The organism is Paenibacillus sp. N22P23 (assembly GCF_059383735.1).
In genome coordinates this window covers 115,344-163,397 of the sequence record NZ_JBXENT010000010.1, presented here as the reverse complement: position 1 = coordinate 163,397, position 48,054 = coordinate 115,344, and the positions used below count along the sequence as shown (strand labels likewise).

The window sequence follows — 48,054 nt, the reverse complement described above, 5'->3', positions numbered from 1 at the left end:
ACAAGAATTTCTATACATTTATTTACGAACTGTACAAGCAGGTCCTAAGATTCATACGTATCCTACTAAAGGAGGTGAATTGCCATAACTAAATTATTAGATTTTAAAACGATAATTCACCGTTAATCCACGTTTTCACGTTTCAAGAAGTTCGCAGCTGTCCCAATCATGAGCTGAAGGACCGGTACAAAGAAGGATTGGCGATCCCGGGCTGCCGAAAATCTAGCTGTCTGCTTTATTGACGGAAGCTCGACGATCTTCTTGCCCAATATGAGTATATATCATGGTAGTATTCATGTCCTCATGCCCGAGTTGCTCTTTAAGCTTCGCTAAGTCATTGTTCTCTTGATGAAACCTTGTCGCGAATGTGTGGCGTAGTTTATGAATTGTTAATGCCGGCTTCCCGAATGAATCGACGTATCGATCGAGCATCTTCTGGGCAGATCTTACGGTTAAGCGGCCAACAGCACCACGCGGTCCGGTAGGAAGCGAAAGAAAGAGAGCCGGCTGGTTATCACCCACATGGTAACGGGCTTTTCGAACGCTCACATATGCCTGGAGATCTGCAAGCGCAATATCGCTAATGGTTACGGTGTCTTTCTTATTTCCTTTTCTCGTTACTGAGACTTTATTCTTTAATGAATCAACATCATTAAGATCAAGAGAGAGGGCTTCTGATATCCGTAGTCCAGAACCCAATATCAAGCTAACCAGCGCAAGGTCACGTTCTTTGTTCTTTATATGGGAGTTATAGATGCGCTTGTTTTCGGCACAGGTCTCCTGGTACCCTTCAGCAACGAATACACGAAACTCAAAGATTTCATCATCGCGCAAGATTTTATCCTCGATCCGGCTAGCTTTCTCCTCAACGGTCAGTTTTTCTTTTTCGACAGGCAACACCTTTACCATTACATTTCGCTTTAAATAAGGATAGTTGTTTTCATCTTCAGCTACCTGGGATAAGTAATGGAACAGTGACTTGAGAGAAGCGTACTTACGAGCAATCGTATCGGGCGAATTACCATGATCAATGGAGAGGAAGTCTCCGAAACGCTCAACATCAGTTGCGCGAAGATCTTCAAGAACCTGAAGTGGGATCTGCCCGCGCTCACCGCTGCATAAGCCCTCAGACAGCAGCCAGTCAAAAAATGAGATGTAATCCAGGCAATAGTTTAATAATGTGTTAGGCGACTTTCTACGTTTGTTACGCTCTATGTATTCTTGAGCGTACCACGGCAGCTCAATCATCTTAATCTGCACACTGGAAATTGATCATTTATTGAGAAGATGGTTGAGCACCGAAATAGTGACTCGAGAAGAACAGGAACTCTTGAGCGGTTTGAAAGATAGTAGGAATGAAATGGAAAGATATCCTAAGTACGATGAAAGATACGACAGCCTTTTTGAATTCGAAGAAAGGCATGACAGTCTTTATGAAATTGATGATGGGTATGACAGCCTAAATGATTACAACTACTCCCATTGTTCGTCTTGCGGGGAGATGTATCATGATAAATACTCGAGGAGAGGGCAATGCCTCGCCTGTTGCGAATTGCCATATACTGATGAGGGTAAGCAGTCCTACTTAGAATTGTCATACTGGGAATTGGAGTATCATTAATGACTAAACTACAGCGGCCCGCTCCTAAATGGAAGCGGGCCGTTCGATGTTCCTTCATAATTTTCTAGTGCCCCGTTTTACCTCGGTGACGGTCTTTACAATATTCTCTACTTCGGCAAATCATGGTTGCCCCATCAAATTAAAATATAACCCCTCTCTTACCTGGCAGCTCCTAACCGTTCCTCTCGTAACTCTTTATCATTACGACTTAAACATAATCATTAATGGATGCAATTTAACAATCATGCTTTAGTGCGTTAAATTGCTAAACTCAATTACATCTCTTTGTGCTATACTCGAATTAGGCGCCCAAACCCGAAATGGAGATGGGATAAACATGTATACTGATAATTTGAAGGAATCTGAGTTTCTGTATTCGGGTATGTGATAATTGCTTCGAAATCAGTAGCTCCGCCTGCTTTGCGTATCGCATCTTCCATATATGCTTGATCACCATGTCGGTTGAGTGTACTATCTTGAGGGGTGATATTATAAGCATTCGATACCCCTCCGAGAGAATCGGCAATGACATGTCCCTCATCTAATACATCGCTTTCGACACCAGGGACTTTCGCCTCATCAGAGCAATATCTACCAGACGATGAGACAGACTCGTTACTGTCATCTTGTAGAATGATTTCGTCAGCAATGACACGCACTAGTTGCCCGTGTTCGTTTGTAAATGCCCAGTATTCACGGTCCCCGAAACCAACATCTACAACGACATTAGGTTCACGATGCCCAGACAAATCACAACCATCCACTTCAATACGTTTGTATCCTGAGAATAGTTCGTTATTTGATTGGGCTGGTGTTTCCTCGGCTACCGGTTCGTCAACAACCGTCTGGGTAGTTTCTTCTCCTTCTGTCTCTTCAATTACCTCGGTAATAGTTTCTTCAGGTTCTTTATCAACTGTGGTTACTTCTTGTTGAGCATCTTCTGTATTTGTAATAGTTAAATTTACTGTATTGGTACAACCAACCATGAAGATGATCATTAACAGTAAGACTAAATAGTTCATTTTCTTTTTCATTTTAGGACTCTCCTATAATAGTTTCATACCTATTCATTTTAAAAACGACGACTTTAAGTTATCTTGTTCTATTATCTTACCATAAAAGACTATTATCATATTAAATTATCCTGCCCGTTAGCTGAACAGGCTGCCGTTCGTGCCGGCAGCCTGTTCATAGTTGTGCTATTGTGTCCCGAAAGAATTCCTGTAAAACGAATAATTTGGCGTTTGAACAAAAACGAGCGCCTCGTTACGATGGGGGTGCGCACGAGGTCAAAAGCCTCAAAAATCCCATCAGGAGGTCGCTCTACTATGAAGTTTAAGTCACAAGATAAGCAAAATCAACTCATTGAAAACATTTCCGTTTCTCACCTTGTTGTCGGAAATTTTTCCGGATATTCAGAACTTCTATACAAAAACGACAAGAATTTCTATACATTTATTTACGAACTGTACAAGCAGGTCCTAAGATTCATACGTATCCTACTAAAGGAGGTGAATTGCCATAACTAAATTATTAGATTTTAAAACGTCTCAGAACGCAAGTTTTGCTAATTCCATTTCGCTGGTGCTCTCTCCAGGTATACCAGTCATGATTGGACAGGTTGGCCTTAACATCGTTAATCCAGGTTCGAATATTCGAGTTGACTTAAGTGGACAGGCAACCATTAATGCAAGATCAGGTTTATTTATGCACGTGGTTCGAGGAACCGTGTTAACTGAAGATCCTATTGTGTACTCCACTACTCTATTACTCGATGATAGTGTATTCAGTAGTTTTCAAATTGTATCTCTTATTGCCGAAGGTTCCGATTATAATGTTCCAGTACCACCAACAGGTTTACTTATTTACAGTTTATTTGTTACTGCAAATAGATTTGCATCACGTGTTGGTCCAGAAAGCTTTAAAGCAACAGCATACTCAGACTAAATAGATCCGCAAGCATAATAACCTCGAATGCCTCCTTACCTCCTAAAGAAGAACATCTGATCTATCCACTACCTCATTATTAACGGATTAACTTTTTTCAATCATGAACATGTAAATGAAAGTTTTCAAAAAAAAACCAACCCTGCGGTAAAACCTTAGAGTTGGTACAAAAGCTAATCTTATTGCAACAGTTAGGATTATTGCGTTTATTCTTGATTTCCGGTGTCTGGATCATCAGCTTGATTTGCGTTTGAATTATCTATTTTTGGAGCTGCATCTTGTTCATTCAACTGTTGTGTTGAATCATTTTGCCTCTCCACATGTAGCGCTTCAATGTTTGGGCCATCGCCTTCTTGTGCCTCAATATTTGCTACTTTATCTTTTCGCTCATCAATGATTGTACTTTCATCCTCTGTTTTGTATTTCACTTTATTTTTAATCAATTCGTGGTCAGGATCAATAGCGTATTTGTCTCTTGAACCATTAAGACCCACTAGCCAATAGTCAATATACGCACGAAGCGTTGCAGATGCACCCAAGAACAGAGCAATTGAAAAGAGGAATATATCTGTATCTCCCTCGCCAATGAATGGCTTAACAATAGCGCCTAATACACCATATATAGGTGTTATAAAACCAGTGGCTGCTTTTATTCGATCAAGTGAATATTGGTAAATAATTAAATCCTCGTCTTTAATATCCGGCTGGTGCTTACCTTTGTATGCCTTAAATGTCCTATATCTTAGGATGATTATTTGCAGGAAAATATAAAGTAGCATGCTGCAAATAAAGATGTAGATTGATGGATCTATCTTGAGCTTTTTTATTGTTAATACATGAAATATTGAATGTACCTCATTCGCCTTAACTATGAACCAAGCCGCAAACCCATAGAATAAAGTTGGAGCAACGGCATATTTAAGAACGATGCCTTTCATATTCTCATGCAAGTCATTTATAAAGAGAATAATGATGCTGCCAGCAATCAAAAGCCCTGCAGTCAGGTTAAGAACTACTGGCTCTGCTGCATCTGGTTTCATTCGCGTTACAAATAGAAGAATTGCTACGATATAGAAACCAATTACCGGCCAAAATATGAATCTATGCTTGATACTCGATTTGAATTTGAGGTCAAACAGATGTACTTTTTTGTTGTCGCTTGCCATGTAGCTACCTCTACCCCTCTCAAATATGCCATGCTATTTGGAATATCTTAGTTCACAGCACTTACTCCGCTAAGAATGATTTTCGCTACCGCTATCTCTGGTTGGTGAGATCGATAATCTAATGCTTATGGTCTTGTGCTCACCTCTAAGAAACTGCGCTAACCGCTCCAGTTTCTCCGCTAGTTCTGAGCCATTTAGAACTACATTAAGTTCGTAGTTAAAATCATCAGTCGGCACGACCGACCGTGAGATGTTTACGACTGAAGCGGATCTCTGAGCTGCAGCTGCTTGGAGTTGAATCATACTTCGAGGATCATACTTGTCTGACTTATTAACTGCCTGTTCGTAAATCCTTAGTTTCTTCAACAGCAAATAATACTGGGCACTGTGCTTCATCCCCCACGCGTCTTGAATAGCCTTCAGCTTGTACTCCATCTTCATTTGCTTTAGTTTTTCAATTTGCTCATCTGAAGATAGAGCTAAGAAATCATCTATGGGCATTATTTGTTCCAAGAACACGACCTCCGCGATTGGAAAATTTATCATTTACTAGTTTATCAAATATTTAATATATTACAATGAAATTCATACCTAGTGGTAACCCGAAAATCAAAACAACGCCGGCAACCATTGAAGAAGCCTATACCACTATAAAAAAAGAAGCCCACTGACTGCAGGCTTCTTTTCATATAACGAAAGTTGGATCTTGGACGGGGACGGAGCGTTTGTTGCAAGAATTACCTTTTAGTCGTTACGCTATATCACGATTTCACGTCTGTGTTGAAAGTAAGCATTGATCTCATCCAGCGGTACAGGTTTTAAGTTATGAAATTCGACTGCCACGTTAAATGTATGTGGCCACATGTACTTGTCGAGCTGATTGTAATGACAGTGCCCGTGGACGTTGCCCACATGTTCGCCGTCCGAAGTCCGCTGAGGCTCATGTGAAAACGTGAGATCCCCAATTGTTAGAATGGATCCTGGCAGGTACACACGGGAAAATCCAACATCATTCCAATTAATTCTGAGTTCGGCATCGTGATTACCCATCACTAATATCTTTCTTCCGTTCAATTGGCTAACGATCCTGGCCACCTCGCGCTGAATCATATGCTGCGGCTTCCCGTATAACCATGTATTCTGACCGACTTTTAAGAAGTCGCCAAGAATATATACCAAGTCGCCGGGCTCGACCATGACGTTCCAGTGATCGATCAAAGCGTCGTTCATTTGGGAAGCCTCATACCACTCAAACGGCCTCGGCATTTTGTTAAAGCCGTGCTTGCTACGACATAGGTTGGAATCGTAAAAATGCGGATCGGACGTCACGAAAATGTTCATCTTAGGCTCCCCTTCCGGTTTACTCTACTTCGCAGTATCCCCGCAGCGCCTGTTTGATAAACTTGCTTAAACCATTCGATTCTATCATGAGCAGAATGATACTATTTTCTATGGCGTTAGGCCGAGTGAAACACCATGGGCTGCCATCTTTAATGCTCAGTATCAAAATCGATTCTTCTTAATGTGCAGTGGGCCAAGGTTACTCTCCACATTCAAGGAACAATTGTTATAATAAAACTAACTTGTTGAATGATGGACGAACCCATACCTGTGAGGAGTGAAGTTGCGATGATCGGAAACCGAAGAAAACGGCGAATGATATTGCGCAGTCCACAATTCAGGTTCATCCTATATGCATCCATAGGTTTTGCAGTCATCTTGTTCATGCGTGATAACCTTTTAATTGCATGGTCTACTCCCTACTTTATACTTGCAGTACTCCCCGTTATCTACTTCCTTACACTCACAATGGGTACAGAACAGAAACGGAAGGTTAGAAAAAGAAATAACCACTCTGTCGGCGGAACAAATAAGAAACAGAAAACACCAACCAACACGGATCGTGGATAGACCATTACCGAAATTGTCGGGAATAAGCCTCTTCTGTCCTGAGTACGATTTATCCTATGGTGAGAACCAGCGAGTAAGAGAGCTCGCGAGGACAGTAGCAGCAAAAGAGCAATAAAAAACTGCCGAACTTACGACGGCAGCTATGTAGCTTTTTGCGGGTTATATCAGTTATCCGAAATTAAAAAAGTCCGCGATCTAATCGCGGACTCCAATCTCAGGAGTAATAATCAAGTGTGTTCAAATATTCATAGCCATTTAATGCTGGACTACTGATCGTCTTACGATTCCACTGATCAACTATAACCCTAAAGCTTGTTTAACATCACTTACTGGGAAAGGAAAGCTGGACGATTGATTACCCATGTATTCGAACAGATCGAATAGCTCTTTGCGACCTTCATGTGTTTTTGAAGCTTCCAATGGTGTTTTTCCTTTCAGAGCTGGTATTGGCATGTGAATCCATTTTTTATAATAAGCGGTTAGGCCTGCGTTAATCTGAGGACCTAATGGAATGTTTGGGTTAACCGCTAGAGCTCCTACATTGTCTGATTGTTTGTAAGTTTTAATATCTCCTGGAGGGCTAGGGACTTTATCTGGAATCAGCAGCAAGACAGTCTTTTCTGATTCGCTAATAACAAGCCCCGGATTCTCATGATACATTGCATAATAAACAATCGCATCGGCCAAAACTGAACTCATTACGCGAATAAGTTGCATGTCCGCTGATGAGCTAGGTATTGTTTCTAGTAGAACCCCACCGGTGTTAAAATATGATCGCTGGTAATTAAGGTACCATTGAGTATTGAACTTCTGATCAATATACAGCTCTACTTTTACACGTTGATTGTCGTGATCTTTATAATAGATATGACAGTTCTCTCCGATTCCAAGTTCCTTGATGCTAAAGAGTACTGCTCCTTCTTCGAAAGGTAATCTTGAAATTCCAAGTGGTTTTTTTAGACTTTTTGACCACCTTCCCAATCCGTCAATCCCATTCGTTCCTAATTTGATTGTAACAAGGTCATTGAAATTAAGATTGTTTATTTGGTTTTGCTTGCTCATTGTTAACCTCCGTTCAAATTTGTAATAGCAGACTGTAATCTGATGGCGCTACTGTTGATTTTCCAACAATAATGATTGAATCATGTAGAATGCGCGTTCACGGTCCAATTCGCTCATCAATATCTTGGATTCGTGAACATAAGCATCAAGAAGATCATCTGGGATAAACTTTTTACCTAGATTCCATGCATTCTGTTCAAACGTCATAAGCAATTCATGATAATCACTGTAAAGTTCTGTATGAAATTTGCCCTGTTTCTTTAACGATTGAAGCGTAGTTGCCATGATAAAAAATTCATCATAACGAGCATGCAGCTCTTCGCATAAGGTATGTCCAGCCTCATGTGCCAGGACAAAATAGAACGCTATTCTCATTGGAATGCGAGAAAATACGGCTGAACGGCTCATATGTTTATACATCGTTGTAGGATTTATTAACACTACTTTCCTTTTAGGGTTGAAAGCAGCATTATGTTGGTCCTCTTTTTCGTCAAGTTCAATGGGAACATCAATACCCCACAAACCAAACCATCCTTTAGCATCTGTTAAAAGTCTTTTGGGATCATTCCGAAATAATTCTACGATGTGCTTTGATTCAATTAATCTGAAATGAGTCTTTAACTGAAAGGTTGAGTCAAACGAATATTCCTGCACCCAGAAACGATTTGTGGCTGTCACTTCCGTAAGGCGTCGACCTACCAGCTTATTTGCTCCGTATGGCAGAAGAAATGTTGCATTTTGCCCCGCAGGGACTTCGCATATTTTGTATCCAATTCCTTCTCCCGCCCCCTTCCACCTCACCACATCATTCGCGGCAAGAGGGTAAATATATTCGTCCGACAAAAAGTCTATAAACATCAATTATCACTCCAGATTTCATTTCATATTTCCATAGCACCTCTAACTGCGGTCCTACGGTTATAACAAGGGCGCTGCCGAAATCCAGCAAGAATCGGAAACTTCTACGGCTTTTCCGGCGAAAGCAGTTCAATCTGTTGCAGTAATAGCACTCCCAACAACGGTAGCAGCAAAACGATGGTAATTTACGAGACATCCTCTGTATCGATCCTAATCGGCTCGATATTACCATTACGCTCCATACGAAATGATAAATGCTGCTGAGAGGTGTTCATTTCCATTTGTCTTGCTCGGTTCAGAATTCGGATAATATCGCTGCTATCTCTCTCAAGCTCCTCAAATCTGGTTTTCCAATATTCCGACTGTTGGATACTATTCGTTAACTGATTCCTGAGCTTTTGATTCTCTCTTTCAAGCTGCTCCATTTCATTCCTGATATTATCTAATGACTGTGACCAAGTTGTTCCGGTATGGTGATCAGATACTACTACTTTGATGTCATTTGTTATATTGGTTTTGTTCCGAAGTACGTTATAGTAACGGTGACTAACTGCTGCAGAACTGTGGCCAATTCGACTGGCCAGTTCCTGAAATGCTTTCAGCTTATTTCCATTACTCGCTGCTTCAAGGATCATGGAATCCTTCTCAGCGGTCCATGCCAACTTACGTGCCGGCAACTGGCGCTTTCTATTTAGTTTTCCAAGCTTTTTTATGGCACGATGATAATGATTCTGTATTGTTTGTGCTGCTAAACCTTTTTCCACCGCCAATTCTTTGAAAACAGCGTTCTTTGTATTTCCAGCCTGAACTCCCGAATTCACACGATCAATTAGTGCTTGATGCTCTTCTTCTTTCCATGATGGATACTTTGATCGATCATAGTATTTGTGATCCCTGATACCAACTTTCCCCATAAAGATACTATCCTCCTATTCCTAATATTCATTAGTTATTAGTCTTTATTTCCCGCCTAGAATCTAGATATACATGATAAATTCATATAGTCTTGCCGGAGTATCAAGAAATAATACTTTTAAGTAGTATTTTGAAAAATACTATTTATATATAGTAATTTCGCTGGATTCAAAAGATGAAAAAAGAAGCCTGCATAAGCTGCAGGCTTCTCTAATCATAGATGTTTGATGAAAATAAAGTATTAGACATGAGTTGTTGATTTGACGCGGTTTTCAAGGTGGAAAATCGGTAGCTTTTGAAAAATAAGTTTTAAACTGATCCATAAAAAGAATCAGCAGCGAGCTAAGACTTGAAAAATAAAGTCTTAGACTGCTACTGGCTTCAAATGAACTAACGTGTCCCGTAGCGTAATTCGCGTAATCCTCAAACCTTTTCTTTATCTGCGAGTTCAGACAAAACAGTAACCTAAATCAAAAAACTCCATCACAGATAATGTGTTGGCGTTCATTAATTACAACGAATTTAAAGAGATATCCTCTAACAAATCAAAACTGTTATTCTTCACGCTACCTATATCCCTGGAGACGGGATATTTGAACATTCGCTCAGCAGGATACGGCTTCAGAAAACTCAGAACTTCTTGAGTTTCTTCCATCTGTGGACTTAGCCAATCATCTGCCTCCGGACCTGTCAAAATAACAGGCATTCGATCGTGCACATCAGCGACGATAGTATTCGGTGTTGTAGTGATGATTGTTGTTGATCTAATCTCAATGCCGGATGATGGATCCTGCCAGGAATCATACAAGCCCGCAAACCCATAAACGCCCCGCGAATCCAATTGAAAGCGGTATGGCTGCTTGCGATCATTCTCTTGCTTCCATTCTAGGAAACCGTTACTGACTATGAGTACGCGATTCCGTTTCAGCAGATGACGGAACGCGGGCTTCTTTTCTATGCCTTCCGCGCGGGCGTTTATCGTCTTGTAAGCGATCTTAGCGTCTTTTGACCAAAATGGTATAAGACCCCATCGCAGCCCTTCTAGCACCCGCTTCCCATCACGCTCAACGATGCACGGGACCGTTTGTGTAGGAGCTGCGTTCACTCGTTTCTCGAAATTGTAGTTCACTTCATCGATAGAGAATGCTTCAATGACTTCATTTAGCTCGGCCGTTATTGTGAATCTCCCACACATATGCATCCCTCCTGAACCTATAATAACCTTCGCTTTAGGCGATTAGTCAACCTGCCAGTCAACTTGTAGATTAATAATCGACTGAAGCGGGAGTTTCACTGCTCCATCTGGCGAATAGAGATGAAGCACGCTTAATATGGAATCGACCTTTTTAATATTCCCCGTTACGGTTCGGATTCGATTGTCTAGATAGTAAGTAACCACAAGAAGCGAATTATTTTCAAGTGCTTCTGCTATTCTCTCCTGCAGCTCCTCAAGTCTTTGCTCATCGAGCACCGGTTGCGCAACGTCATCCTCTGCCTGATACATCTTGGCGATCCGTTTCTTATGCTCTGGGATGAGGAACGGCGCCCACTTGATTCTTCCGCGGTCTTTAATCATGCATTATGACCTCCAATTTTTCCGGCCCGATCAATTGCTGTTCCGCCATTCGAATAGCTACGTGCCCAGGTAATTGCCGTTGTACCGAAACGCTTGCGAATGCTATCCATAGCCTCAGCCAATTGGCGATCTTTTGTATCATCCTCGAACAAGTCAAGCTGTGTGACTTCATCTGGAACCAAGTTGGTCAAGCCAACGTGAATGTTGCGTACTGGAGCAGTCTTGTTGTCATTGTCGTAGAAGAGCTCCTTGCATACGTGGAACATCTTATGCGTAAGATTGGTCGGGACGGATATCGTCCGGGCTTTACTGAATCCCCCGCCCCCTAATTGGTCAGAATAACCGATAGCTAAATTGATCGTACGGCCAGTCATTTTTGCCGCTCGAGCACGCGAGGCGACAATCTCGGTTTGGTCGAGGATCGCAGTAACAATTTCATCCCTGTAATTATAGTCCCGAAGGAGAGTGATGCCGGCGCCGAAGCCTTTCTGAACAATTGAATTCTGGCTCAACTCTGGTTTGTAATAAGGATTTGTCAGATCGATGCCCTGCGCGTGGTAAACGAGCTGCTCGCCAATGATACCGAAGCGGGCTTTCATTCGGGTGAGATTCGCCTTTGCGAGATCACCGATTTTAAAAATACCGATTCGTGCTAAATTTTTCTCCATCCGGCTGCCGACACCCCAACAGTCCCGAACCGGATGATCCCATATTTTTTGAGCGAACGTCTCATAGGATACTTCGTCTATATAATCAGTTGAGACATTCTTCTTGGCAAGGATATCGAGACAAGCCTTGGCTTGGAAGTAGTTATCGCCCATGCCAATTGCAGTAGGAATTCCGAGTTGTGTCTTAATAGCATACTGAATTTCACGCGCGACACTCCATTTGTCTCCGAAGATATTGTGGTCCAGTACCCCGAATAGCTCGTCAATGGAGTACACACAAATGCATTCGATTGGCATATACCGTTGCAGGATTTTCGGCACTTCCATTGCAAAATCAAGATACGTCTGCATGCGCGCTTGCACGATATGAATTTTAGGATCGTGAGGAATCTCGAACAAACGGGACCCCGTTTTGATGCCATAATGTTTTTTCATCAAGGGACTGGCAGCTAAGCACACCGAACCACGACGCGAAAGATCGCCGACGACAGCCAAATACGTTGTCATGGGATCAAGGCCCCTCAAAACGCATTCAACACTGGCGTAGAACGATTTGGCATCGATGCACATGATGTTATGTCTCGGTAATTTATCGATGTCGAATTGCATGCTCCACCTCCGCTGATTAGAACATATGTTCGTTTATGTATTATATGGCACACTCGTGTGTTTTATCAAAGGAAATTTTTTGTGCATACGGATTTTTCCACTAATGGCTTTCATGAGAGAGCCCGCTAAAAAAATAAAAATGCCGGAAGCAGCAGCCTCCGGCATTGTACAACTAAATATTTTCAATCCTCAAGAGATTTTAACTCTGGTTTAGAAGTACCCTGGACTCTAAAATATTTTTTTTCTAAATCAATATTCAGCGAAATACTTTGCTGATAATTATTCCCTAATAGGTCACTGTAGTTGCAAGTTAACCAAATTGTATTCCCTACCCCGCTCCTGAGTCCATTGAAATCAGCTGATAACTCAACCGTCGTGGACTCTCCAGGAGCAAGTATGATATTTGCATCTCTTACGTTGGCATTTGGAAACGGATATAACCTTGGAAAAGAAATTTCTACTGCTGTTCCGAGACCGACATTTTTAACAATAAAAGTACTTGTAAGAACGTTCATAGTACCGTTCTCAGCAGAGTTAAAGTTTATCGAATAATGAGCATTTTGGTGATTATCAAGCATTGTAGCCTTCACATACAGATATGGCGCAATACTTAGCCGCTGCTTTACTTCCTTGTCATGAGCATCGGCTTTATCTTTTTCTCTGTAATATCTTAGAGTAAGCCAAAACGTGACAACTGTGATTAATGCTCCGACTATACTTCCGGAAAATGAGATCCAATCACCTGTATATTCAGGTGCCGTACTTGGAGTTGCGGCGAGTAATAACAATGTAATTCCTCTCTCTAAAAAGGATTAGTTTCTGCGAAACGCTGTTTTAATTATACCACAGAACTAGCACTGCAGAATTCCTCGAATTTAGGAGAACGGAGCTTTCCATCTTTTGTCGTGCATTGGTATTTTACCCGGCAGCTCAAGACTTTTTCAAGGAAGACCCATTCTTTATTCTCCCCTATTGTTATCTGCTTAGAAATGGCGTGAAATGCTCGTATAACGTCCCGATGTGGGGGGAATTCAATAACGCCGACATATTTACCATCTAACTGCAGACCCCACCCAAATTCTTTCTTTCGGATCGAAGAAATCTGGCAAGTTGCGTATTGATATGCCTTCACTTTAACGATGACGTTCTGCGGCCGTGAATCTAAATAATACGGTGCATCGCCATTGTACTGGACTATCCCTTCTAGTCCCTGCTGTTGAGCGTTCAAGAATAGCTGTGTGCCGTTTTCATATAAGGGAGTGACAGAGACAACATCTGACGGTGGTACAATCGCTTGAAGCAGTTCCCTGCGTTGCAGAAATGTCTTCTGAGTGACAGACTCGCCATTCACCCATACGACGTCCCAGACAGGGAAATGAGCCTTTATAGTCCTGCAAATTTGCTGAACTGCTGCAGGTTTCTTTGTATTAAATCGCGTCATTGCGTCGTCCCACCAATATTTTGTCTGATCGGCAATCTGGGTAAGATCGAATGCAATGCATTCTCCATCAAGTATCGCTGACTTTGCATTTAATTTGATTTGTTGGAGCTCTGGAAAACGGTCGGTTACTTCTGTGCCGTGACGAGTGAACGCTCGCACATTACCGGCGGAATAGTGAATTTGGACGCGAAAACCATCCCATTTCAGACTCGACAGCCAGCTTGATTTAATCTTCTCTGGCGTCAAAGGTTGTAGCAGCATTGGTTTTATCGGTTGATTAAGCATAAGCAATAACCTCCACCCATGACCATAGCATGCGGTGGTGGAACATGATATATGTAATGGCTGGCTCGGCTGAGAATATAGTGCAGATGCACCATCAAGCAGATTACCACCGGCAAACACGATTTCTATATGAAAAGGTAACTCCGAAAATACATAAAGCCCCTATTATAACCGGGGGCTGCGGCGTGGAATAAATATGCTATTATTTCGCGATTTGGAGCGGGACAGCAATCGTGATATGTTCCATTGTTGCGGTATTATCAAGAGGAATTCCTTTGCCTTGCTGCAGCCGGGACTCAATCTCCATTTGGAGCAAGTCAATGGCATTTGCGCGAACTTCTTCTAAGGTATACCCGAGGGCACCGAGACGGACTGCCGGGATGTACGCGATGAAATTGCCCTCAGCCTTGTCCTCTTCGATTAATACTTGATAGTTCATTTCAGTAGTGGTCATTTGGCTCATGATTTTCTTCCTCCTAGAAGTGTGAGTAGTTTGAGATAAAGACTGCACGGGCAGCCTAATTGGAGAACTGAAGCGGGAGCGCTTCAGAACCCCTCAAGGCGTCCGTACATTTACAGTGCGGCTAGTAGTAAGCGTTCAACGAGATTCACATCTTTTCTGAACCCTTCTACTCTCCGGATATCGCCAGTACGTGTATTTAGCACGTATAGCCGATCCGGATCCTCTTTAATTTTGGTCGACTTCTCTTCTGATTTCTTGCTTGATTTTTTCGCATTTTCAGCTGAAGTCTTCTTCGGTTTCAGACTAGCCTGCGAGTGTTCAATTCCGAGCCATTCGCGCTGAAACTCCAGTACTGCATTCATGTCCTTCAGAGGCATGAGATGCGTGCCGCAGTCGTAGACGTACCAGGCGTACACGCCAGGTTTCTGATTCAACTCTACGCGATCAACATGCTCAAAATCTGACCAGTATTTCTCGAACTTAACGATATCTTTGACAATGGTTTGCATCCTGGAGACAAGCTCGTTTGGAACAGTGGTTTCGGATGCTATTTTAAAAATGGCCATGGTATTACCTCCCGAAATAGTATGTATTGGACGATTAGAAGAACGTGTATTGGTCCTCCTTAATAAATGCACTCAGCGAAAGCGGATTCCCATCCTTGCTCTTCATCGTGTGATTCAGGTCTCGCTCCATTTGCTTCAAGTAAACCCAGTCCTCCGGGAAGAGCTGCGAAGTGCGGCCCATCTCAGCAGACGTATTGAAAATACAGAACTTGCATGAGCAACGCGTGACCCATTCATAGCAAGGATGCAGCTCGATGCCATAATCCGCACAAAGCTGCCGTACTTCGGTCTTCAGCATGTCCTTGATTGGCTTGAGCCAGTGGACAAGCCGCTTTTTCCGACCGGTGGCATGCGCGGAATGGAGCTTGAAAACTGGCTTCTCGGCGCGTTCGGTCGATTCTTCCGACCGCTCGCCTGTAAGTAGCAGAATTTTCACATCATCAAACTGCCGAACCCATTTTGCATATACATCCCTCTTCAAATACGAGGTGCAGAAGCGGCATTGAGAGGATGGAAACATTCCGCGATCGCGTATACGTCCCTCCAGGCCCAATTCATCCCAAATCACGATAAGGGGCAAATCGAGTGCCTTACTGCAGTACTCGAGGTAGCCATCTGTCTGAGGCCAGTCAAACAGCGGGCGCCGACCCGATGCCGGATCGCCATCGACGCGCATATGAACGAGTTTGATTTTCTCCTTTGGTATCTTGTAGCCGTGCAGCGCGACTAAGACTGTCGCAACCGAATCCGCACCGCCGCTAACGTTGATATGGACTTCATCATACTCTTCCATAGGAAGCATCTCTGACGGGAGCTGTGGAAGTACAAAAGCTTCTGCTCCTCGTTTCATTTCCATCACATTAACCATGACTGCTGACAGCCTCCCTTCCCTCAAAGTACGAAAAGGGATCGGAGATAGCTGACGGTTGCTGCTGAAGGACGAATGCGCCTTCCGGAGTAAAGAGCAGGCCACCGTTTCCGTGATTATGGGTGAATGTCATATTCACCTTATCGTATCGGAGTCGATCGCCCGCGCGCCGGCGTGCATCTTCAAGCATTACTCGATTATCAGGTAACAGCGCCTCCTCTGAACTGAAGAACCTTACTTGGTGGGATCTAGCGGTGACCCATCCCCGCGGATTGCTCTTGCGGTTCGGCTTAATCTCCGTTGACCAGGCACCATCGATAACGACAAACTGTCCCTGATAGCAGCAGGATTTCATGTGGATACTCCAAAGGCCTTTCTGCAGGTAATAATGAACGATCGTCTTATAACCGGATGCAGCTGGCATATCTATTCCCTCCAATTTTGAGCATAAAAATAGCCATGAAGACGCAAAAAAAACACCACAATAAATTGGTGCTTAGCATCTCCATGGCTAAATAAGCCTTATTTATGAATGTACCGATACAAATCGGTGATACTCCTTCTCCGTCGAAACAGTAGCGACAAAGAACAAAAAACATGAATCGTAATACGTTAATAATAGTACATCTGACAAATTCCGTCAATAATTTCGAGTTAGATTGACGTAGATCATAATCAATAGGCTTGTTGTATCCACCCATCCCTACAAATTGAATTACGCATATAGTACCGAAAAATCACAATGGGAGTGAATCGTTTGAAACAAGGTAGCCTAAACGCTTTGGTTCAATACGGAAAGCGCTTTGTTGGTGTTAAGTTTAAGTATGGAGCAGCTCCTTACCCCAAGTCAGGAAAGTTTGATTGCTCCTCCCTCGCTCAGCATATTTTCGAAAAATATGGGATACATTTACCCCGCACAGCCAGAGATCAGGCTTTACATGGTGTGAAAGTTAAACTAGATCAAATCCAAAAAGGTGATTTACTTTTCTTTGCTGTTCCTGAACGATTTAGCACAGACGACATTCCCGGACATGTTGGTTTTTATATTGGTAATCAGGAAATGATCCATTGCATACCGTACCCTAAGAACAAAGTAATCATCTCCAGTATCGATAAGCCACACTGGAAGAAAACATTTCTGTGTGCAAGAAGAATGATTCATTTCTCGAAAAATTGAGGGAGGGATCTTATGGTACGGAAAATAAGAAGATTAGCGTTACCAGTAAAACCTGTAAGGATATCACAAACGTTTGTGCGGATCATTGTGCCTGTACCAGCTGCTGAAGCCGGTGTAGTACTGCCAGCGAATATGACGTTTTTTGTTGACACTCGTTTCACTTCCACCCAGAGAACGCGGATTCGCAATTTAATTGCAAGAAATCTGGAAAGCTGGAGGTTACACTATGCACAAGCAACAGATAGTGGTCGATCCGCTTATCAAACTTGCGTTAATACGTATGCTAGATTCAACCTTGCCCCTGTCTGGTTTGATGCAAAAATAGCGACTGGTTCAGCTGCCGCCTCTGTTCAGATGGATGGTTTAACTCGTATGATCGTTGCGAACGGGTTTGGAAGAGCTGCACGTGCAAATATCTTGTACCAAGTACCCTCTTCAACCATTCCTAATTTTACGATAAAAGCAGAAAATGCTTCGAATCCCGATTTAAATTCTTTATCAGTAACAATTAACCCTCGCGCTATAGCTAGAACGGATCTTTTAGATGTGACTTTAGCAGGTTCACTTTTTCATGCATGGTTACACCGTGAAGGCTATCGTCATCCGTCTCGTGTTTATACTTCCTACATGGCAGGCGAAGCAAGTATGTGTATGATGCGAAACAACGCAAGAAAAACCCCTGGCGTTCCGGATTCCCGTTTCACCGTTTTTTTGGATTAAAGGGAGTGAGATACGTACCTAAGTGAGTATGAATTGGAAGATAACTGCCCGCTTATTGAGAAACGAAGGCAATCTTATGCCAGCACCCGTTTCTTCATGTTTATTGAGTTATTGTGCCCGTTAGTTTTTCGATGTTGTAACCTACATTCTGTTGAAAAAAAGAAGAACGAGGCTGGATGCCTCGTTCTTCTTTGAAAATTGCTCATCTAAATGTTATTCCTCAGACTCATACGCATATTCACCAGCTAGCGTGTCTACATCCTCTTCCGACTCGGTAGCGCTGCTGCCTTGTGAAGCGGGACTAACAACGACGTCTTCCGCATACACAGTCCTTGAAACTGCCGATCGCGCGTTAAAGTTGGTGTAATGGATGAGAACAGAGTTTGTTGCAAACAACTCGTTCACTACGGTCGTAATTTGGAATGCGGCCATTTCATTCGCAATCATACGCTGAGGCTGATATGGCTCGACTCCGCAGCTATGCGAAGGTGGAATTGCATCCTTCGCATCGATCGGATACACGCCATTCAGTGACGGAAGAAGGAGTTGCCCCCTCTTCTTCACACCGACGACAACTTGACCGGAATAACCGCTTTCCAAGTGCTCCTGGCGTTCTTCATCGGTCCATTCAGACTCGTCTTTTAAACCGTTACCCGGCAACATGACGCCTTCGATACCGGCGTCAATATAGATCAGATCATCCGCTTTCTCGAAGTAATCATTCATGATCTGTCGGGAAAAGTCATTGTCTACCGCACCAATCAACACTTTTTGGATGAACTTTCCGTTCGTATTCAAATAATCCGTATGCGAGAAAAGACTTTCCAATTGCTCGACTGATTCGATATAACGGTCCGACGATGAACCGATTTTAAGGCCGTATGTTGCACCATAGCGTGTAGCTAATACATCAGCCTTCTTCTTGCCAATATCCGGCTTAATAAAGGGCTGACGATGTAAATTCTTATCTTCCACCGTGTCCGGATCGGCAAGCATCAGAAACGATTGAACTTGATCGAATGCATGCAGCATTTTGGTGATTCGCTGCACCGCGTATCCGCCATTCCCACCGCAGCCGACCATGACGATGTAGTAATAGAATCCATTTGGTTCCCTATCATATAGTTTCTTTGGCTGATGAAACTCCAATAGGTTAATCATTCGCATTACCTCCAGTAGAAACAGAAACGAATTGAGCGATTGTAACACGATCATGCCATGGAGCTGGGTACCGAATTGGAATCAATTCATTGTCGAGTGGGAAATAGCCCCCCTCAATAATGACTTCCGGTTCGATTGGAATGAAGCGGCCGGCGACCCCTGCTCGGGTTTGCAGATCGAAATGTACGTGATCATCCCGTTTACGAAGGCGACCGACCACTCCATAGAGCATCGTACCCAGTTCATCCGCGTCATCAACATCGCTGAAATACGCTCGCATGGTGTTGTGCGAGTGAATTTCTGCCACCTTGATGATATGTGACGGAAATTCACTATAGTTAGCATCGACGCGGACCTTGGATACCGTTTGGAACGGAACATCAAGCAAATATCTCTTGAGCTCCATATCCCAGTAGAAGACACCCATCACCTCAACATCCAAATAGGCATAATCGCTGAAGAAACTCACAAGCTGTGCGAACATAAGATCTGGTATTCTCGGAAGACTCATCTTAAACCCTTCGCGGCATTCTTCCAATTCTTCAACGACCGGCAACCTTGAAACGAATACACCGATTGCATTCTCACGCAACTCGTAGTATCCATCTCTTGCTGCAAGGATATTGATTGGCTCTTTGTTCGCAATAAGGTCCTGTGAGCGGAAAAAGATGCCTTTCAATCCATCTTTGATGAAAGCACCCTTCTTTCCGCCTGTTACCATCGGGCAGATGAAATTCTTCTTCTCGTCCCATTCCATTTTTGTGCGCTGTTTAGATAGCTCAGGAAAGTCTTTCTCAAGACGCTTACGAACGGCTTCTAAGTCGAGACTAGCCAGTTGTTCTGCACTGAAAAACTTGGTCAGTGAGATGCTATTGCCTGCATACGCAATAAACGTCCCCAGGTCAAATACTGGTTTCTTATCTTCTTTTTTAGCTGTAACGGCGCTACTATTACTAGCCTTATTATCGGCAGCAACTTCAGTATTACCGCTACCGCCACGGAGTTCGTCTCGATCAGCGGCACCTTCGTCCGGACCTTCATCTTCAGTCAAATCGTCCTCATCTTCACTAGTCTCCTGGTCCTCGGAATCTTCTTGGCAGCTGTCTGTGCAATCGTCATCGCCACGCTCTTGATGTTGCCCCTTGCGCAATTGCGCAAGCGAAATAACATTTGAAGAAGCACCTGCAGTTTCACTCGGGTTTGAAGTGGGATCAGCTGCGGGCACTGGTGATTCTTCCTGAGTAGATGATGCAGGTTGCTGCGTTTCCGTCGTTTCTGTCACCGGCACTTGCGAGAACAAATCAGCTCCACCAAAATAAGAAAACAAATCCTGTTGACCTTTTTCTTTAGACATATCTATTACCTCCAAATGTATAGTTAATTTTTCAATGTACACCTAACGATTAATTCACCGAATTTGTAAGGCTCGTGATCCACTCTTGGAGCTTCAGACCAGTCGTCTTCAAGTATTTATCCGGAAAGGACTTTCCTTGGAGACTAGTTACGAGCTCGCGATAGTTCAGCTTGCTCGTATTCGCACTGGAATAATAGCAATCTGAATTTGGCGAGTTGAAGAATAACTCCGATAAGGTCGCGACCTGTGATACGCGTTCGATGATCGGAAGCTTTTGACCGCCCCAGCAGACAACATGATCGCTAACGTTGGTATAAGGATAAAAATAGACCATCGATTCCTCATTAGGAATGACATGGTCCTCCAGCGCAGCTACATATACTTTTGTCACGGCTAATTTGTCTTCCCGATTCGTCAATTCGAAACCAGCAATTAGCCTCGGGAATGGCACTTCCTCGATCGTCGCTTCATGGTAGAATACCTTTCTGCGATGAGGCGGGATTTCAAGAAATACAAATCGTCTTCCTGGTCCCTCCGAGTAGTAAAGCGCATTCCGCGGCAAAATGGGTGTTCGGATGGCTTCATAGTCTATGGATTGAAGGACGGCCCGCGCAACAGCTTCGTGCGAATAAACCCCTTCCCCAAGCCTAACTCCATCGTGAAATTCCTCAATGGATGAAAGTCCATGTTCCCGAACAGTGATGACCATTTTAGTGCCAGTTTCCTTTTCCATTTGTGCAGCTGCATTCATGCTGCCACTTCCCCTCTATTTGATTTATCCATTACCACCTGTGCTTGAATAGCTTGTTCGAGCATTATGAGCATCGTTTCGAATGCAAACGGATCATCTGGACTGAGTGCTATACTCATGCTTGTGCATTGTCCCATAATTCGTGTGAATACCACGTTTACATGCTCATCCAAAGCCGTTTCAACTACAATGCCGAGACGGTCATATACCGTCTTAAGCAAGACCACACTTTGGATTCGATTGGTAATTTGGGCTTTACGCACGCGAATTAGCTCTCGAACTTCATTACGTATTGCCACCAAAGGATCCAGAAAGCTCGAGTAGTACCCGTAACCACCAATGACTGTAAGTCGGATATAGGCACCATCGACAAAGCCTTCCATCTCAAATTCTGAGAAATTGTCGTCGCAGCAGGCGAGCATCCGATTATACTTTTGAATCAACTCATCTCTCTCACCTGGAGTGAGAAGCGGATATAGATCATTTAACATGGGTAGTTTGAATCGGTAGATACTCGTTTCACTACCGTGCTCACTTATCCCATCGTCAAGATGTTCAACATCCTCGAAGAGCTTCCGCATGCATGACCAGAAGACATCTGATTGATCGCCAAAATTGTAGCAGTAATAATCAATAGGACTACTGACAATATCGATTCCGGCGTCATGTGTCATCTTGCACATTACGAATGCGTCATAAGTAGCCTGCATTTGATAGACTTGTTCCCAACAATAAAATGAACGTTCCAATTACCCCACTCCCCTTTAGAAGAAATCGACGTTATCGCCGGCTTTGTCAGGTTGGATTTTCTTAATACTCGAGATCGCGTTAATTGTGAGTAGAAATTCATGAATGGCGTTCCCCTCATTTGGAAGAGGACCACTTTCTTCAACTTCAATCTCATCAATATTCTCATCGCTCTCGTAGCATTGTGCCATATCCAAAGCCTGCTTTGCTTCAGCTAACGTGAATCCATTCCAATCGACAGTCGAGCTCTTTGAATTATGATGCGCGGCGTCGATTGCACGGAATAGCCCCGGTGTATACCCTTGCAGGTAAGTTTCTTGTGCCGGCAGATTCTCCTTCAAACGGGACAAATTGATACTCATACTCATTTCTATTTCCTCCTCTGTTTGAACGCAAAAAAAGGCCGAAAACAAAAAAAGTACGCCAAAATAGGCACACTTCATGTTTCCAGCCTGATACGTCCATTTTAAATGATGCGGCTAAAGCCACATATACCCATTCTTCGCCGAAAAAATTGACGGCAAAGGAAAGAAAAACATAATCGTAATGCCTTTATTATAGCATAAACTAGCAGTTGAATAAATAAAAATCGGGGCCAGTTTAGTGGCATCCCGACTGTATTACGAATTTGCGTCTTGAAATGCAGTGCTCTTTAATGATTCTTCCTCTAATGCATGTATGATAAACTGGATCGCTTCTACGGTTAGCAATGGCGTACCGACCTCCATGCTCTCCCTCTCCTCTGCAGCAGCCTGGTTAAGATGATAAAGCAGCATATGAACTACGTCCTTCCGTTGATTTTTTCAGGTTCGTGGCGGCGCTATTAAATACCGGCAGAAGTGCATCACGAAAAACAATCGCTTGGATTTCGCGGCTTGAACAAACATCGAATTTTCGATAAATACTTGCGATATGGTTTTTCATCGTCTTCTCTGTAACGTTAAGGTAAACGCTCAACTCCCGGTTGGATGAACCATTTATCATTAGTAGCTGTAGAACTTCACTTTCTCGACGGGTAAGCTGAAACCGTTCTTTTAAACCAGCGAAGATAAGATTTACAAATGGATGCTGCATCAATGCGTAAGAATCTAGTCTCATATGACAGTCCTTCTTTCTTAAGATAAAATGGATCCGTGATGGAAGAATACGAGATAAACAAGAGCAAAGGTAAGGATAATAAATCCGCCTTCAACGACAGAACCGAATGTCGTACCAGTACTCATTAGATTTAGTTTCAAGCGCCATTTCAATGGCGGTAATGGCTGAATTCCACGATTGGTTAGGGCATCGGCAAGCAGATGGAGCAAATACGACAATCCGCCGGCAAGCCAAATTGTGTGGTCGTAATGTGCTGTCGAGAAATAAAGCAGCGTGCTCCAGCCGGCTACGCCGAACACCGTATGTGTAAGTCCTCGGTGAGGCAAAAGCGCACATAGAATGACGAGACTTCCGACAATATAATTCCACGGGATAAAGGCATGGCCAAATGTAATGAGCCCAGTTCCTATTAGAACCATCACCACATTACGAAGTGTCCGCGTTGGCATGAATGATACTATGCCGACTAACACTGCGAGCGCCGTATTCCACGGCGCATATTCACGCCCGAAGAAGTAGAGAAAGACGCCAAGACCAATGAGGGCTAGTTGAAAGAATCGCAAGAAGCGGGTCGGGATCGCGCGGGAAACAAGAAGCGAGTTCGGTTCATCAATGTCCGGCAGCAGCGCGCTGACCGCCGTCACTGCGGCGATCGGCCAAGTAATGTGCTGATGCGTTAGACCGAGTACGCTTAATGTAACTCCTGTGCTGATTACCAAATGGGATTTACCCATCATAACAACCACTCCCTCTTATACAGGTAGAATTTGAACGATATCTTCAAGCTTTTCCGAATACTTACATTTAGGCAGGCTCTTTATTACTGTCTTACCGTACCGCTTAGTCCTCATACGACTGTCGAGAATAATGACGGCGCCCTGGCATTTCACTGAACGATTGAGTCGACCAAAGCCTTGCTTGAGCTTAATCATCATCTTCGGGAACATATAATCAACAAAACTATTGCGCCCGGCCTGTTCAATGAGCGCGATTTGAGCCTGGATGAGTGGTTCGTGCGGCATCGGGAACGGCAGCTTCACAATGACCAGCGTAGTTAATGCATCACCTGCAACGTCCACCCCCGTCCAAAAGCTCGTACAGCCTAGCACGATAGTCCGCGGATTCGTTTTCAGCTGATGGATAATGTTTTCCCGATCGCAACCAGGAAACTGGACCAGCAAGCTATACCCCCGATCGATACAATGTTGCTGAAACTTTCGAGCGACTTGATTCATGGCATCGAAACTGGTAAAGAGTACAAGCATCCGGCCACCGGAGTACATTAGGATTTCCTGAAGCTTCTCGTTCGTATAGCTCAGAAAATCTGAACTATCTGGCAGTGGCGAATCATCAGGACAAATGATCATAGTCTTGTTTTCATAATCGAAGGGACTACCTACCATAATGCTGTCATAGTCTTTGACTCCGCAGCGACCGGCAAAAAAGGAAAACGTACCATTCGTAGACATCGTTGCACTTGCGAGTACAACCGGCACTTTATCGAAAAGTCCGTTTGCCAATACGGTTTTTGGGAACAATGGTGCGGCATGCAGTGATACAGTTCCTCGGCCGTGAACAGCCACCCAATACGCCCATGATTTCTTCTCTTTCTCTCCTATGAAATCTAGATCGTCATTGGATTCAAAGAGACGCTCAAGAATATCTGAGACACCTTTGATTTTTAGTGACTTCACTCGCTCAATAAATTGGGTCAGGATCGCGCAAACTTCCGAAAGCTCAATTTTATCGCTCATGAGTTTAAAGACGTCGCTCTTGCTTTTCATCTCTTCGCCGACAATGCCATAGATTTCATCAAGTTTCTGCATGAATGATTGGCGTAATTGTGAGAGCTCGAGTTGAATGCTTTTATCCAAGTCATTCATTGCCTCGCGCTGAAATAGATAATCGAAGAGATTTTCGAAACGTTTTAAATCGACCTCCTTCTCAAAGATGTTACAGCACACGTCTTCGAGCTCATGTGCCTCATCGAAGATGACAGCATCGTATGGCGGTAGCGTCCCATGTCCCATCTTCTTGCGTGTGAGTAAATCAGTGAAAAAGTAAGCATGGTTCGTCACGATGATATGTGCCTTCTGCATCTTTTCCTTCAAGTCCTCGATCATGCAGTTGTCGGGTTTCTTGACGGCCGGACAACTTGAAGCAGATATCCGGTTCCAGAGGTCATCTTCAATATCAAACCCAAATGCGCTGCGATCGCCGATTTTCTCTTTTGACACTTTGGTAAAAATACGCTGTACCAGCTTTGCTTCTTGGCTATTGCTGCGCAGATTATCTTGCCATAGACCTTCGATCTTTTTATAGCAGACGTAATGGGATTTTCCCTTTACAAGCTGATATTTGAGGTTTTGGTTCTCCATTTTAATAATTTGCTGCACCCGCGGGAGCTCGACATTTACGATCTGTGTCATGAGCGGGATCGTGTGCGTGCAGATAACGACGGTTTTATTGTTCGAGACTGCCCATTTTGCGGCTGGAATTAAGTAACCGAGCGATTTACCGGTACCCGTTCCTGCTTCAGCCAAAAGATGTCTTCCCTCTTCCAGCGCTTGTCCGACTTTCGTCGATATTAAGACTTGCGGGGCTCGCGGGCTGTATCCTTGAACAAGCTTAGATAAATGTCCAGAACTGCCGAGCGCACGCTCGATAAATGCATCCATCAAGTCACCGCCTTTATTTAAAGGTAATATATTAATATAGTAGTATATTAGTATAGTACTATATAACTATCAGAACTCCAAATATTTCTACTCATTAATCTCCATCTCATCATCATGTGTGTGAGTTGAGTGGTGAGCGAAACGAAAATCCCACGTTTACACGCGCACCGAATATGAATGGTTGTAGCCAGTAGAGCTATGAAAAAAAAGAAGGAGCTAAAGTACGCCCCCTCTGCAGAACATATTTATTGGAACAATTTCGGTTCGGCTAAATCGACGATTGTGAAATCACTTGAGCTTTCAAACTTAATCTGCAGCTTCAGCACTCCTGTTAAATCAATATTCACTTCGCGCGCATGATCTCCACCTTTCAAGTCACTATATTTAGCAAGTTCTTTCCCATCGCCAATAAACGTGACAGAAGTGTTCGCCAAAGTATTTTGTGACATATCATCGACACCTAAGAGAGCTGTTAGTTTATTGTATTGGCCATCCAAGTTGTAATCAATAGATCCCTTAAATTGTGACCACATATCCAACTGGAATGAGATTCCGTGGGAAAATGAAGAATTTGTAATGGTCATTTGCTGTTCGCCATGATCTTTTGGTGTAACGTCGAATCCGAGATAATTATCTGAGTAAACATCATAGCGAGCATACTTAATAGAAGAAAGGTATTTAAAAGCACCTGGCTTCTTACCGATCCATACCGTCTTGTTCTTGCCATCCCAGCTCACATCTTTGCCTAGCGACTCGCTTGCAAATCGGAGCGGAACATACGTAGTTCCTTTATAAACAAACCCCTTTTGATCAGCTGAAGGTGTTTTCTGACTCCCGTCCACCATGTACCGGATATTCTCGAAAAACACCTGGATGTTCGTTCCCGAACTTGCGTAAGCTGTTGCTCCGGTAATCGTCGAGCCAAGCAGCACGCCGGCCATAAGACCCTTTAGTTTGTCATGCTTCCCCATACCTCTTACCCCTCTGCCTTATAGATTAGAAATCAATACTCATATATTAGTAATCTAATATACTAGTATAATACTATGGATCGGACATATTTCCAATTTTTTCTGAAACCTCTTTATTGTGAGGCGCAGCAGTACTTTTATTATCTATACTGCTGCTGTGACAACACGAGTAATCATCGATTTCACAAAGGAGCACATGCTCCACCTGCTTCCGATCAACGTCATATAGAAGCAGAGAACGCGAGCTTGTATTAACCGAAAGTATGCGTGCAGAGATATTCAAGAATTTGCCGCGTGGTTTAACAATTCTAGCCCGGATCAGAGAGCCATTCGTACATAGTTGTTCAAAGTTCAAAACAAACTTATCAGTATAGATACCCGACTGGATCAGCCCTCTCCCTCCTCTCATGTTTTAATAATATAGCATAGGAGTGTTAGGAATGGATGAAATGTAGTCCTATCATTCAAGCTCATCTTCCGGAAAAGGCGGCTGTTTATTTTTAATTGGTGGATGGCCTTACACCAAAATCCAGTAAGTTATCCAAGCCTCTCGAGTTAATTGCGTCATTAAAGAAAGCATGGATGCTCTCCGCTGCGATCCTTCCGATGTCTTCTAATTGAACAGTTTCATCAATAGTCGCAGAGCGAACAGCTTCTAGGCTGCCAAAATGGTCGGATAATACTTTAGCAGTAGCTTTGCTTGTATTTGGAATGCCTAGCGAATACAGAAAGACCTCCAAATCACAGTGTCTTGAATTCTCTATGGAATCGACAATCCTTTTAGCTTTCTTGTCTTCAAAATCTTCAAGACACATAAGTTGTTCGTAGGTTAGATCATAGAGATCAGCAGCAAAACGAACGACTCCTTCGTCGAATAGCTGCTCTGCAGTCATGATGCTGAATGAGTCGATGCCCATCGCATCCGCGAAATGTGTAATACTTCCTAAAAAATGTTGTCTGCAGCCAAGCCTATTGCTACATAATAGCTTCATACCATGCATTTCAAGAGGCGAACCGCAGGATAGACACTGTGATACGGAGGCAAGCTCTAGTGTCAATTTGCAATTATCGTAAAGCTCCCAATGATAAATATCTATATCGCCCCAATGCCAGTTCAGGATCTTATTCGAATATGTATTTTCTTTAAGCCATCGGACAGCACGGTCAACCAAGTTCCAAATTTGCGCTGTTGAATTGTCCCTTACAAAAATCGTAAATTCATGTTCGGGTACAAATTTCTGATTAACCCATTTAATCGCGGCAGAGGAAGTACTATACACGGTCCTATTACTTCTAATCATTTTCATGTAAGCTAGACCGTGTACAATAGCAAGAAACTCTCCGAGAAGAGCGTGCCATTTGTCAATTGGACCTACTGCGAAGAGAACATCACCGACATTTGTATCCAGGCCCTTAAGTTCCATAGGTCGCATATGATACCCTTTTGTTTTGACAACGGAGACGATTATACTATTATGTTCAGGATACGACTTCTCTTTCATACCCTAACTCCCCCCATCTTAAATAATATTAAGCGTATCACAGGAAAAATAAATATTTTATCGAATGCTGTAGCCAAATAATATTTAAGGACTAAATCACAAGAAGGCATATCCTCCTATCAGAAGGAGAATATGCCTTTATTCGGATTCTCATGAGAGTAAACTTAATAAGTTAACGGTTAGTTAGATTCCTTTCAAATTCCGCAATCTTCTCTGCGGGGATTTTCTTTTTAAGATGTCCGGGAATATGCGGATAACAGTATGTCATTACGCTACGGTCAATCCCCTGTCCCATACCAAGCAATACCCATTCACTGCTGGTTAACTTCACAGAACATTTTTTGCATATGCGATCCACTACGGAAGCGGGTAGTAAACTCGGATCCGGCGCTGCCGGCGCTGTAGAGTTAAGAAGCTGTCTTAGAGCTGGATTACTGCCCCAATCTTTCTCGCCTTGGTAGTACGGCGCAAGGTCCCGCCAGCCGATCTGCCAAGTATCGAGTGCCTCACGCACGGCTTCTGCTTTCGCCTGGTCTACTGCTGTTGTCAATTGTTTTGCCCGCCCATTATCATCAACGCTTATTTCCATAAAACCAATTCCGTCGCGAGAAATTGGGCCGATCGTAACTCGAGCGACGACTTTCACGTAGCGATGTGGAACGTTGATTTCAACTTCCCGAAATTCCTGATTCCACTGACTTTGTGTAGCCTCTTCGACGCGATCGTTATAGACCTGGTTAGGGATATAAGCGCGGCCGTTATCGCCACGCTTCTGCACAGTGCCTTCAGGGAAGCGGGCTTTGATTTGTTCGATCATTTCCTGGTAACTAAGTTCGTTCATATCTGCCGCCCCCTCTTACTTCAAATGCATCTTCCCAAATTTCTCGATATACGAATCGAAGCGGTCATAGACTCGCTTTGCTCGCTTCACCCGATCCGGCAGCTCACGGAGCATGAGTTTGAAATACTCCATGCCCGAGTCAGTAATACGATAGAACCGGTTGTACCGGTTATCGCCGTCCCAGTGACGCGTTACATGTCCGGATTCAGTCAATGCCTTTAATCTGTTACTGAAATAAGCATCATTGACGCCGACGCCTTCGAACGTCTCGGTGATGAATTGTTCCATTTCACTATGATAACGCTGACCACCTGTAAGATCAGAGAGTACCATGAAGTCGATGACCTGCTGCACTTTCACTACATGGCCAAGAGATTCTGTTTTCTCGATAGGGTGTTCGTTTCTAGGCATGATAATCAATTCTCCTTAATTAACTCTTTGAAGTACATGTGTTCAGGTAGCTCGTCCCAAAAATGCTTGATCGCATCGCCATAAGCTACGATCTCTTCATCCGCAACATCAAGCGCACGCTCATTCAGAACCGTCAGGTACAGGTCCATGATTTTAGTATCGCCTACTTTGCGGAATAGGTCAGGTCTGATGCTTTCCAAATCACTAGCTGACTTTCCATCGCCATGTTTAATGACATTTTGAAGTAAGCGAAGTTCGTTTATCTTAGCCCATGAATCCAAAAACACTGGATCCATCCCGCATTGCTCAAGCAAATCTTCAATCTCGTCCCATTTGGTGCAGAACAAATTGAATTCAAGGACATGTTCTTGACCCTTTTTTATATAAGTAAAGGTGTGATGTCTCGTTAATTCCTCGAAAGCAAATTTTCTGAATTGCTGCTCCCAGAATTGATATAACGTAGCAATACTCATCAATCGGGTATTGTATTGCATCAGCACCAGGCTCTCCCAATGCTCAAAACCAACCTCCCGGGCTTCTTCAGCAAAATCCGCTGGGTCACTGTTCTCTGGATCGAAGAATCGACCGATCGCAGTATAATGTTCATCGGCTGTTTCCTGTGCTTCTTCGTCGATTCTATCAAACACTGGAGCTAGCTTATCCAAATATGTAGTAACAAAAGCATCTATAGGACGCTTAAACGCATCTCGCCGTCTGTTTGGCAAATAAATAAATGGTTGCACGATGATACCCTCTTTTCATTTTTTTGTAGATTTCGCGAAAAACGCAACCCGCTCCCTATCCATTATCTGTGCTCATGTGATGGATAACTTCGCGCATCGAGCGCACCGCGGTCGATTATACCACTCTCGCACACATACAGATAAGCACGACTCCATGCATGCTTGTACGCATGAACGGATTCATCGGCATGCATAAACATGTAATTCTCAAGCACCTCGTCCCGCTCCGTCTCCGATAGTCCATGCCGCGCCACACAACGCTTTAGCGGCTCGAACATTACTTCATATAGCATCCATTAAACCCCCATTATAATTGGATTATAACGAACAGGCATTCTTACCTATTTCCATTTTACACCACCGTACGAGTCTTATCAATATACTTGTTATCACCCTTACTGGATCGCGGGGAACCTCACTTACCTTCCTCGGACCTTGCCCCTTTATACCCGATCTTCCCCTCTTCTCTGTATCTAGGTTCGTACCTAGTTGCAGAACTGCATCTCTTCAACAATACACGTGTATATCTTTTGGCTTTTCTTCGTACCTAGTTGCAGACCTCCTCCCTGCTCCTTAATCCGGATCCAGATGCAGTTTACGACCGTCGGGGGGGCCGGCGCGGCGCGCGAAAACCGGGTTAAAAAGGGAAACCATAACCGACAAGGGCAGGATTGAAAAAAGGCGGCAGGTGCGGCAGTCCGTCGCAGGATAAGACTCGTGCGGCGCCGAAGTCCATAGGGGAAGCCGGCTGTTGCAGGTGAGCAGGAGCGGGACTAAGGGAAATATATACTCGGATGATTTAAGAATAAGAAGCGTGGCAGGCTGCGCCGCGAAAAGCTAAAGAACAGCCTGACGAGCGAGCGAAAAAGTCGGATCGTGAGCCGATATCCGCAGCAGGCAGCACGAATAGCGCCGAATGTCCGGTGCCGATGAGGATATATGGGTGTAAAGAAGTATATTGTAAAGAACCGTGTGAGGTATAATTCATCTATTCCTGCACGTGCTTCCTCTCCCCTGCCCCTCCGTATAAACGCAAGAGTAAAATTTTAGAGTGAAGTAAATAGGAATATTGATGCCAGATGCTGCGTACAATGATATTAAAGCGAGAGAAAAACGAATAGTCTCGCTTCTATAATTCCAAGGAGGAATGTGAAATGCATGATGACTGGGAAAAACTGAGCCATGAACTATCTGCCAACCTGAGAACGATCGGCACGCTGAATAGCCGGAATACGGAAATAGTGGACCAAATGAAGAAGCTGCGATATCCGCAAGAGGCAGTCGATACGCTGGCTGCCGAGAACAGTTTGAACGCGGAACTATTCCTTGCAGTAACGGATGTGTACTTCCGCGAAGAAGAAGAACGGATCCGACTAGGAAATGCGAAGAAGTCCGGCAGGCGCGTAAATGTGGAACTCACCAACATGATCGGTTCCTTCTTCAGTAACCATCTCGGCACAGGCTACCATGCGGAGCGGGAAACGGATGGATTTGTGTATGTGTTCAAAGGCGACAAGGCCATTTGCGCAATCCGATTCATCACTGACATGGGCTTTATCCGCGGAGATACTTGGTATACAGTCGCCGACGACTTGGTATCTAAACTGCGTTACGGACTCGAGGACCATCAGATATTCTTCATCGTATCCACGTTACGAAATGGTATTGACTCGGGCCATATCAGTAAGTATCTGGAGAAGGAAATTACGTCGAATTGGCAGTTCTTACACGACCGAAATGCAATTGAGACTTACTTATCGGAAGTCCAATCGCGTACAGCCTGCTTAAAGAATCCGCATAAACAGCTCATCTTCCTCGCAGCTGAGCTTCACCCGAACATCCTCGCGGATGACTTCCATAAGATGAATTCTCATCAACGGGATGAAAAGCGTACAGAGATCAACCAGTACAACTGGATCCATCATGTCGAGAGTGTAATCAATGAAATAATACGCTTGTAACCAAATTATGCATAAGAGGGCTGCATAAAAGTCATGGTTGATGACTTTTACGCAGCCCTCTCTTTTAAATCCAGTGTTATACACTTAGTTTATCAATAAGAAATTGGCCTCACTTGCTTGTGTCTCTACAGTGACATATCGAACTGGCGCAAGCTTATCTAGTACGGATAATGGGATGTACATCTTTCCTCCTGACAAGTACGCTGCTTTATTCATCTTGAATTTCGCACCATTCAAAAAAGCTGTAGAAGATCCAGCTGTCACTGTCAGTTTCTTATTATACATTTTGACGGATAGGGTCTTAGATTTCGCATTATAGCTAATTGGATTATTGAACAACTTAGCTATATCCGCAACTGCCACATCAGGAGTCGTTCCGCGCTTATTTAACTTATAGCCGAACTTGGCTAGTTTACCGTTTAGCGACCAATACTTTCCATCACCCACTACCTTTTTACCTTGTGTGTAGTCTTCCTCAAAGTGATAATTAAGAGTACCGTTTTTGGTGTCAAGGCTATAATCATCGGGACTGATAGCCAATGTCATCGAATAGTACTGACCAGGACTAAGCTTGATATTCTTAAAATACTTATCGGGAAAAATGACACCTGCAACAGGAATCCCATCACCATCGCTTAAACGGGCTTTCACATTCTTGATGCCGCCAATGACTTTATTTCCACCGTTTAGAAACAGCACTTCCAAGTCCAATTCTTTCGTTTTTGAATTTATCCCCCATGTGTCCAAATAGATAGACAGTGGGCCCTCTGAATTCATACGAACTTCTTCGTATGCAAATACCGGAACAGAACCTATCAGTAGAGATAATGCTACGACAAATGCTAGTACAATTTTCTTCAAGCGTATTCCTCCTAGTTGTATTATGTTAGATCATGCCTTCACTACTCCACATACTCAAACGTTATTAGACACTTCAATCATCGGGAGCTTTAAAAAGAGTTCCATCGCGCCATACGAGTTCACAGTCTCGATTACCGAACCATCCGTGAAAAAAATTTGGGCTTCCCAATTATCCCTGAGTTCGGAAATAAGGTTAGTGTTGACAATCGCCTGGTACGGTCTACCGTTGTCTGTAACCAGCGGTGTTTTCAGAGAACCTCCAACAATATCTAAGATTCTGGAAAAACCATGTTTACCAGCAAATTGCTCCATTAACTGACTGAACTCGGTTGAAATCTCCCTCGCCTGTTTATTAATTAACATCAGGATTACCCGATCATCGTCTTTGACTATGGCACGAATCGAATTAATAGAAATCATACCACTACTTACGTTGATGAAACTGCTTGGCATGTGTGAACTCCCCCATCGAATAGTTACGAGACTGACTCATAAGATGATTACCTAAGTAAACAGAATAGATTTAAGAATTACTTATCTTCATCTGCAGTGCATTGACATAGTTTTGTAAGTCTGACTTGAATTCTTGTATCAACTTGCTGCCAGCTACCAGCTTCTTGTTCCCTGCCTGAAACCCTTTTTGATCAACTTTTGCTTTGAATAGCGATGCCCTCATCATGGTAAGGCCTTCGAGTTGCATCTTAGCTCCTTTAACGTAGTTGACATGAATCGCCTCCAGGTCACCAGTTCCCGGTTTAATGTTTTTCAAATTGAACACAAACTTAGAATAGTTAGGTACGATCGTCGAATTAAATACCTTGTACGCTGTTTTTCTATTTTTGTCCGTGACAATTCGATTTTTATTGTACGCATTAAGGGCAGTTGCCTCATATTTAGCGATAGCATTGATCTGATCCGCATAGCCCTGCAAAGCATCCATCTGTTTCTGCAGCTCTGGATTCATCTCATCAATTGGTTGATCGTCTTCACTAATCGTTGCATCATCCCCAACAGCGAAATCTAGTTGAACATCGCTGAACCCCTCCGCACTTAGAACTACGGAAACAGAACCGTCGCTAACGGCTTTAACAAGAATTTGATTACCATAGCCATCGACAGTTGCAATAGAAGGTTCCGTCGACTCGACCTGGATATCATCGTACTTAATTACTGATTCATCACAAGATGCTTTAATAACGGCTGTATTCTCGGCGAGCCATTCGGAAACGTGTATACGCTGCTGGTCTACCGAAAATGAACAAACGCTCTCTAAACTCGGGTCATTTTCTGCTGCAAACATGCTTGCAGGCATAATTAAGGTAAACGTAAGCATTATTGCAATTGCAGTGGACCAAATTTTCTTCCTAACTGTGTGATACTTCATCGTTGTTAATCGCTCCTCATTTGGATGTTTAATTACTTACTAATCAATTAAGTAATATACTATATTAGTAACATACGAATTAGGGATCATCAAGCTTATCAAGGATATTTCTGGAATATTAGGAATTATCGAGAGACTTTTGCAAGTGCTGAGAGGGCTTGTTGCAGTTGAAAATTCTCTTCTTCTTTATGATCATCGTCAACGAGTAAGAGATTCATTTTGTATCGTCGATCCATCCAGAAATGATTTTCTCAGATCGTAGCGCAAGTTTAATCTGATCCATCGTTAATTTCGGTGCATGATTTCCGTCGATGATATGCTGGATTAGTCCAATAGCATACGATTTGACCTTTAATTTAAGCTCGCAATCACTAAGTCCGTCAGCCTTCGCGTATTCAAAATTCTCTTTCTGGATTGCGTCAAACCACTCTTTTTCCTCATGCGTCATAGCCAACATCATGCACCCTTTCTATCATTTTTTATCGTGGCCGGCTATTCTTTACAGATTTCACAGTTCATACGTATGCTCTCCTTATTCATTAGATAGGGGTCCACCAGAAATATTCATTTTCGTTTTAGGCAATGACGAATTGTCCCAGCGTTATTTATATATAGGCATCGAGACATGATGAACAATCTGTTCATTATTCAGATTATTAATTTTTCGGGAATACCCCTTCATGCATTTTGGGCATTCGCCATCCATGCGTGGAGTGCTGTCGTATGATCGATAAGTATGAGTAAGCAGCTCATCGCATTCTGCATTAAAGCACTTAACCTTTACCGTTACTTCGTGATAATCCAACTGCGGCCCGATTTCATACATGGTTGCTTAGCTCCCTTCCTTTGTCCAAATCCTCAAAACATCCCTTGCAAACATCATATAAATAGTTGGAGAATGGAAAAGTCGTATTTGTCGTGGCCGGCTTTTCTTTACAAATTTCACAGTTCATTTATGCACCACTCCTTAGACGATATACTTATTTTCCTCTTATCACACCATGTATGATCATCGCGTTATTTAGTCATTCCTATAACTAGCTTTCCAATTCTCAAAGAATGGCTCTGCATCACTATCATAAGCTTCGGCCGATACACCGGCTTGTTGTTCAATTTTTTGAATGAGTGCAACTAGTTTGCCGTTATACAACCACGACTTGGGAATCGGCACGAGCGCGGCTTTACGAATAAAGCGAGCATGCGTGTAATTCAACATCATCGTGAACCGATCTTCATAAACATCGTCAGCTGTTTCATTAAATTCCGGAAGTCTCGATGTGATTTTGTCAAAAACATCTTGTTTATCACTCATCGACCGATGGGATGAATTATACCTAGAAAGGTCTTTCGTCAAATCAAAGGACAAACGCGTAATGGACGACCAGTGAAAGAAGGGTATCGCTTTCTCATCTAAATTGTTTAATTGATTGATCGCAATTCCCTGCTCATCTGTCCATATCCAATGAATCTGCTCCCCGGATTTCGCATTCGAAGCAAGCCTCCGATGCCGGAGCCAGGCTCGGAAAAAGATAATCACACCACCCACTAGTCCACAAACAATTGCCGTGTCTTTGATCCAGTGAATACCAGACTGTTCCTCTGCTTTTCCAGATAACAATAGAGCTAACAAGCCATATACGGCGAACATAAGGAGCGGCAAAGCAATGACAATGAGACAACCGTACAATGCTTTACTGCGATAGCCACGATCGGCTCCGCTGATCATAGTATGATAGCGAGCAAATTCCCACTCAGCTGCTGTGCATGTAAATTCGTTCTGTATGTGGTTACCCTCCTTCTCGCTTAGTTACTCTTCCGGCTTAACACATTGCATTCTCCTAGGATAATCAGTTTGATTCACACTGTTAGTTGAAACCGAAGTCGTACCCGAGCTACTGAATCCCCTCCATTCCTTCTTTTGGCCAGATGCAGCCTGCGCTCGACCTGCACGAGAAGAGAATGATGAAAACTGTGTTTGTATATGAAACTCCTTACGGCCCTTGCAAACCACGAAGACTGAACTCTTTCAATTAGCTCCTGGTGACAATCTGGACATGCATGCATCCCTTGCTCGATTATGTATGTTTGCCCGCACTTTTCACACGAGCCTACCTTATGAACAGATTTCTATTTTAAGCTGGATCTTCCACGGCAGCATAAAAAGTATCAATATATCCTTGTAACATACCTGCCAGTCTTTCGTTCTTAAAGACTTTTATCGCCTGTACCTCGCCGGCAAGACCACACCATTCTTCCCAGTTTAAATATAGGTCGATCTCTTCTGCTTTTGCAAGTGGGGTCTCGGAGATTTGGCAGCCATAAAGCTTGACCAGCACTTCGGCAACATCCGGCTGGTCCATGGCAACAGTTTCTTCCAAGTCCCACGACTCAAATTGAATGAACGCGATGAGAACACTCATAGTGTCATTCGAATATGGCGCCTTCATGTAAATGGGTCGCGGCTTTTCATCATGGGTGTGTGTCAGAACAAATGGCTTCAACGGCTCAAGTATTATTGATTCATCTTTCGAAAGATTTTTTAGTATCGTTTCGCGAAATCCTCGTTTCGTAGCTGTCATTCTCCGTGCCTCCATAGTGGTATATTACTATACTAACATATTACTATTGTAGCATATTACTTCGCTGAATAGTTCTCATCATAGTGCTTTGTATCATTCCACATTTTCGCAAACTCAGCGGACCATTCTTTCGCGAGCTTTGCGTCCTTGATTACGAGGAACACCTCTGCATTTCGAGTTGATGCAGCTGCTGAATAATTGCAGGAACCTGTAGTCACACCCGTCCCATCGGCGCAAGTTACTTTCTCATGCATCAGTGCGGAATATAAATTGATCTTTACAGGTATACCCGCTTTTCGAATTTGATCCAATGCAGCTTTCTGTGCCTATATCCAAAGTTTTTCCAGTACCATTGATAACACTGTTCAAGAGTTGTTCTGGATGCTGATCTTCTTGCGTAAAAGCATATTGAATTTGTGCATTCCCTGATCCAGTCCCTGGAGCGCTCGCAGCCTTAGCGACATCAGCGCTAGCAATCGTAACACGAATCACCAGCAATTACTGCTGTAAACTTCCATTTTCTTATCATCTGTAAAATCCCTGCTAGTTTTAGTAATTATAGATCTTTATTTTCACGCAATTAATCGTGATTGATCGGACCGAAAGTAGCTGCAGCCCACTCTTCTAAACTCATGCCTACTCTTTCTTTAAACTCCTTGGTTTCATCATCAATATCGTAAACATACAGCTCGCTATCCGCCTCTTCGTCGACAGGCTTACCAGCCGGCGTCCGACCAAGATTATATTCATTGGGTTTTGCATGAAGCATACGCACAAAGTCGCCCGATTTGTTACAAGCACTGCCTATCGCGGTGTTATCAGCTTGCCCTTCAGTAAGTGCACCGTAGATTGCACAATGCGTCATCTCCGCATTCAGCTTCTCACAAATACGGCAGGTTGGAAAAATTTTAGATTTGGCCATGGAGACCAACCTCCTTCTCTTATTTGAGACTATCATAATACGAGATAATCATTTCACCAAATTTTTAACAGAAAATATTTGCGTCTTAAGGCACGTAGCTCGGAAAACATAAAAAAGATTCGAGAAAGGCGCTTAAATTAATCCTGTTCTTGCAATATCCATTTCCTTCCGTTTACACTGCCATTAAGGAGGTTGAATAGCATGAATACAAAGAAAAAACAGCAAACGAAAAGACAGCATTACGTCCCCCGAAACTACCTCGTGAGGTTCTCTAATTCGAAACAACTGTATGTTTATGATAAAAGCACCAAAAAGTCATTCCCGTCCAGCATAGAGAATGTTGCATGTGAGGGATATTTTTATGATGTAGAGCCTGATTCTTTTAACTTCTTTTTTTCTCCTGGATATGAGAAACAAACAATAGAGAAAATGTTAAGTATTGAAGAAGGAAAATATAAAATTCTTTTAGACAAAGTCATCAATCGGTCCGTAAACCATTCAAGCTCTGAAGCATTAGAAGAGGATGATATGGCTGAACTCGCAGAGCATATAGCTATCCAATACCTAAGAACGGATGATTTTCGGAATAGAACGAGCGCGCAGGCTGACTCTAAATTTCAGGATTTCTTGAAGAAATCCGGCCTAAACCATTTAACAATTCCTAAGAGCAAGGATTCTGATATAGCTGAACATATTAGCGTTCTCACAGATCCAGAGATAATTTATGAATATAGCACTCAGTTCTACGAAAATTATTATTGGATCTACATCATAAATCAATCTGATCAACCATTTTTCACGTCCGACAATCCTGTAGTTTTCTCAGAAGAATTTCTAGGTACGGATTATTCAGGTACAAGTATTTTTTTTCCGCTCAGTAGTCATTTGCTCCTTCTCTTAGTTGAAAGTTCAAAAAACCCTGATATAGACGCACTTGATAATCGCTTCTGGGTGATAGAGGACATTGAATTGATAAATTTTGCAAATTCGCTACAAATTGCCCTATCAAGTAAACAGATTTATTGCCAAGAAAAAAAGTTCGATTTAATCCATCGCATGGCAACAGAGAACCCGGATATCTTAAAAAAACGCGAACATAAGTACGATATTTCTAAGACTGATTAATCAAAGGAACTCAAAAAGCCCCGCTGTACCTTATCGGTACATTGGGGCATGTGGGTTGTGAGATTCCACTTGGAAGTGGCGCGAATCGCCTATCACTAGCCGCAAATCAGCTAGAATATGTGCAACGCGGATCGTTGTCACCGCACGAGCGCTCGGGATTTCGAAATTGCTTCAGCTCAGAAGACTATTCGCGGCATCCCTTACTCCCTGCATCCGCTCATACGAACGAATGGTGCGCACTACCAGGTTTTTGGACCGACAAAGTATGTACCGGAATCTAGCAATTCTACTCTATTAAAGGTATGCCCAAAGATGCGATTTCTATACTCTTCGTAGAAACCTATATCATCGTTAAATAAAAGGGATAAAGGAGGTATAAACATTGAGAACGGGATTTAAATTCTGATCAATTATTAAATCATATCCAGATGCAAATCCGACTACCAAATCAGCTCCTGTCCATCCAACTGGTTGTTGAGGCACTTTTGGGATGCCCTTAACCTTCAGAAATAACGGTACTCCACTAATAGGTCCATAAGCTTCCCATTCTGTTTCTAGTGAGACTGTAACCTGACCGGAGGAAGCAGGTGGATTAGGTAGCGATACATACGTATGTTCTCCGGATGTGGTAAGCGTTTGAACAGGCGACCATTTTGTCGTAACAGTCCATTTGGCGGAGGATAATCTTAATGCCTGAGGGAAAAAATTGATCGGACCAAGGTTAAGATAAAGCTTGCTCATTGGAGGTGGAGTAGGGTCGCGTAATGGAATCGTAAAAGATCCATCATGATGACCAATTGGCTCCTTAACGACCCCTACTGGATTCTGCTGTCCAGCAACTGGGCTGAATGAAAACGGAATACCGCTTTGTCCCACAGAAACTCCGTTTAACCAGACCTGAGCACCGACAATCTGAGCTAAGGTATCTGCGTCGAAAGCTTTTACTGTAATTTGTTCTGTCCGCCCCCGATCGATTGGATGGTTCGGTTCAACTATGATTTTCAGATCTCCTTTTTGAACTATTGTTTGGTGACCTTCACGAGTGCTGGTTTCCCCGCACAACGTTTGCACGGCAAAGATACTATCGTTTTCAGCAAAATGAAAGTCTGCTGTTGAAATAATCGTTTCAGCAGCATAGTTTTCAATGGTTTTTCGCACAACACGGTTAACCAACAAATGTACTTGCGCGCCTGGAATACAGTCTCGTATGCGAATATAGGGGTCTTCCGGACGCACTGGTTCCAATATTCTAGGCATCGGCAATGGAACTGGAAGTGATTGGACTGGTTCAGCAGCTTCAACATCAGCATGGCACCCGATCTGCTTTACAATGACTTTGAATCCTGCTGTAAGCGGAAACCATACGGTTAGAACGACGTTCGCCGATGCAGCACATACGGAATCACCTATCGGTGTCCCATTGTCAGCGTAGAATGGCTGTAGCATGCTGGATGGATGCGCTCCAGAAATAATAATTCTGCGAGAACAATCATAGATTGGTCCGTTAATAACTGGCGCTGCAATAGGGTTAGCTTCAGCGTCCTCTGCAAATTTCACTGCATCAGAATCTTCGCTTTCTAAGCCACATAAAAACTGCTTAACCTTCAATTCTACTCGTTCTCCACTATCCGTTACTGGATGAACACTTGCAGGTATTTCAATTTTTTCTATGGTTGTTGTGGCTGTTCCTCCGCCAATCGTTGTGACGATAACTCCCCCCGCAATGATCGGATCTTTTACAACGCTGTATAAAACCACCTCTGCGCCAGAAATAAGCCCACTTACCGATAATATATGGTTTCTCGGACATGGTTCGAAATCAATTTTAGGTTTTGATGGTACTTGAGTAGGCCCAACCGTTATAAGTGTCTCGCCGCTCTCCACCTGACAACGCGGGAACCGCTGCTTTGCGATCAGCGTTCCTTGTTTGAACAGCGGCGCATCCAAAGCTGTATAATCTTCGGCTGGGTTCAGCCAAGTGGTAGTCGTACCTTCGTTATCAATCACGACATCCGCACCAGGCATCATTCCGCTTAAATTAAGGAACGTCTGACATGCAGTAACCGGCTCCTGAATAATAGGCGGCTGCAACTGGGTCTCCCGATTGGATTTACCAACCGGCATGCTGACGACATTGTCACTTACCACTAGAACGCCATCAATTGTAATTTCTTGAATTGCTTCTAGCAAGGACCCTGCGCCGACTGATGCAGTTGTGGGTATCCTGGCAAACTGTTTTGTTTTTGATGCTGTGAAAGTTAAGATATCAGCCCCACCATGTCTAACCCGAACGGTCGCTCCGGGAACAAGTCCGTCGAGTTCCAGTCCAGACATACAGCAGGTGAGCGGTGAAGTAAAAACAGGTACAGGAAGCGGGTTCGGGATTGCGACAACGGTTATAGGCCACGTAGACGGATCGCTCTCACCATCTCCGTTTGACTGCATGACAGTGACTTTTTGATTTTCCGTTAAAGGAGAACTAACAGGTACCCACACTGTGCCACCAAGCACACTTGTCACACTGCCAACTTCATTGCCCCCTACGAGCAGTTTGACTTTCGCGTTTTTGGCAACAAATGTTACTCTCACTTGCTTTGTGAACGTTGTGATTGGTCCATGAAGAGTGGGCGATAAAGGCTTCGTCATACATTAACCTCCATACTCTGATTCATTTCCGTCCTGAAATTAGAATAATCCACATATTTCCATCACCACCATAAATACTATGCTTGAATGTGATGTCAGTATATCCGTCCAAAGATGGAAAATAGTAGAAATATTTGTCGAACAATTCGGCGTATGAATCTCGCACACCAACGACCGAATCGATAAAAGACGACTTCAAAAAAACATAAAGAGCAAGCTCCTCATACTAATGAGTGCTTGCTCCCTTTTGTACCTATTTCAGCGGTTAATTCCCCCGCAACGCGATCAACCAATCATAATCGAAGAAATAATCATGACCTGACCGACCTGGTCGAAGAGCTCATTAACACGAAAACGAAGCTGCTCAATACTTGAGTAATACTCCCATCCCTCATCGCCGTGCGCGTCTACGATCGCATAGCTGGTTCCTGGTGAGGAGTAACCAAAAACAGGCTCGCCGTTGATATTAATCCGTACAGCTCCATCCTTGAAAGCCAGCGTTACTTTGTACTCTGGATACTGCTTAGCCGCGTCAATCAAGATCTCAGAAAAATACTCAACTGTAATGGATGCGTTCTGAAGCAATCGACTCATATAGATGTCGTTTATGCGATTGACATTGTTTGAGGTAAGTGGCAACCAAACCCCATCTATATTTGTCCGAATAAGAACATTCTTTTCTGTCTCTTTCTCCGCAGGAGAGTACAACAACCACCAGCTATCCTTTGGGAGATTAGTTAATGGTTTCGCAACTTGGAATCTCATCTCTATTAGCTCCTTTTTATTGCAGACGAAGGAGAGCGATGTTTCCGCTCCCCACATCCACTTTCGTTTAGAAGTTGAATGCAAATTGTCCTTCGGAGACGTTATAGACTTTTTTCGTCTTGACCAACGTCTTCTTGCATTCGGCAATCAGCTCCATCTTCACTCCACCACCAGCAACTTTCCGCGGTCGTTCGTCGATCGGTTTTACCGTAAGACTGTAAACCCATCTACGGAAAGACTCTTCATCCGCTGGCGCCTCGGCAGCATCCCATTTCAATTCGCTCTCACCAAGCAACGACACTGAATGTACGGTAAATCCGGTAACTCCTTTTCGCACGTTCTGCTCAACAAAGCTTACTTGTTGCTCAATCCGTGAGTAGAGATCGCCCGGCACCGATTCTTTCGCCCATGCTAGCAGTGCAATTTGTAAGGAATCTGCTTGATATCTTCGTATAGAAGAGACCGACTGAGCATCAAGGAATGCCTCGAGCTTGTCCTCCTCTTCCTCCTCCATTGCCACAGGCTCTGCAGTAACAACCGCGAGTTTGCTCGGATCGATCGACATCGTGCCCCAGATCGACTCCGCGCTTTCAACACCCTCGATATTGTTTCCGACGAATCGTTTGGCAAGCTCAGTTGCAAGGCTGCCACCAGATCCTTCAGTTAATGCCGCAAGACCTTCCTGGCTAAATTGACCTTCTAACGCAAGCGCAGCACTCATCTTCTTCGCCATAAGGTTTATCGCAAGTTCCTGCATCGTATCTTGATAGCCTGCATAGACTGTCTCGCACAAATTTTGCTGGCCAATTCGCCAGTGACGACGGCTCGCCTGACGAACGATAGATAACCGGTATCCCGTCTGATAAAAATAGAGAGATGGAAAAGATAGGAGATCCAAGCCGGTCGAAACGAGCACGGGATTGCAAAGTAGAACCTGCACCCCTTCTCGCTCTCTTGCTGCAATCCATTCTTCCCGCTCCGGTCCGTCGACGTCCGAATCCAAGATAGCCGTCTTAAATCCGCGCTCCTCCAGGAGCAGCTGTAGACGCTCAAGCGTCATCATTTTCCCGGTAAATGTCGCGTATACGCCAACTTTACGGCCGGCTTTTACGCGCTCCCGAACAAATTTGATCAGCTGCATCTCTTTCGGGTATAGCACTCTATCACTTAGCCGATACTGGGGAGGAACAATCTCTTCACCAGTATCCGGATGATAGACACCATTGAAATTGAAAGGCACATCCGGATAGCTAAGAAGCGTGCTGAGTAGACTGCCAAGCAAAACAGATTTGCCGCCGCCTTCAAGCTCTTTCTTAACGGCGATCCGCAGCTTATCCTCTACTTCTGCAAGGTTTCTGGACAAATACCATGAAGGTGCAACAAGCCGCATCGTTTTCGACAGCTTGCGTTTATTCCGCCCCGGTCTGCGCTCGATCTTCGTCATGCACGTAATAAACTGCCGCTCACCGTGTAAGGAAACGTTCATCGGACCTTCCTTTAGCTCCGGCAAAATTTCGAACATGTCACTCATTTGGATAAAGCAAGCTACATCGCTCAGCATATCTGTGAAGAGCTGCGGAGCGGCTGCCGGCAATTCCTTGACACTGGTTCGAGGTTTACCATTACTGGAACTGTTCAGATTACCATCGTCCAGACGAATTTTCGTTACCTTCTCACGGACACCGTATAAATCAATCCACCGTCCCACATCGCCCCATTTAAAACCGTTCTCTATCAATCTATCAGGGAACATTCGATAGAATAGCTCAAAAAGGTTCGATGCATACCCGTTCATGAGAGTCCCCGTCATAGCAAGTCCATGCTTCGCGCAATTCATAATGACATGGAACGCATGCGCCTGGGCGCTTCCACCTGTCAGCTCGTGGCACTCATCACCGATCGCAAGGTCGAACTTGTTCTTGAAATAACGCTTGAACAGGTCTGCCGGCGATACTTTGCGAGGTGCAACGCCTCTGGATGGCTTAAGCTCTCCCAAAATCGTGCGTCTGTCCTTATTTTTCGCTTGCCATAGCGGAGTACCGCATTCCCGATACTCATCCTTCTCCGGATCGCTATTTTTATAGAGTCGAACGAGACTTCTGCAGAACAGATTGTTCTTTCGGCGCGTAGTTTTTCCGTGTTTGTTGAAGAAATCCTCATACTCCATCGGCACGATACTGCCTTCTTCTTCCTTCATGAGCTGGCTGCCGCAGCATGGACATTGCCATCCTTTAAATGCGGTCCGTTTGCTCACTCGCTCCTCACCATTGAATATCGTGCGTTTCTCATACGTCCGATCAACCCACTTGGCAACTGGCTCGTAGATATACCCGAGCTTCGCCGTGTCGCGGGCGATGATATACACTTCAATTTTCTTAGGCGAACTCTCCATCTTTCCTGAATTGCGCAGCTCAATAACGTCCGTGAAATCGTCAAGAAAGGTCACTTCAAACAGCCGCTTATCTAGAAGAATGCCTACTTCCCGCTTCGTCTTCTTGACCAAGTGGTTTGGCACCATGTAGATGACGCGCCCCTTTCCGTTCAGCCAACTAGAAAGCTGAGCGGAAATAAGACTGAAGAACATCGCGATGGACATGGCCGTTTTACCGGTTCCCATCATCCCCACGAGGATTTGATTCCTGTTCTTCTGGAAGCCTTTAAACAGTGCGGTCACCACGTGGGCTTGAGCATTAAACAGCGGACGCTTCAGGTGTTCGAGAACCTCCAGCGGCTTGTCCCTTCCTGGGTGATGGAGAGGAACATATTCCTCATCCAAACGCCGAATGAGATCCCCACCAAATAGGGATAAGTAGTCGCCGATATTTTCGATACCATCGAGCGAAGTAAGCTCCCCCGCTCCAGACGCGGCAGTAAGTAATGTCGATTCATCGCTCATTGGCGTATCGATTGCAGCCATATTCGTAAGTGTCAATTTATATTGCCTCCTTCGTTTCGTCATCCTCAGTCAGCTTAATCAGGCCGTTTTTGATACCGGAAGAGATAAGCCCATCCAATACGTCCTCGCCTACAAGCAGCTCATAGGCAACCAGTTCACGGTAGTTGTCCGTAAAATCATGAACAACAAGGGGAACAAGAAAATTGCTCTTTAGGAGCTGGTTGTACAGGTACGGCGTCCACTCTTCGAGCAACGGCGTCTCATAGTACGCATCAATCGCCCAGAAAAGCTTCTGCAGGATGTCACCGTCCCAAGCAAAGATGGCGAAACTCTCATTGGTCCGCTGCAGCACACACTCACTTGCAACAAGACCAGTCACGAACGTCTCGTTCTCACGCTGAGATAGATGCTTGTACTTTCCGCTTGGCCGGACTGCCCAAGAAGATCTGTCATAACCCGTCTCACCAATCCGCGGTGCATGGCTGATGGAGAAGACGACGTCGCTCGCTTTCCGTGAATGATGGAATTGAGCAAACACCGCCTGTACGCGAGAGTCAATATCAATGACGTTGGCGTAAACCAGTTCATGCATCTGCGCTTTTTCAATGAAGCGGGTCACGATGAGAGGAGTATGAACCCTGACGAAAATATCCTTATGCTGAAACGACATATGTTTCATTCTCTATTGCCTCCAATTGTTGCTTAATGAACTACCCTTGAATCGTGCGAATAATGCCTAAACGATCGACGGTTTTGAAGGTAATCTTAAATACCTCCGTATCCGTGATGATCTGCTCGTTACCTTGGATCTCACTGGTATGAGAGATTTCCTTTTTCACGATACCTTTGAGCACGTGTAGAAGAGGGCCTCGCCCTACTTTACCGTTCAGTCGACCACTCGCCATCCGCAGAACCCGATGCATTTCTTTATCTGGCAGTAGAGGCTGCAGACGCGCTGCCGGCTTCTTCGGCGTTGTCCATTCCATCCCCCGTTTGGTTAACTGGGATTCGATAGAGACAGCACGCACCTGATCAACGTCCATTCGACTGGAGCGAAAATACTTCGGCTTAATGTTCCCGGGCACCACCTTGTATAGCGGTTCTGCCTGCATCGGCAAACGCTCAAGGCTGCTCCCTTCCTCCATTAACGAAAGAATCTGCTGCACAGCGCTCTTGTCGATAAACTTCTCCTTTCGCTTCCGGCCAATCGTGTACACCTGATTAAAGGTGTCATCATGCGATTGATAGACGCGAAGATCATCAAAGTTGGCGACGAGCATCGTCACAATATCCTTCGTCATCCGTCCGCGCGGTATGTTGTAGATGAGAACGCCGTCTACAGAGACATACTGCAGAAGATGACGCAAGAATCGTTTTTCCTTTCGCTCCACTTTGGCATCGAGTGACTCGCTGTCGTTGTCATAGGGGGGATTGAGGTACATGAGTCGAAACGTATCCCGGCTAATCCGGCATTCCTCATAACCGCCAAACAACGTATTCGGAATGCGAGACCGCAGCTCCAAGTACTTTTGCTCATTTGGCTCGACGCCAAACCCTACACCCGACGATTCCTCCAATAAAATTTCCAGTGCACGACCGCTGCCGGCACAAAAATCGGCGACGGAAAACGGAGCTGCTGGAAGCTGCAATAGGGACCGGATCGAGAGCATGTCTTGATCAGTAGTTTCGTAATTCCCCATGCGTTGCTTATTGTGGATGATTCGGTCAAACATGCCTTTCATGTTGTCTGCTGACATATCCATTGCCTCCTTTTTGGAAATAAAAAAAGAGCTAGTCGCATAAGCGATTAGCTCTTCCATTCCAATTATTATTGGCTTAAACGAAAAAAAGGCGCACTAATGGCGTGTTCCCCTACAATCGTCCAAACATCATGCATCTTCCCCTATAAAGGAGAACCCTGTCTTCGCTAAAAAAGTGGAAGCGAAGAATATGTGAAATGAGTCGTAATGACCATATTATACCATGATTTGAATGGTGAATGATAGGCTCTTACAGATCGTAGAATTCATCTGATTGCACCATTTCAATACGGTCCACGTCTACCCCACAAGAAATCAACTTAGTAAGCAACTCATCTTTCTCGTTTTCTTTATAGAAGTATACCTTCCACTTAACCCTATGGTTGGCGTAAGCATCGATTTCTTTAAAGTAAGGTTTGTCCACATCTGCGATAGAATGACCGATTACTATTATTTCTTCAATGTCTTTCGCTTTAAGAGAACGTATTTTAGGCACATATTCACTTACATCCTTAAAAGTGCGTTCATAGTACTCAAGTAGAGCCTCGCATATGCTTCTTTCTTTTTCTGCATATGGATCTTCTGCACTTTTTTGAAGCCTTTCTTTGATGTCTGATATTATCTTCGCATTACCATGACCCAAAACAGGCAACTGCTCATCCTCTTCCTGTAATGATCCATGAATATGCAAAACATTCTCTCGGTCAACTTCGTATACAACTCCCAATACATCTGTATAGTTAAAAGTAATGTAGAAGGCATCATTATTCTTATTAATTTGTGTAGTTTTAGGCTGTATATCTTCAATCCCAATAGTCTCTACCCACTTTGCTAGATAGATTTCTAATTGATGAATATATTTGTATTCGTTATTAAAGTAATATTGTAAGGTATCATACACATCAATATCGCCCCCATCCAAACCCATATCTAGTGCGATGGCGTTATCGATAATGTGATCTTCATCTATGTTCGCTAGGTTTGATTCTAGCTGATTCCACAATAGCCCTCTCTTCGCTGCTTCACCCGTTTCCGGATATATATG

Annotated in this window: 49 protein-coding genes and 1 pseudogene (1 of these 50 cut by a window edge); 5 read left to right on the top strand and 45 right to left on the bottom strand. The window is 43.8% G+C overall.

Annotated features, from left to right (window positions below; genetic code table 11):
- Nucleotides 1-222: 222 nt before the first annotated feature.
- Nucleotides 223-1,248: a tyrosine recombinase XerS gene (gene xerS / locus AC506A_RS27130; RefSeq protein ID WP_495464132.1), complete on the bottom strand. Its 1,026-nt coding sequence runs from the start codon at nucleotides 1,246-1,248 to the stop codon at nucleotides 223-225.
- A gap of 711 nt (nucleotides 1,249-1,959) precedes the next feature.
- Nucleotides 1,960-2,655: pseudogene (locus tag AC506A_RS27125) on the bottom strand (DNA/RNA non-specific endonuclease); the annotation flags it as partial.
- Between the two features lie 574 nt (nucleotides 2,656-3,229).
- Between AC506A_RS27125 and AC506A_RS27120 the strand changes: the two are divergent.
- Nucleotides 3,230-3,568, top strand: coding sequence for a hypothetical protein (locus AC506A_RS27120; RefSeq protein WP_495464131.1), 339 nt, complete (start codon nucleotides 3,230-3,232; stop codon nucleotides 3,566-3,568).
- 206 nt (nucleotides 3,569-3,774) lie between these two features.
- On the opposite strand, the gene AC506A_RS27115 is transcribed toward AC506A_RS27120, so the two are convergent.
- The 15 genes from AC506A_RS27115 to AC506A_RS27045 form a co-directional block, all read right to left on the bottom strand.
- Nucleotides 3,775-4,734, bottom strand: coding sequence for a hypothetical protein (locus tag AC506A_RS27115; protein ID WP_495464130.1), 960 nt, complete (start codon nucleotides 4,732-4,734; stop codon nucleotides 3,775-3,777).
- 69 nt (nucleotides 4,735-4,803) lie between these two features.
- Nucleotides 4,804-5,247, bottom strand: coding sequence for a hypothetical protein (locus tag AC506A_RS27110; RefSeq protein ID WP_495464129.1), 444 nt, complete (start codon nucleotides 5,245-5,247; stop codon nucleotides 4,804-4,806).
- 243 nt (nucleotides 5,248-5,490) lie between these two features.
- Nucleotides 5,491-6,075: a metallophosphoesterase gene (locus AC506A_RS27105; protein ID WP_495464128.1), complete on the bottom strand. Its 585-nt coding sequence runs from the start codon at nucleotides 6,073-6,075 to the stop codon at nucleotides 5,491-5,493.
- Nucleotides 6,076-6,942: 867 nt separating this feature from the next.
- Complete coding sequence (locus AC506A_RS27100; RefSeq protein ID WP_495464127.1) at nucleotides 6,943-7,707, bottom strand: hypothetical protein; 765 nt, start codon at nucleotides 7,705-7,707, stop codon at nucleotides 6,943-6,945.
- A 48-nt stretch (nucleotides 7,708-7,755) separates the two neighbouring features.
- Nucleotides 7,756-8,565 (bottom strand): hypothetical protein, encoded by an 810-nt coding sequence (locus tag AC506A_RS27095; protein WP_495464126.1) that lies wholly within the window; start codon nucleotides 8,563-8,565, stop codon nucleotides 7,756-7,758.
- A 185-nt stretch (nucleotides 8,566-8,750) separates the two neighbouring features.
- On the bottom strand, nucleotides 8,751-9,479 hold the full coding sequence (locus AC506A_RS27090; protein WP_495464125.1) for a hypothetical protein: 729 nt from the start codon (nucleotides 9,477-9,479) through the stop codon (nucleotides 8,751-8,753).
- A gap of 512 nt (nucleotides 9,480-9,991) precedes the next feature.
- Nucleotides 9,992-10,675, bottom strand: a complete 684-nt coding sequence (locus AC506A_RS27085) for an SOS response-associated peptidase (RefSeq protein ID WP_495464124.1) — start codon at nucleotides 10,673-10,675, stop codon at nucleotides 9,992-9,994.
- A gap of 42 nt (nucleotides 10,676-10,717) precedes the next feature.
- Nucleotides 10,718-11,056, bottom strand: coding sequence for a YolD-like family protein (locus AC506A_RS27080; protein ID WP_495464123.1), 339 nt, complete (start codon nucleotides 11,054-11,056; stop codon nucleotides 10,718-10,720).
- Complete coding sequence (locus AC506A_RS27075) at nucleotides 11,053-12,333, bottom strand: Y-family DNA polymerase (protein ID WP_495464122.1); 1,281 nt, start codon at nucleotides 12,331-12,333, stop codon at nucleotides 11,053-11,055. Before AC506A_RS27075 ends, AC506A_RS27080 begins: the two co-directional genes overlap by 4 nt.
- 182 nt (nucleotides 12,334-12,515) lie before the next feature.
- Nucleotides 12,516-13,121, bottom strand: coding sequence for a DUF8453 domain-containing protein (locus tag AC506A_RS27070; protein ID WP_495464121.1), 606 nt, complete (start codon nucleotides 13,119-13,121; stop codon nucleotides 12,516-12,518).
- A gap of 50 nt (nucleotides 13,122-13,171) precedes the next feature.
- A complete protein-coding gene (locus AC506A_RS27065) occupies nucleotides 13,172-14,059 on the bottom strand; it encodes an ATP-dependent DNA ligase (protein ID WP_495464120.1) in 888 nt (295 codons plus the stop codon).
- A gap of 202 nt (nucleotides 14,060-14,261) precedes the next feature.
- Nucleotides 14,262-14,522 carry a type II toxin-antitoxin system HicB family antitoxin gene (locus tag AC506A_RS27060; protein WP_495464119.1) on the bottom strand — a complete coding sequence of 87 codons (261 nt, stop codon included), beginning with the start codon at nucleotides 14,520-14,522 and terminating at the stop codon, nucleotides 14,262-14,264.
- A gap of 110 nt (nucleotides 14,523-14,632) precedes the next feature.
- Nucleotides 14,633-15,088 carry a hypothetical protein gene (locus tag AC506A_RS27055; RefSeq protein ID WP_495464118.1) on the bottom strand — a complete coding sequence of 152 codons (456 nt, stop codon included), beginning with the start codon at nucleotides 15,086-15,088 and terminating at the stop codon, nucleotides 14,633-14,635.
- 34 nt (nucleotides 15,089-15,122) lie between these two features.
- Nucleotides 15,123-15,956 (bottom strand): phosphoadenosine phosphosulfate reductase domain-containing protein, encoded by an 834-nt coding sequence (locus AC506A_RS27050; RefSeq protein WP_495464117.1) that lies wholly within the window; start codon nucleotides 15,954-15,956, stop codon nucleotides 15,123-15,125.
- Nucleotides 15,949-16,380 (bottom strand): hypothetical protein, encoded by a 432-nt coding sequence (locus tag AC506A_RS27045; RefSeq protein ID WP_495464116.1) that lies wholly within the window; start codon nucleotides 16,378-16,380, stop codon nucleotides 15,949-15,951. The genes AC506A_RS27050 and AC506A_RS27045 overlap by 8 nt, the downstream gene beginning before the upstream one ends.
- A 333-nt stretch (nucleotides 16,381-16,713) precedes the next feature.
- Here AC506A_RS27045 and AC506A_RS27040 point away from each other — a divergent pair, with 333 nt between their 5' ends.
- Complete coding sequence (locus AC506A_RS27040; protein ID WP_495464115.1) at nucleotides 16,714-17,133, top strand: C40 family peptidase; 420 nt, start codon at nucleotides 16,714-16,716, stop codon at nucleotides 17,131-17,133.
- A 12-nt stretch (nucleotides 17,134-17,145) separates the two neighbouring features.
- On the top strand, nucleotides 17,146-17,853 hold the full coding sequence (locus tag AC506A_RS27035) for a hypothetical protein (RefSeq protein WP_495464114.1): 708 nt from the start codon (nucleotides 17,146-17,148) through the stop codon (nucleotides 17,851-17,853).
- Nucleotides 17,854-18,066: 213 nt separating this feature from the next.
- On the opposite strand, the gene AC506A_RS27030 is transcribed toward AC506A_RS27035, so the two are convergent.
- The 14 genes from AC506A_RS27030 to AC506A_RS26965 all read right to left on the bottom strand — a co-directional run bounded on the left by AC506A_RS27030 (nucleotide 18,067) and on the right by AC506A_RS26965 (nucleotide 30,403).
- Nucleotides 18,067-19,014 (bottom strand): ThiF family adenylyltransferase, encoded by a 948-nt coding sequence (locus AC506A_RS27030; protein ID WP_495464113.1) that lies wholly within the window; start codon nucleotides 19,012-19,014, stop codon nucleotides 18,067-18,069.
- Nucleotides 19,007-20,368 carry a hypothetical protein gene (locus AC506A_RS27025; protein WP_495464112.1) on the bottom strand — a complete coding sequence of 454 codons (1,362 nt, stop codon included), beginning with the start codon at nucleotides 20,366-20,368 and terminating at the stop codon, nucleotides 19,007-19,009. The genes AC506A_RS27030 and AC506A_RS27025 overlap by 8 nt, the downstream gene beginning before the upstream one ends.
- Before the next feature lie 49 nt (nucleotides 20,369-20,417).
- Nucleotides 20,418-21,119: a hypothetical protein gene (locus tag AC506A_RS27020; protein WP_495464111.1), complete on the bottom strand. Its 702-nt coding sequence runs from the start codon at nucleotides 21,117-21,119 to the stop codon at nucleotides 20,418-20,420.
- Nucleotides 21,116-21,868 carry a hypothetical protein gene (locus tag AC506A_RS27015; RefSeq protein ID WP_495464110.1) on the bottom strand — a complete coding sequence of 251 codons (753 nt, stop codon included), beginning with the start codon at nucleotides 21,866-21,868 and terminating at the stop codon, nucleotides 21,116-21,118. Before AC506A_RS27015 ends, AC506A_RS27020 begins: the two co-directional genes overlap by 4 nt.
- Before the next feature lie 15 nt (nucleotides 21,869-21,883).
- Nucleotides 21,884-22,234: a hypothetical protein gene (locus AC506A_RS27010; RefSeq protein WP_495464109.1), complete on the bottom strand. Its 351-nt coding sequence runs from the start codon at nucleotides 22,232-22,234 to the stop codon at nucleotides 21,884-21,886.
- Nucleotides 22,235-22,622: 388 nt separating this feature from the next.
- Complete coding sequence (locus AC506A_RS27005; protein ID WP_495464108.1) at nucleotides 22,623-22,964, bottom strand: response regulator transcription factor; 342 nt, start codon at nucleotides 22,962-22,964, stop codon at nucleotides 22,623-22,625.
- A gap of 17 nt (nucleotides 22,965-22,981) precedes the next feature.
- Nucleotides 22,982-23,701 (bottom strand): metal-dependent hydrolase, encoded by a 720-nt coding sequence (locus AC506A_RS27000; RefSeq protein WP_495464107.1) that lies wholly within the window; start codon nucleotides 23,699-23,701, stop codon nucleotides 22,982-22,984.
- A 15-nt stretch (nucleotides 23,702-23,716) separates the two neighbouring features.
- On the bottom strand, nucleotides 23,717-25,642 hold the full coding sequence (locus AC506A_RS26995) for an ATP-dependent DNA helicase (protein ID WP_495464106.1): 1,926 nt from the start codon (nucleotides 25,640-25,642) through the stop codon (nucleotides 23,717-23,719).
- 245 nt (nucleotides 25,643-25,887) lie between these two features.
- The gene (locus tag AC506A_RS26990; protein WP_495464105.1) at nucleotides 25,888-26,613 is read right to left on the bottom strand and encodes an NPCBM/NEW2 domain-containing protein; all 726 of its coding nucleotides are present in this window, start codon (nucleotides 26,611-26,613) and stop codon (nucleotides 25,888-25,890) included.
- 500 nt (nucleotides 26,614-27,113) lie between these two features.
- Nucleotides 27,114-28,115: a helix-hairpin-helix domain-containing protein gene (locus AC506A_RS26985; RefSeq protein ID WP_495464104.1), complete on the bottom strand. Its 1,002-nt coding sequence runs from the start codon at nucleotides 28,113-28,115 to the stop codon at nucleotides 27,114-27,116.
- A 172-nt stretch (nucleotides 28,116-28,287) separates the two neighbouring features.
- Complete coding sequence (locus tag AC506A_RS26980) at nucleotides 28,288-28,956, bottom strand: hypothetical protein (protein WP_495464103.1); 669 nt, start codon at nucleotides 28,954-28,956, stop codon at nucleotides 28,288-28,290.
- 15 nt (nucleotides 28,957-28,971) lie between these two features.
- Complete coding sequence (locus AC506A_RS26975; protein WP_495464102.1) at nucleotides 28,972-29,367, bottom strand: PadR family transcriptional regulator; 396 nt, start codon at nucleotides 29,365-29,367, stop codon at nucleotides 28,972-28,974.
- 5 nt (nucleotides 29,368-29,372) lie between these two features.
- Nucleotides 29,373-30,110 (bottom strand): hypothetical protein, encoded by a 738-nt coding sequence (locus tag AC506A_RS26970; RefSeq protein ID WP_495464101.1) that lies wholly within the window; start codon nucleotides 30,108-30,110, stop codon nucleotides 29,373-29,375.
- A 62-nt stretch (nucleotides 30,111-30,172) separates the two neighbouring features.
- Nucleotides 30,173-30,403 carry a hypothetical protein gene (locus tag AC506A_RS26965; RefSeq protein WP_495464100.1) on the bottom strand — a complete coding sequence of 77 codons (231 nt, stop codon included), beginning with the start codon at nucleotides 30,401-30,403 and terminating at the stop codon, nucleotides 30,173-30,175.
- 861 nt (nucleotides 30,404-31,264) lie between these two features.
- On the opposite strand from AC506A_RS26965, the gene AC506A_RS26960 reads away from it, so the two are divergent.
- Nucleotides 31,265-32,071, top strand: a complete 807-nt coding sequence (locus AC506A_RS26960; protein ID WP_495464099.1) for a hypothetical protein — start codon at nucleotides 31,265-31,267, stop codon at nucleotides 32,069-32,071.
- Nucleotides 32,072-32,155: 84 nt separating this feature from the next.
- Here the strand turns inward: AC506A_RS26960 and AC506A_RS26955 are convergent, their stop codons facing one another.
- From AC506A_RS26955 to AC506A_RS26920, 8 genes are all read right to left on the bottom strand, one after another.
- Nucleotides 32,156-32,932: a stalk domain-containing protein gene (locus AC506A_RS26955; protein ID WP_495464098.1), complete on the bottom strand. Its 777-nt coding sequence runs from the start codon at nucleotides 32,930-32,932 to the stop codon at nucleotides 32,156-32,158.
- A 54-nt stretch (nucleotides 32,933-32,986) separates the two neighbouring features.
- Nucleotides 32,987-33,385: a hypothetical protein gene (locus tag AC506A_RS26950; protein ID WP_495464097.1), complete on the bottom strand. Its 399-nt coding sequence runs from the start codon at nucleotides 33,383-33,385 to the stop codon at nucleotides 32,987-32,989.
- Nucleotides 33,386-33,455: 70 nt separating this feature from the next.
- Nucleotides 33,456-34,316, bottom strand: a complete 861-nt coding sequence (locus tag AC506A_RS26945) for a hypothetical protein (protein WP_495464096.1) — start codon at nucleotides 34,314-34,316, stop codon at nucleotides 33,456-33,458.
- A 214-nt stretch (nucleotides 34,317-34,530) separates the two neighbouring features.
- Nucleotides 34,531-34,764 (bottom strand): hypothetical protein, encoded by a 234-nt coding sequence (locus tag AC506A_RS26940; RefSeq protein ID WP_495464095.1) that lies wholly within the window; start codon nucleotides 34,762-34,764, stop codon nucleotides 34,531-34,533.
- A 573-nt stretch (nucleotides 34,765-35,337) separates the two neighbouring features.
- Nucleotides 35,338-36,042: a hypothetical protein gene (locus AC506A_RS26935; RefSeq protein WP_495464094.1), complete on the bottom strand. Its 705-nt coding sequence runs from the start codon at nucleotides 36,040-36,042 to the stop codon at nucleotides 35,338-35,340.
- 406 nt (nucleotides 36,043-36,448) lie between these two features.
- Entirely contained in the window at nucleotides 36,449-36,895 is a 447-nt protein-coding gene (locus AC506A_RS26930; RefSeq protein WP_495464093.1) for a hypothetical protein, read from the bottom strand.
- 56 nt (nucleotides 36,896-36,951) lie between these two features.
- On the bottom strand, nucleotides 36,952-37,206 hold the full coding sequence (locus AC506A_RS26925; RefSeq protein WP_495464092.1) for a phospholipase D-like domain-containing protein: 255 nt from the start codon (nucleotides 37,204-37,206) through the stop codon (nucleotides 36,952-36,954).
- A gap of 269 nt (nucleotides 37,207-37,475) precedes the next feature.
- A complete protein-coding gene (locus AC506A_RS26920) occupies nucleotides 37,476-37,817 on the bottom strand; it encodes a hypothetical protein (protein ID WP_495464091.1) in 342 nt (113 codons plus the stop codon).
- Between the two features lie 201 nt (nucleotides 37,818-38,018).
- Here AC506A_RS26920 and AC506A_RS26915 point away from each other — a divergent pair, with 201 nt between their 5' ends.
- Entirely contained in the window at nucleotides 38,019-38,942 is a 924-nt protein-coding gene (locus AC506A_RS26915) for a DUF4238 domain-containing protein (RefSeq protein ID WP_495464090.1), read from the top strand.
- 351 nt (nucleotides 38,943-39,293) lie between these two features.
- Here the strand turns inward: AC506A_RS26915 and AC506A_RS26910 are convergent, their stop codons facing one another.
- The 6 genes from AC506A_RS26910 to AC506A_RS26885 form a co-directional block, all read right to left on the bottom strand.
- Nucleotides 39,294-41,588 carry a hypothetical protein gene (locus tag AC506A_RS26910; protein WP_495464089.1) on the bottom strand — a complete coding sequence of 765 codons (2,295 nt, stop codon included), beginning with the start codon at nucleotides 41,586-41,588 and terminating at the stop codon, nucleotides 39,294-39,296.
- A gap of 285 nt (nucleotides 41,589-41,873) precedes the next feature.
- On the bottom strand, nucleotides 41,874-42,353 hold the full coding sequence (locus AC506A_RS26905; RefSeq protein ID WP_495464088.1) for a hypothetical protein: 480 nt from the start codon (nucleotides 42,351-42,353) through the stop codon (nucleotides 41,874-41,876).
- Between the two features lie 67 nt (nucleotides 42,354-42,420).
- Nucleotides 42,421-45,285: a DEAD/DEAH box helicase family protein gene (locus tag AC506A_RS26900; protein WP_495464087.1), complete on the bottom strand. Its 2,865-nt coding sequence runs from the start codon at nucleotides 45,283-45,285 to the stop codon at nucleotides 42,421-42,423.
- A gap of 1 nt (nucleotide 45,286) precedes the next feature.
- Nucleotides 45,287-45,928, bottom strand: a complete 642-nt coding sequence (locus tag AC506A_RS26895) for a hypothetical protein (protein ID WP_495464086.1) — start codon at nucleotides 45,926-45,928, stop codon at nucleotides 45,287-45,289.
- Between the two features lie 31 nt (nucleotides 45,929-45,959).
- Nucleotides 45,960-47,006 (bottom strand): DUF6094 domain-containing protein, encoded by a 1,047-nt coding sequence (locus AC506A_RS26890; protein ID WP_495464085.1) that lies wholly within the window; start codon nucleotides 47,004-47,006, stop codon nucleotides 45,960-45,962.
- A gap of 253 nt (nucleotides 47,007-47,259) precedes the next feature.
- Nucleotides 47,260-48,054, bottom strand: partial view of a bacteriophage abortive infection AbiH family protein gene (locus AC506A_RS26885; RefSeq protein WP_495464084.1) — the 3' portion only. 126 nt of this gene lie beyond the right edge of the window; the window shows 795 of its 921 coding nt (coding positions 127-921); the start codon falls outside the window, past its right edge; it ends in the stop codon at nucleotides 47,260-47,262.

Coding starts and splice junctions, on each gene's coding strand:
- AC506A_RS27055 (WP_495464118.1), bottom strand. CDS start 15,088: ATGGCCATTTTTAAAATAGCATCCGAAACCACTGTTCCAAACGAGCTT.
- AC506A_RS27005 (WP_495464108.1), bottom strand. CDS start 22,964: ATGAGACTAGATTCTTACGCATTGATGCAGCATCCATTTGTAAATCTT.
- AC506A_RS26945 (WP_495464096.1), bottom strand. CDS start 34,316: ATGAAGTATCACACAGTTAGGAAGAAAATTTGGTCCACTGCAATTGCA.
- AC506A_RS26980 (WP_495464103.1), bottom strand. CDS start 28,956: ATGAACGAACTTAGTTACCAGGAAATGATCGAACAAATCAAAGCCCGC.
- AC506A_RS26985 (WP_495464104.1), bottom strand. CDS start 28,115: ATGAAAGAGAAGTCGTATCCTGAACATAATAGTATAATCGTCTCCGTT.
- xerS (WP_495464132.1), bottom strand. CDS start 1,248: ATGATTGAGCTGCCGTGGTACGCTCAAGAATACATAGAGCGTAACAAA.
- AC506A_RS26930 (WP_495464093.1), bottom strand. CDS start 36,895: ATGACAGCTACGAAACGAGGATTTCGCGAAACGATACTAAAAAATCTT.
- AC506A_RS27090 (WP_495464125.1), bottom strand. CDS start 9,479: ATGGGGAAAGTTGGTATCAGGGATCACAAATACTATGATCGATCAAAG.
- AC506A_RS27085 (WP_495464124.1), bottom strand. CDS start 10,675: ATGTGTGGGAGATTCACAATAACGGCCGAGCTAAATGAAGTCATTGAA.
- AC506A_RS27115 (WP_495464130.1), bottom strand. CDS start 4,734: ATGGCAAGCGACAACAAAAAAGTACATCTGTTTGACCTCAAATTCAAA.
- AC506A_RS26920 (WP_495464091.1), bottom strand. CDS start 37,817: ATGGCCAAATCTAAAATTTTTCCAACCTGCCGTATTTGTGAGAAGCTG.
- AC506A_RS26965 (WP_495464100.1), bottom strand. CDS start 30,403: ATGCTATATGAAGTAATGTTCGAGCCGCTAAAGCGTTGTGTGGCGCGG.
- AC506A_RS26960 (WP_495464099.1), top strand. CDS start 31,265: ATGCATGATGACTGGGAAAAACTGAGCCATGAACTATCTGCCAACCTG.
- AC506A_RS27060 (WP_495464119.1), bottom strand. CDS start 14,522: ATGAGCCAAATGACCACTACTGAAATGAACTATCAAGTATTAATCGAA.
- AC506A_RS26950 (WP_495464097.1), bottom strand. CDS start 33,385: ATGCCAAGCAGTTTCATCAACGTAAGTAGTGGTATGATTTCTATTAAT.
- AC506A_RS26905 (WP_495464088.1), bottom strand. CDS start 42,353: ATGAGATTCCAAGTTGCGAAACCATTAACTAATCTCCCAAAGGATAGC.
- AC506A_RS26890 (WP_495464085.1), bottom strand. CDS start 47,006: ATGTCAGCAGACAACATGAAAGGCATGTTTGACCGAATCATCCACAAT.
- AC506A_RS27065 (WP_495464120.1), bottom strand. CDS start 14,059: ATGCTTAATCAACCGATAAAACCAATGCTGCTACAACCTTTGACGCCA.
- AC506A_RS27000 (WP_495464107.1), bottom strand. CDS start 23,701: ATGATGGGTAAATCCCATTTGGTAATCAGCACAGGAGTTACATTAAGC.
- AC506A_RS27035 (WP_495464114.1), top strand. CDS start 17,146: ATGGTACGGAAAATAAGAAGATTAGCGTTACCAGTAAAACCTGTAAGG.
- AC506A_RS27030 (WP_495464113.1), bottom strand. CDS start 19,014: ATGATTAACCTATTGGAGTTTCATCAGCCAAAGAAACTATATGATAGG.
- AC506A_RS27025 (WP_495464112.1), bottom strand. CDS start 20,368: ATGTCTAAAGAAAAAGGTCAACAGGATTTGTTTTCTTATTTTGGTGGA.
- AC506A_RS27105 (WP_495464128.1), bottom strand. CDS start 6,075: ATGAACATTTTCGTGACGTCCGATCCGCATTTTTACGATTCCAACCTA.
- AC506A_RS26895 (WP_495464086.1), bottom strand. CDS start 45,928: ATGAAACATATGTCGTTTCAGCATAAGGATATTTTCGTCAGGGTTCAT.
- AC506A_RS26995 (WP_495464106.1), bottom strand. CDS start 25,642: ATGGATGCATTTATCGAGCGTGCGCTCGGCAGTTCTGGACATTTATCT.
- AC506A_RS26940 (WP_495464095.1), bottom strand. CDS start 34,764: ATGACGCATGAGGAAAAAGAGTGGTTTGACGCAATCCAGAAAGAGAAT.
- AC506A_RS27050 (WP_495464117.1), bottom strand. CDS start 15,956: ATGGTTAATGTGATGGAAATGAAACGAGGAGCAGAAGCTTTTGTACTT.
- AC506A_RS27020 (WP_495464111.1), bottom strand. CDS start 21,119: ATGAATGCAGCTGCACAAATGGAAAAGGAAACTGGCACTAAAATGGTC.
- AC506A_RS26910 (WP_495464089.1), bottom strand. CDS start 41,588: ATGACGAAGCCTTTATCGCCCACTCTTCATGGACCAATCACAACGTTC.
- AC506A_RS27120 (WP_495464131.1), top strand. CDS start 3,230: ATGATTGGACAGGTTGGCCTTAACATCGTTAATCCAGGTTCGAATATT.
- AC506A_RS27075 (WP_495464122.1), bottom strand. CDS start 12,333: ATGCAATTCGACATCGATAAATTACCGAGACATAACATCATGTGCATC.
- AC506A_RS26990 (WP_495464105.1), bottom strand. CDS start 26,613: ATGGGGAAGCATGACAAACTAAAGGGTCTTATGGCCGGCGTGCTGCTT.
- AC506A_RS27010 (WP_495464109.1), bottom strand. CDS start 22,234: ATGAGTATGAGTATCAATTTGTCCCGTTTGAAGGAGAATCTGCCGGCA.
- AC506A_RS27100 (WP_495464127.1), bottom strand. CDS start 7,707: ATGAGCAAGCAAAACCAAATAAACAATCTTAATTTCAATGACCTTGTT.
- AC506A_RS27095 (WP_495464126.1), bottom strand. CDS start 8,565: ATGTTTATAGACTTTTTGTCGGACGAATATATTTACCCTCTTGCCGCG.
- AC506A_RS26935 (WP_495464094.1), bottom strand. CDS start 36,042: ATGATCAGCGGAGCCGATCGTGGCTATCGCAGTAAAGCATTGTACGGT.
- AC506A_RS27080 (WP_495464123.1), bottom strand. CDS start 11,056: ATGATTAAAGACCGCGGAAGAATCAAGTGGGCGCCGTTCCTCATCCCA.
- AC506A_RS27045 (WP_495464116.1), bottom strand. CDS start 16,380: ATGCCAGCTGCATCCGGTTATAAGACGATCGTTCATTATTACCTGCAG.
- AC506A_RS26975 (WP_495464102.1), bottom strand. CDS start 29,367: ATGCCTAGAAACGAACACCCTATCGAGAAAACAGAATCTCTTGGCCAT.
- AC506A_RS26915 (WP_495464090.1), top strand. CDS start 38,019: ATGAATACAAAGAAAAAACAGCAAACGAAAAGACAGCATTACGTCCCC.